Below are 57671 nucleotides of genomic sequence, written 5' to 3'. Positions count from 1 at the left end.
TGCTGTTCATTGCGGGCGCCGTGCTCACCTGGGTGCTGGATCGCGTAATCGCCTACACGGGCGTGTATCGCGTGGTATGGCATCCGTCCCTCTTCCGGGCCAGCCTGCTCGTGTGTGTGTGCGGCGTGCTGGGCCTCGCCGTTTATCGTTGATCAGAGTCGAAACATGACCATTCGAAATCTTGTTGGCTTCGTCGCGACAGCCATAATCTTTATCGTCGCGATCCTGCTGGGACGGGCACTGTGGGTTCACTACATGGACGAACCGTGGACGCGCGACGGACGCGTGCGCGCCGAGATCGTCAACGTCGCGCCGGACGTTTCGGGCGCCGTCGTCGATCTGCCGGTGAAGGACAATCAAATGGTGAAGAAAGGCGATCTGCTCATGCAGATCGATCCGTCGCACTATCAGATCGCCGTCGAGCAGGCACAGGCCGCGGTGGCCGCGCGCAAGGCCGAATTACAGATGAGGCGCGACGACGCAAAACGCCGCGCGGATATGGATTCGCTCGTGGTGTCGAAAGAGAACCAGGAGAATGCGACGCATACAGCGTCGGCCGCCGAGGCTGCGTATCAGCAGGCCCTCGCCGCGCTCGATGCCGCGAAGCTCAATCTGGCGCGCACGCGGGTCGTGTCGCCGGTCGACGGCTACGTGACGAATCTGAATGTGTTTCGCGGCGACTATGCGACAGCCGGCGCGGCGAAGCTCGCCATTGTCGACAGTCACTCGTTCTGGGTCTATGGCTACTTCGAGGAAACCAAGCTGCCGCACGTGCATATCGGCGACAAGGCGGAAGTCCGGCTGATGAGCGGCGGCACGCTCGAAGGCCATGTGGAGAGCATCTCGCGCGGCATCTACGATCGAGACAATCCGCAAAGCCGCGAATTGCTCGCCGATGTGAACCCGACGTTCAACTGGGTCAGGCTCGCGCAGCGCGTGCCGGTGCGCGTGAGGATCGATTCGGTGCCTGAGGGTGTGGTGCTCGCGGCGGGGATTACTTGCACGGTGGTGGTGAAGCAGAGTTGAGCGGCGCAGTGCGCGCCCGGCTCGTGCCCGGCGCGCTACCACCTCGTTCCGTCTAACCCGTCCAGCGCCTCTTACAACCTGAACTTGCCCACCATCTGCTTCAGGCCATGAGCCTGATCGTCGAGCGATCGTGCTGCGGCAGTCGCCTGCTCGACGAGCGCCGCGTTTTGCTGCGTGCCCGAATCCATCTGCGCGACGGCGAGGTTGATCTCCTCGATACCTGCACTCTGCTCGGAAGAAGCCGCCGAAATCTCGCCCATGATGTCGGTCACGCGCTTCACCGCCTTGACGACTTCGTCCATGGTTTGCCCCGCGTCCTGCGCGAGAGTCGAACCGTTGCCCACGCGTTCGACCGACGTGCTGATCAGCCCTTTGATCTCCTTCGCCGCAGCGGCGCTCCTCTGCGCGAGGTTGCGCACTTCGGCTGCGACCACCGAAAACCCGCGGCCTTCCTCGCCGGCGCGCGCCGCCTCGACTGCCGCATTCAGCGCCAGAATATTCGTCTGAAACGCGATCCCCTCGATTACGCCGATGATGTCGCCGATGCTGCGCGCGCTGTCGTTGATCTCGTTCATCGTCGCGACGACGCGGCTCACCACTTCGCCACCCTTCTCCGCGATCTCCGACGCGTTATTCGCAAGCGTGCTTGCCTGCTTCGCGTTGTCGGCGTTCTGCCGGACCGTCGACGTCAACTGCTCCATGCTGGTCGCAGTGCGCTCGAGCGCCATCGCCTGCTGCTCGGTGCGCTGCGACAAATCGAGGTTGCCCATCGAAATTTCGCTAGAAGCCGTGGCAATCGCGTCCGCGCTCGATGCAATGTCTGACACCGTTGTCGCAAGACCGCTTTGCATGTCGGAGAGCGCGTACAGCACGCTCGATTTGTCCTTGCGTCCTAGCGTGATGTGGTTCGACAGATCGCCCGCCGCGATCCGGCTCGCAATCTCCTTCGCGTACGCCGGCTCGCCTCCGAGCTGGCGCGCGAGGCGCCGCACGACCCACTCGCTGATGCCGGCCGCCAGCACGATCAGCCCTATCGTCATGACGGCGAGCATCACGAACGACGACTGGTAAATGAAACCGGAGGCGTCGATCGTCGCCTTCGCGGCAGTGCCGCGCTCCGCGACCATTTCGTCGACGAGTTTTTCGAGCTTGCCGGTTTCGACCAGCAGCGACACGTCTTGCATGCCGACCTGCCAGTTCATCTGCGACAGGTCGAGCGGCTGCGCCTTCACGAGCGTCACGAAGTCGCGCAGATGCGCGCTCCACACCGTAACAGCGGCGGCAAATTTCTTCTGATGCTCGACGGCCTTCGCGTCCGATTTGTCGACGTACTGTTGCAGCGTGCCCAACTCCGTGGAAAGGCCGTTCAGGCCCTTGTCGATGTCGGCGCCCAGTTCGTCGCGCTCTTTGGCGGTCGTCGCCGTCAACAGCATTTTTTGCGCGCGGCTCGCGCGCAGCATGTGGCCGCGGGCTTCTTCCGCGGCGCGGCTCGCCACATGGCCTTGATCGTAGATGGATTGGGCCGACGTGTTCAGGCGGCTGATCTGGGTGAGGGAAAATACGCCGATCGCCAGCGTGCCGATCAGCAGCACCGCGAAGGCGAGGCGCAACATCGTCTTGACCGATAGCCCCTTCAAGCTCACCGCCCGCGAGCGGCCGCCGTTTCCACCCTTTCCGCGCGAGGGCAACCCCGCCGCTTTCCCATCCGGAACAAAGCCCGCGCCTTTCCGGCTGCCCAACGAAACTGCTTTCATATTCCCCGTCCCCACGTTTAGAACTGCCGCAAAGGTCTGTTCCGGCATTGCTTCTTATCTCTACGGGTCTACGGCATCGACGTCCGCGATCTTTAGCGCGGTTCGTAAAATGCCGATCGTGATCGCCCGATCCTCGACGCGCAGCTTTGTGAGCGCGCGTCCGCGCCCGTTTTATACACGGCCAAAAATCGCGACAGCGGGTTTATCGGCACGCTTGCCAGACGCTTGCTGTCGTGGCAGTCGCCTGCAACCTCGCACTGCGACGGTGCGCAAAACGCTCAACAGCGGCGCCTCGGAGCGCCCAGACCCCCAAACTTACTGTCCGATTCGCGACAAAACTTGTCCTTACAATTCGGTCGAGCCACATTAAACTGCGACAAATAGCTGGCCGCCCGCGACGCCGCGTCGAATGCCGAAACGACGAGGCGCGACGAAGCAAGACCATCGCGATTTATCGCCAGCCAGGAATTGCCCCTTCCTTTTCCTTTGCCCAAACGTATGGAAACCAGCCTCGATAAGCGCGCACTTGCCGGCGCGTCAGCCGTAACCGGCACCACCGCCACTGGCGCCACTGCTACCACTGCCGCAGCTGCCACCGCGGCGGGCTCGACCGCGCAGCCGGCCGGGACAGTGCAGCGCACGGTTTACTCCGTGCTCGGCGCGATCAGTTTTTCGCATCTGCTCAACGACATGATCCAGTCGTTGATTCTCGCCATCTACCCGATGCTGAAAGACAACTTCTCGTTGTCGTTCGGCCAGATCGGCCTGATCACACTGACCTATCAGATCACCGCGTCGCTGCTGCAGCCGCTCGTCGGCATCTATACCGACAAGCATCCGAAACCGTACTCCCTGCCTGTCGGCATGGGCTTCACGCTGGCCGGCCTGCTGCTCATGTCGATGGCGCCCAATTTCGGCGTGCTGCTGGTGGCGGCGGCGCTCGTCGGCTGCGGTTCGTCGGTGTTTCATCCCGAGTCGTCGCGGGTCGCGCGCATGGCGTCGGGCGGCCGTCACGGACTTGCGCAATCGCTCTTTCAGGTGGGCGGCAATGCGGGATCGTCGCTCGGACCGCTGCTTGCCGCGCTGATCGTGATTCCGCACGGCCAGCGCAGCATCGCGTGGTTTTCCGTGGCCGCGCTCGTCGCGATCGTCGTGCTCACGCAGATCGGGCGCTGGTACAAACAGCATCCGTCGGTCAAGAAAGCGCGCAGCCAGACCGCTCATGCGACGCTGTCGCGCAACCAGGTGATGTTCGCGATGGGCGTGCTGATCCTGCTGGTGTTCTCGAAGTACTTCTATCTCGCGAGCATCAACAGCTATTTCACGTTTTATCTGATCGACCGCTTCCATCTGCCGGTGCAGGCCGCACAGATTCATCTGTTCGTGTTCCTCGCCGCAGTGGCCGCGGGCACCGTGATCGGCGGTCCGATCGGCGACCGGATCGGCCGCAAATACGTGATCTGGGTGTCGATTCTCGGCGTCGCGCCTTTCACGCTGCTGCTGCCCTACGCGAATCTGTTCTGGACCGGCGTGCTGACGGTAATCATCGGCGTCGTGCTGGCCTCGGCGTTCTCCGCGATTCTCGTGTATGCGCAGGAGCTGATTCCCGGCAAGGTCGGCATGGTCGCGGGGCTTTTCTTCGGCTTCGCGTTCGGCATGGGTGGAATCGGCGCGGCGGTGCTGGGTGAACTGGCAGATGCGACCAGCATTGGGTACGTATACAAAATCTGTTCGTTCCTGCCGTTGATCGGCGTGCTGACGGTGTTTTTGCCGGACGTGGAAGGCAAACGCGCGAAGGCGTAATACTTCCCGTTCGACGGATAAGAAAAGGCGCTGCGGCGCCTTTTCCTTTTTGCGTGCGCCGCTCATGGTGAACCCGCGTTGTCCGGCGAGCCGCGCGTACTCTATGCTTGTGCCAAACGCCTCGCTCCGGCGCCGCGCGACGCGGCCGCAGCGCACGGCGACTCCACCTGTTTGCCACCCAGCATCCGAAGGATCGCCGCAGATGACCCGCTACCGCGACTTCCACCGCCGTTCGATCGAAAATCCCGACGCATTCTGGCGCGATGAGGCGCGGCGCATTCATTGGGAAACGCCGTTCGATACCGTGCTCGACCGCTCGAATCCGCCGTTTGCGCGGTGGTTCGTCGGCGGGCGCACGAATCTCTGTCATAACGCGGTGGACCGGCACCTCATCGAGCGTGCGCAGCAAAATGCGCTGGTGTATGTGTCGACGGAAACCGGCATCGAGCGGCGCTACACGTATGCCGAGCTGTACGCGGAAATCAATCGGATGGCCGCAGTGATGCGCTCGCTTGGCGTGAAGCGCGGCGACGTCGTGCTGCTCTATCTGCCGATGATCCCCGAAGCGCTCTTCGCGATGCTCGCCTGCGCGCGGCTCGGTGCGATTCACTCGGTCGTGTTCGGCGGATTCGCCGCGCCCAACCTGGCCGCCCGCATCGACGACGCCAAGCCGGTGCTGATCGTGACCGCCGACGCCGGCGCGCGCGGCGGCAAGGTGATCGACTACACGCCGCTCGTCGACGAGGCAATCGCGCGCGCAACTCACAAGACGGCGCGCGTGCTGCTGATCGACCGCCAGCTTGCGCCGGAGCGGCTCAACGCGAACTATCTGGTCGACTACGAACCGCTGCGCGAACAGTTCTTCGACGCGCATGTGCCCTGCGAATGGCTCGAGTCGAACGAGCCCTCGTATGTGCTGTACACATCGGGCACGACCGGCAAGCCCAAAGGCGTGCAACGCGACGTGGGCGGCTACGCGGTGGCGCTCGCGGCGTCGATGGAATACATCTTCGAGGGCAAAGCCGGCGACACGATGTTCACCGCGTCGGATGTCGGCTGGGTGGTCGGCCATAGCTATATCGTCTACGCGCCGCTGATTGCGGGGCTGACCACGGTGATGTACGAAGGCACGCCCATCCGTCCCGACGGCGGCATCTGGTGGCGCCTCGTCGAACAGCACAAGATCAATCTGATGTTCACCGCGCCGACCGCGCTTCGCGTGCTGAAGAAACAGGACCCGGCGCTGCTTAAAAACGCCGACCTGTCGAGCCTGCGCACGCTGTTCCTTGCCGGCGAGCCGCTCGACGAACCGACCGCCTCATGGATTGCCGGCGCGCTCGGCAAGCCCGTGATCGATAACTACTGGCAAACGGAAACCGGCTGGCCGATGCTCGCGATTCCGCGCGGCGTCGAAGCGCTGCCGACGAAGCTCGGCTCGCCGGGGGTACCGTCGGCCGGATTCAATTTATGCCTGCGCAATGAGCTGACGGGCGAGCCCTGCCCACCCGGCGAAAAAGGCGTGCTGACGCTGAATTACCCGTTGCCGCCGGGCTGCATGTCGACCGTCTGGGGGGACGACAAGCGCTTTGTCAGTACGTACTGGTCGAGCTTTCCGGACCAGCAGGTCTATTCGACCTTCGACTGGGGCATTCAGGACGAAGACGGTTACGTGACGATCCTCGGCCGCACCGACGACGTGATCAACGTCGCCGGGCACCGGCTCGGCACGCGTGAGATCGAGGAAGCCTTGTCGAGCCACGCGGCGGTTGCCGAAGTCGCCGTGGTCGGCGTCGCCGACTCGTTGAAGGGTCAGGCGGCGATGGCTTTCGTCGTGCTACGCGACGCGCAGGCTTACGCGGATGCCAACGCGCGCACGAAGCTGGAGGCGGAACTCACGGCGACGGTCGACCGTCAGCTCGGCGCGATTGCGCGGCCGTCGCGCGTGGTGATTGTGTCGATGCTGCCTAAGACGCGCTCGGGCAAGTTGCTGCGTCGGGCTATCGCCGCACTCGCAGAAGGGCGCGAGCCGGGCGAACTGCCGACTATCGAAGATCCGGCCGCGTTGCAGCAGGTGCGCGAGGGGTTGAGTGAGTCGTCAGGGAACGGGTGATGAGGGACAAGGGCTTCATTAGGTTTGGTTTGGGCAATTCGCCGTCACCGTATGCGCCTGGCGCTGGCAACGTGCCCTTTACGCGTCCCCCACGCCGCTAGCCGACGCCTCGCTTGAACTCAACCCACGCTGCGCGCCAGCAGAAAGCGCGTGAGGATCGCGTTCGAATAAGCGCCCGCGATCTCGGTGAGAAACGAGACGAACGAGGCCGGCGCGTGGTCGTCAGCGGTATCGGAGATAGTGCGTACAACCGCGCACGGCACGCCGTATTCGTGACAGACCTGCGCGATCGCCGCACCTTCCATCTCGACGGCGAGCGCGTCCGGCAATGCTTCGCGCAACGCCTTGACGCCCGCCGCGCTCGCCACGAACTGATCGCCGCTGATAATCAGCCCGCGATGCACGCGCGGCTCCCTCGTGCCGAAACGCGCCGCCGAGGCAGCCCCTTCGTCGGCGACAAAACGCTCGCACGCGGCGGCTAGTTGCGCGGCCAACGTGACATCGGCCGCGAAGCGCGACACGCCTAGCAGCGGCACTTCGAAACGCGGAAACAACGGCGACGCGTCCAGATCATGTTGCAACAACGCATTGGCCACGACGATGTCGCCAACTCGCACCTCCGCGCCCACACCGCCGGCGACGCCGGTGAACACGACAGCCTCGACATCGAATGCATGGATCAATGCGCTGACCGTTGCCGCCGCCGCGACCTTGCCGACGCGCGCGAGCGTCACGACGCATGGCGCGCCGTGGACCGTGCCTAGGTGATAGTCGCGCTGGCCGTGCGTGACGGTGCGCACGCCGGATTCCGCGCGCATCGCCTCGATCAGGTCGCCGAGTTCCTGCGGCAAGGCCGCGAGTATGCCGAGCGGTCTGTGCGACGACGCGGCCAGCGCTGCGTCACGGCCCGCGCTTGCCGCGCTCATTCGACCGCCTGCAGTTTGGCGACCGCGAGCGCGAGCCACTTCTCGCCGTGGCGCTTGAACTTGACTTGCGCCTTCGCGTCGGCGCCGCCGCCTTCCAACGCGGTGATCGTGCCTTCGCCGAACTTGGTGTGAAACACCTGCTGGCCGACGCGGAAGCCCGCCTCCGCCGCGCGTTGCTCGTTAGCGAAGGCCGGCAACGGCGCGGCCGTCGTCGACGCCCCGCCGCCGTACCCCTGCTGACGGTCGGGCCGGGCGAACCAGTCGCGCCCATAGCCCGCGTTGTCCGAGCGGCCGCCCCAGCGCGCGCCCGCCTCGACTTTCGGCGTGAGCCACTTGAGCGTTTCCTGCGGCAATTCGTCGAAGAAACGCGAGCGAATGTTGTAGCGCGTCTGGCCGTGCAGCATCCGGCTTTGCGCGAACGACAAATAGAGGCGCTCCTTCGCGCGCGTGATGGCCACGTACATCAGACGGCGCTCTTCCTCTAGCCCGTCGGACTCCATTGCGCTGTTCTCGTGCGGAAACAGCCCCTCTTCGAGACCCGTGATGAACACGGCCGTGAATTCCAGGCCCTTGGCCGCGTGTACCGTCATCAGTTGTACGGCTTCCTGGCCGGCTTGCGCCTGGTTGTCGCCCGCTTCGAGCGACGCGTGCGACAGGAAGCCGGCGAGCGGCGTCATCGTGTCCGGGTTTTGCGCGGGGTCGGCGATGCCGGGCGCGTCGAGCACTACGGTGTTCGGGTCGTCGGTCGCGACGGCCAGTTCGGGCGCGGCGGTGGCCCCCGGACGCAGCGGGATGGAGCGCGCGGGCGTGTCCATGCCGTAGCCCTCTTCGCTGACGAACGCGGCGGCAGCGTTGACGAGTTCCTGCAAGTTCTCGAGCCGGTCCTGACCTTCGCGCTCGTTCTGATAGAAGTCCGCCAGGCCGCTTGCGCGGACCACGTACTCGACGGTTTCCGGCAAGCTCATCTGCTGCGTGTCCGCGCGCATCTTGCCGATCAGGTTCGCGAAGCTCGCAAGACTGGAGCCCGCCTTGCCGGCGACATACGGAATCGCCGCTGCCATCGAGCAGTTATACAGGCGCGCCGCGTCCGCGAGCTGCTCGATCGTGCGCGCGCCGATGCCGCGCGTGGGGAAATTGACGACGCGGGCAAACGCGGTGTCGTCGTTCGGATTGTCGATCAGACGCAGATACGCGAGCGCGTGCTTGACTTCCTGGCGCTCGAAAAAGCGCAAGCCGCCATACACGCGATACGCGATGCCCGCATTGACGAGCGTGTGCTCGATCGTTCGCGACTGCGCGTTGCTGCGGTAGAGAATCGCGATTTCGCTGCGCGACGTGCCGGTGCTGATCAGCGCCTTGATTTCCTCGACGATCCAGCCTGCTTCCTGCGAATCCGTCGCGGATTCATAAACACGGACCGGTTCACCATGACCTGCGTCGGTGCGCAAATTCTTGCCGAGACGCCGCGAATTGTTCGCGATCAACTGATTGGCCGCGTCGAGAATATGGCCGTGCGAGCGGTAATTCTGCTCGAGCTTGATCAGATGCCGGACATTGAACTCGTGTTCGAAGTCGCGCATGTTGCCGACGTTGGCGCCGCGGAACGCGTAGATCGACTGGTCGTCGTCGCCGACAGCGAAGATCGAATTCGTCTGGCCCGCGAGCAGCTTCAGCCACGCGTATTGCAGCTTGTTCGTGTCCTGGAACTCGTCGACGAGAATGTGCTTGAAGCGCGCCTGATAGTGCGCGCGCAGCGGCGGATTGTGCGCGAGCAGTTCATAGCAGCGCAGCAGCAGTTCCGGAAAGTCGACCACGCCTTCGCGCTGGCACTGCTGGTCATAGGCTTCGTAGAGTTCGACGAACTTGCGGTTGAAATTGTCGGTTGCGTCGACATCTTTCGGGCGCAGCCCTTGTTCCTTCGCGTTGTTGATGAAGTACTGGAGATTCTTTGCCGGGTACTTTTCGTCGTCGATGTTCAGGCCCTTCATCAGACGCTTGATCGCGGACAGCTGGTCGGCGGTATCGAGAATCTGGAAGGTGGCGGGCAAACCGGCATCGCGATGATGCGCGCGCAGCATCCGGTTGCACAGGCCGTGGAAGGTGCCGATCCACATGCCGCGCGTGTCGATGGGCAAAAGCGCCGACAGGCGCGACATCATTTCGCGCGCGGCCTTGTTGGTGAAGGTCACGGCCAGAATGGTGGCGGGCGACGCAAGCCCGTGCTGGATGAGCCACGCGATGCGTGTGATGAGCACGCGGGTTTTGCCGCTGCCCGCGCCGGCGAGAATGAGCGCGGGCTCGTTGGGGAGCGTGACGGCGGCGTGTTGTTCGGGGTTGAGATTGGCTAGCAGATCGGGCATTTTTTCGGAGGGACGGCGGGGTGTTCGTCATTATATGCCCCGGCGGGGGCTTGCTTTTTTTGCCTGCACGGCGGGGTGGTTTGGTCTCGTCGATTCGAATCCTCGAAACCAAAAACCCCAAAACCAGAGCCGCGCCCCGGCGCCCTTTATAATCGAACATTCTCCGCATTCACCAGCCGATCGACCCATGAGCGACACCCCGAGCGACACCTCCTCCACCCTTGCCAAAAGCTTCGAGCCGCACACCATCGAAGCCCACTGGGGCCCCGAATGGGAAAAGCGCGCCTACGCGGCGCCCTCTTTCGACGGGAACAGGAAAGACTTCTCGATCCAGTTGCCGCCGCCGAACGTCACGGGCACCCTCCACATGGGCCACGCGTTCAACCAGACCATCATGGACGGCCTCGCCCGCTATCACCGCATGCTCGGCGAGAACACGCTGTGGGTGCCGGGCACCGACCACGCGGGTATCGCCACGCAGATCGTCGTCGAACGGCAACTGGACGCACAAGGCGTGTCGCGCCACGATCTCGGCCGCGAAAAATTCGTCGAACGCGTCTGGGAATGGAAGCAGGAATCCGGCTCGACCATCACGAACCAGGTGCGGCGCCTCGGCGCGTCGATCGACTGGTCGCGCGAATACTTCACGATGGACGACAAAATGTCGGCCGCCGTGCGCGACGTGTTCGTGCGCCTTTATGAACAGGGCCTGATCTATCGCGGCAAACGCCTCGTCAACTGGGACCCGGTGCTGCTCACCGCCGTCTCCGATCTCGAGGTGGTCAGCGAGGAAGAAAACGGCCACCTGTGGCACATCCAGTACCCGCTCACCGACGGCTCCGGCCATCTGACGGTCGCGACCACGCGTCCTGAAACCATGCTCGGCGACACCGCCGTGATGGTGCATCCGGAAGACGAGCGCTACGCGCATCTGATCGGCAAGACCGTCACGCTGCCGCTGTCGGGCCGCGAAGTGCCGATCATCGCCGACGACTACGTCGACCGCGAATTCGGCACGGGCGTCGTCAAGGTCACGCCCGCGCACGATTTCAACGACTATCAGGTCGGCCTGCGCCACAAACTGCCGCAAATCGAGATCCTCACGCTCGACGCGAAGATCAACGGCAACGCGCCGGAAAAATACCGCGGCCTCGACCGTTTCGAAGCCCGCAAGCAGGTCGTCGCCGACCTCGAAGCGCTCGGCGCGCTCGAATCGGTCAAGCCGCACAAGCTGATGGTGCCGCGCGGCGACCGCACGGGCGTCGTGATCGAGCCGATGCTGACCGACCAGTGGTTTGTCGCGATGAGCAAACCGGCGCCTGAAGGCACGTTCAATCCGGGCAAATCGATCGCCGAAACCGCGCTCGACGTAGTCCGCAGCGGCGAAATCAGATTCGTGCCGGAAAACTGGACAACCACGTACTACCAGTGGCTCGAGAACATCCAGGACTGGTGTATCTCGCGCCAGCTCTGGTGGGGTCATCAGATTCCCGCGTGGTACGGCGAAAATGGCGAGATTTTCGTCGCGATGACCGAGGAAGGCGCGCACGCAAAAGCGGCGCAAGCCGGCTACACGGGCCCGCTCAAACGCGACGAAGACGTGCTCGACACGTGGTTTTCGTCCGCCCTCGTGCCGTTTTCGTCGCTCGGCTGGCCGAACGAAACGCAGGAACTGAAGCACTTCCTGCCGTCGTCGGTGCTGGTTACGGGCTTCGACATCATCTTCTTCTGGGTCGCGCGCATGGTCATGATGACCACGCACTTCACGGGCAAGGTGCCGTTCGACACGGTCTACGTGCACGGTCTCGTGCGCGACGCCGAAGGTCAGAAAATGTCGAAGAGCAAGGGCAATACGCTCGATCCGATCGATATCGTCGACGGCATCGGCCTTGACGCGCTCGTCGCCAAACGCACCACCGGCCTCATGAACCCGAAGCAGGCCGCGTCGATCGAAAAGAAAACCCGCAAGGAATTCCCGGACGGCATCCCGGCGTTCGGCACGGACGCGCTGCGCTTCACGATGGCGTCGATGGCCACGCTCGGGCGCAACGTCAACTTCGATCTCGCACGCTGCGAGGGCTATCGCAATTTCTGCAACAAGCTGTGGAACGCCACCCGTTTCGTGCTGATGAATTGCGAAGGTCACGATTGCGGTTTCGGCAAGCCGGAACAGTGCGGCGAATGCGGGCCGGACGGCCACCTGAACTTCTCGTCGGCGGATCGCTGGATCGTGTCCCGCCTGCAACGCGTCGAAGCCGAGATCGCCAAGGGTTTCGCCGACTATCGCTTCGACAATGTGGCCAACGCCCTATACAAGTTCGTTTGGGACGAATACTGTGACTGGTATCTCGAACTCGCCAAGGTTCAGATCCAGACGGGTCAGCCGAACCAGCAGCGCGCCACACGGCGCACCCTGCTGCGCGTGCTCGAGACGGTGTTGCGCCTCGCGCACCCGGTGATTCCGTTCATCACCGAGGCGTTGTGGCAGAAAGTTGCACCGTTGGCCGGGCGTTATCCCGCGGGCAAGGCCGAGGGCGAAGCGTCCATCATGGTGCAGCCGTACCCCGTTGCCGAGATGTCGAAGCTCGACGAAGACGCGGAGCAATGGGCGGCCGACCTGAAAGCAGTGATCGATGCGTGCCGGAATCTGCGCGGCGAAATGAATCTGTCGCCGGCGGTCAAGGTGCCATTGCTCGCTACCGGCAACGCGGAGCGCCTGCGCACCTTCGCTCCGTACGCCCAGGCATTGGCCCGTTTGTCGGAAGTGCAGATCATTGCCGACGAGGCCGCACTAGACGCGCAAGCAGATGGCGCGCCAATTGCTATTGTAGGCAGTGACAAGCTCGTGCTGAAGGTCGAGATCGACGTCGCGGTCGAGCGCGAGCGTTTATCGAAGGAGATTGCGCGGTTGAGCACGGAAATCGTCAAGTGCAATGCCAAACTGCAGAACGAAAGTTTTGTCGCCAAGGCGCCGCCTGCAGTCGTCGAACAGGAGCAGAAAAGGCTGGCGGAATTCGAAGCGACTGTCGGCAAGCTGAAGGCGCAGTTCGCGCGCTTGCCGGCCTGATCGACGCTCCACGCCCGCCCGCGCGGCGGGCACGGACAGATAGCTAAACCAGAGGACTCAGGGTAATCACATGCTAAAAGTTACAAAGGCAGTATTTCCGGTAGCAGGTCTTGGCACCCGGTTCCTCCCTGCCACGAAGGCAAGCCCGAAGGAAATGCTGCCGATCGTCGACAAGCCGCTGATCCAGTACGCGGTGGAAGAAGCCATGGCGGCCGGCATCACCGAAATGATCTTCGTCACGGGCCGCAGCAAACGGGCGATCGAAGACCACTTCGATAAGTCATATGAAATCGAAGCCGAGCTGGAAGCGCGCGGCAAGGACAAGCTCCTGGAACTCGTGCGCAGCATCAAGCCGAGCCATGTGGACTGCTTCTACGTGCGTCAGCCGGAAGCGCTCGGCCTCGGCCACGCCGTGCTGTGCGCGGAGAAACTTGTGGGCGACAACCCGTTCGCCGTGATTCTCGCAGACGACTTGCTGTACGGCACGCCGCCTGTCATGACGCAAATGATCGAGGTGTTCGACCACTATCACAGCTCGGTGATCGGCGTCGAAGAGATCCCAGCCCAGGAAACCAAGTCGTACGGTATTGTCGACGGCAAGGAGTGGGAAGACTCGATCATCAAGATGTCGGGCATCGTCGAAAAGCCGGAACCAAGCGTCGCACCGTCGAATCTCGGCGTGGTGGGCCGCTACGTGCTCAAACCGCGTATCTTCGATCACATCCGCTCGATCAAGCCGGGCGCCGGCGGCGAACTGCAACTCACGGACGCGATCCAGTCGCTGCTCGCCGACGAACAGGTTCTCGCGTACAAGTACCACGGCACGCGTTTCGACTGCGGCAGCAAGCTCGGTTATCTGAAGGCAACGGTCGAGTTCGCGCTGCGCCACCCCGAAGTGGCCGCAGATTTTGACGAATATCTGCGTACGCGTTCGCCGGTTCTGGAAGGCTAACGCCTCTGCGAGATGCCTTGAATCCCTGGGCATCTCGCAAAAGTCAAAAAGGCGCTGTGCTCCGCTTTCGCGGGCACAGCGCCTTTTGTTTCAGTGCGTGCGTCTGAGTGGGTCTGAATGCGTGCGCGTCAGCGGCGCTTCATCAGAAACGTAAAGACTTTGTCGTGCGACGAACTCTCGACGATCTCATTGCCGGTCTGCTTCGCGAACGCGGCGAAATCGCGCTGCGAGCCGGGGTCGGTGGCGAGCACCTTGAGAATCTGACCGCTTTCCATATCGGCGAGCGCCTTCTTGGCGCGCAAGATGGGCAGCGGGCACATCAGCCCGCGCGCATCGACTTCCTTATGAATCTGAATTTGCATCGACGATGACCTTCGGGACTAGGCGTCGTTCGCGACGCCGGACAGAGGGTCAAATTCTACCGCAGCCTTCGCCGCCTTGCCGGCGCAGGCACCGCGCGCATCGCCGTCCAACCAGCAATATCGGCGCTACAGCGTTACCGCCTGCCCGCTTTGCAGCGACTGCCGCAACGCATTGCCGATGCGGGTTGCTTCCAGCGCGTCGGCGAGCGTCGCACCCGCTTGCACGGTCGATCCCGCCCCGCCCTGCACCGACGCGACGAACGCGCGCGCCTCCTGCAGAAACGCCTCTTCGAAGCGATCGAAGAAACTCGGCGTGCACTCGTTGCGAATGCCCGCAGCGTCGTATATCTCCACACGGTTCGCGCGCGGATTATGTCCGATCGCGAGCGCGCCGGCCGTGCCGATCACTTCGCTGTGCGTGTCGTTGCCGTGGGCCTGGGTCCGCGACGCGTAGAACATGGCGAGCTTGCCGTCCTCAAATTCGCAGATCGCCACGCCGTTATCCACATCGCCGAACTCGCGCAGGCCTTCGTGCAGCGCGACGGCGCCCGCCGCGAACACGCGTTTCGCACGCGGCTTGCCGAGCAGCCAGCGCGCGACGTCGATATCGTGCACCGTGCAGTCCAGGAAAATGCCGCCGGAAGTTGCCGCGAAGCGCACGAAGAAACCGTCGGTATCGTTCTTGTCGGCGGTTTGCGAGCGCACGAGAAACGGCCGCCCTATCTTGCCCGCTTCGATCTTGTCGAACGCGTCCTTGTAGCTCGGATCGAAACGCCGCATGAAGCCGATCGTCGCCTGCAGATGCGGGTACCGCGCGGCCTCTTGCAACACCCGCTCGCACTCGGCCAGATCGAGCGACAAAGGCTTTTCGCAGAACACGTGTTTGCCGGCGCGCAAAGCGTCAACGATCTGCTGCGCGTGCAGCGACGACGGCGTGACGAGCCACACGGCGTCCACGTCCTTGTCGTCTAGCAGTTGCGCGTAGTCATCGTAAAGGCGTGGCGAGGGCAAAGTGTCGCGCGCCCATGCCCGCTCCTCTTCGAGCGGGCTGCAAGCAGCAACCAGTTCCGCGCCCGGCACGCGATACGCGAGGTTCTCAGCGTGACGTTTGCCAAGCCGCCCGAGGCCGACCACGCCCAGACGCAGCCGCCGCGTTGCCGCTGCCGCACTCATCGCGCGGCCTCGCCGAGCTTCACTGCACGCCCCTCGCGCCATGAGCGCGTGGCGGCCTCGGCGAGTTCCAGCGCTTTCAAACCGTCCGCCACCGTGGTACGCACCGGCTTGCCTAGCGTGACCGCCTCGAAGAAATGCGCGATTTCGAGCGCATAAGCCGCGCGATAACGTTCAAGGAAGAACGCTTCGGGCACGTCGCTCGACACTTGCGTCCTGGAGTATGCCGTGACTTGCGTGGGCCGCACGTTGCCCGCCTGCAGCATCCCCGCGCTGCCGAGCACTTCGAAGCGCTGGTCGTAGCCGTAGGCCGCGCGACGCGCGGTGTTGATCTGGCACAGACGGCCGCGCTTCGTGCGGATCGTCACCGCGGTCGAATCAATGTCGCCCGCTTCCGCGATTGCCGGGTCGCTCAGACAACTGCCGGTGGCGTGCAGCGTGTCCGCTTCGTCGTCGAGAATCCAGCGGAAGATGTCGAAGTCGTGAATCAGCATGTCCTTGAAGATTCCACCCGAATGGCGGATGTAGTCCACCGGCGGCGCGCCTGGATCGCGGCTCGTCACGACAAGCATTTCCGGCGTGCCGATCTCGCCCGCATCGAGGCGCGCCTTCAACGCGGAGAACGTCGGATCGAAGCGGCGCTGAAAGCCGATCATGCACACCACGCCCGCGCGCTCGACGGCATCGGCACATGCTCGCGCGCGCTCCAGCGTCAAGTCGACCGGCTTCTCGCAGAAAACATGTTTTTTCTGAGCGGCCGACTTCATGATCAGATCGGCATGCGTGTCGGTGCTCGAACAGATCACCGTGGCGCCGACGGACGCGTCGCCCATCGCGCCGTCGATATCGGCCACTTTGGCGCCATGCGCGGCAGCCAGCGCCGCGGCCGCCTCGCTATTCACATCGACTACATATTTCAGCCGCACGCCCGGTTGCCGCGCGAGATTGGCCGCGTGAATCTTGCCGATGCGGCCCGCGCCGAACACCGCGACGTCGATCGGTTTTGCTGCGTCAGTCATCGTATCCTCCAGTGTCTTTCGATTCTTCTACGTTTAATTCGAGCTTGTACGCAAGCGCGATGAAGAGCGCCTGGCACAGGCAGATCGTGCTGGTCAGCGAGCGGAACGCGAACGCGCTGCCCTCTTTCACATACAGTTGAGTACTCGCGTAACGCGCTAACGGCGATAGTTGGCTGTCCGTAATAACCAGCGTCTTCGCCTGATGATGATGCGCGACCCGCAGGCAATACTGTGTTTCCTTCGCATAAGGCGCGAAGCTGATCGCGATCACCACGTCGCCCTTTTTCACGCTGCGAATCTGCTCGCGGTACATGCCGCCGAAACCCGATACGAGGTGCACGCGCTTGGGCGTGTGCTGCAACGCATAGACGATGTAGCTCGCCACCGGAAACGAGCGCCGCACGCCGATCACATAGATGTTGTCCGCCTGTTGCAGCATCTTCACGGCGGCGTCGAACTGCTTGTCGTCGAGCCCCGCTTCGAGTTCTTCAAGCCCGCCGCGCGAAGCCGCGATGAACTCGCGTGCGACCGCGCCGCCGGACAACGCACCGGGCTTCTCATCGATGAGCTTGCGAATGCGCTGCTGATAACTTGGCGACGACGCACCCTGCCCTGTATACGCCTGACGAAACACCGCCTGCAAATCGGAGAAGCCGGAGAAACCAAAGCGCTGCGCAAATCGCACGACCGCCGACGGATGCACGCCGCAGCTCGCGGCGATGTCGCTCGTGCGATCCACCATCACGCTCGAACGATGCTGCTCGATATACGTCGCGACACTTTTCAACTGACGCGGCAGCGCCTCGTAGTTGTCCGCGATGCGCTGCATCAATTCTTCGACGCTCGGCAATTCTTCGGTGCTCTCTTCCGCCATGGTTCTCTCTTCGGGGCTTTACTGCACTGCGGCAGGCGCTTTCCGAGCTGCGCTGCACAGGCTGCTGACGTTGCCGATTATAGGCAGCGCACCGCATAAATGGAACGTATTTTCCATTTTTATCTATGGTGAAATTTCCATTGCACGTCACTCGAAGATGACCTAATCTTGGTCGTGAGCGATGGTGCTTCGGCGATCTTGCGTAACGCATTCGCTGCTGCGTTGCGTACCGTCCGCCACACGCTCCTTCAATAACGACAGACCGAGAAAGGTGGAGACATGAGACTTTGCAAGGGCAAGGCTACGCTCAGGATTCTGGTGACGGCTTTGACGTTGGCGACGGGATTCGGAGCGGCCTCGGCCGCCCGCGCGGCTGACGCTCATTTCGTGCTGATCAGCCACGCGCCGGACTCCGATTCGTGGTGGAACACGATCAAAAACGCCATCAAGCAGGCCGACGAGGACTTCAACGTCGAGACGGACTATCGCAATCCGCCGAACGGTGACATCGCCGATATGGCGCGTCTCGTCGAACAGGCCGCAGCGCGCAACTACGACGGCGTGATTGTCACCATCGCCGATTTCGACGTGCTGAAGAGCTCTATCAACAAAGTCACCGCCAAGAAAATCCCGCTTGTCACGATCAACTCGGGCACCGAGGAACAAAGCGCGCAACTCGGCGCAATCATGCACATCGGTCAGCCGGAATACGTCGCCGGCAAGGCGGCAGGCGAGAAGGCGAAAGCAGCCGGCGTGAAGTCGTTCCTGTGCGTGAACCACCTTGCGACCAACACGGTTTCGTTCGACCGTTGCCGCGGTTTTGCCGAAGCGCTCGGCGTCGACTACAAGTCTTCCACGATCGACTCCGGCCAGGACCCGACCGAAATTCAATCGAAAGTCAGCGCCTATTTGCGCAACCATCCGAACACCGGCGCCATTCTCACGCTCGGACCGACGCCGGCCTCGGCCACGCTGAAAGCAGTGCAGCAAATGGGCCTGAACGGCAAAATCTACTTCTGCACCTTCGACTTCTCCGACGACATCGCGAAGGCGATCCAGAACGGCACGATCCAGTTCGCGATCGATCAGCAGCCGTATCTGCAGGGCTACATTCCGGTCGCCGTGCTGGCCATCGTGAAGAAAGAGCACACCACCGACCCCGCGAAGATCCGTCAGATTCTCGAAGCGAATCCTAAATTCAAGGCACGGCTTGCCACTTACGGTCTGGCGCCCTCGTATGGGCCGAAGAACATTCGCTCCGGACCGGGCTTCATCACGAAAGAAAACCTCGACAAGGTCATCAAGTACGCAGGGCAGTACCGCTGATTCTTTTCTCTAGCTAGTCACGCGCGCGGCGGGCAACGCTCCCGCCGGGCGGCTTCGCCGCCAGCGCGCATTTCACCGGCTGTCGTTCCCGCAACGCATTCCCGCTTGCCCGGACACACAGCCGGCTCCAAGGAGACATCATGGGTGTAGCCGGCAAGCACTTTCCACCTCACGTCGACCCGAATAGCGCCGCTTCGCATAATGCTGCGTCGCGCCCTGAAACGGACGGGCGCGACGAGCGCGTGCGCAAGGAATCGTGGTTCGGTCATTTGCTGAACCGCCCCGAGTTCGCCGCGATCTCCGGCGCAGTGCTGGTGTTTCTTGTCTTCGCGTTGACTGCCGGCGGGTCCGGCATGTTCAATCTCGACGGCGTGATGAACTGGTCGCAGGTGTCCGCTTATCTCGGCATTCTTTCCGTGGGCGCGTGCCTCCTGATGATCGCCGGTGAGTTCGACCTGTCGATCGGCTCGATGATCGGCTTTGCCGGCATGATGGTCGCGATTCCCACGGTGTATTTTCACTGGCCGATCTCGCTCGCGATTCTCTTTGCATTCGTCGGCTCGATGTTGCTGGGGGCGCTCAACGGCTATCTCGTGATGCGCACGCGCCTGCCGTCGTTCATCGTCACCCTCGCCTTTCTTTTTATTCTGCGCGGCCTCACGCTTGCACTGTCGATTCTGTTCGCGGACCGCACCATCGTCTCCGGCGTGGGCGATCTTGCACAACAGGACTGGCTCGCCAATACGCTCTTTCACGGCGTTGCGCTGCAGGGTCTCTTCACGATGCTCGCGCATCACGGCATAGGCACCCTGCTCGATAACGGCCACGCGCTCGTGCCCGGAATTCCGAAAGTAATTCTATGGTGGTTCGGTCTCGCCGCGATCTGCGCATTCGTCCTCGCGAAAACGCGCGCGGGCAACTGGATTCTCGCAGTGGGCGGCGATGCCAACGCGGCAAAGAACGTCGGCATTCCGGTGCGTCGCGTGAAGATCCTGCTCTTCGTGCTGACTGCGTTCTGCTCGTGCCTGTTCGCGGTGCTGCAAGTGTGCGATATCGGCTCGGCTGCCGCGGACCGCGGCTTGCAGAAGGAGTTCGAGGCGATCATCGCGGCGGTGATCGGCGGAACGTTGTTGACGGGCGGCTATGGCTCGGTGATCGGCGCATGTTTCGGCGCGTTGATTTTCGGCGTCGTGCAAATCGGCATCACCTATACGAATGTGAGCTCCGACTGGTTCCGCGTATTCCTCGGCGTGATGCTGCTCATCGCCGTGCTGTTCAATCACTATGTGCGCCGTCGCGTCGCGCAATCGTAACGAGGAGACGCACATGTCCGATACGAACACTGTGACGAACGAAATCAATCTGCCGGGCGCCGCGCCGCAGGACGACGTGATCCTCGCTCTCGAGAACGTCAACAAATACTTTGGAAAAGTAATCGCGCTAAGCGGCGTGACCTTGCGCCTGAAACGCGGCGAAGTGCATTGCCTGCTCGGCGACAACGGCGCGGGCAAGTCGACGCTGATCAAGACCCTGGCTGGCGTACATCAACCGTCGTCGGGCCAGTATCTCGTCGACGGCAAGCCCGTGCTGTTCGAGTCGCCTAGAGACGCGCTCGATCTCGGCATTGCGACCGTCTATCAGGATCTCGCGCTCGTGCCGCTGCTCTCCGTCGCGCGCAATTTTTTCATGGGACGCGAGCCGCAAAAGAAACTGTTCGGCTTCCTGAATGTGATGGATCTCGAAACGAGCGCGACAACGGCCCGCGACAAGCTCGCAGAAATGGGCATCAACGTGCGCGATCCGCATCAGCCGATCGGCACGATGTCAGGCGGCGAAAAACAGTGCCTTGCGATTGCGCGTGCCATCCATTTCGGCGCACGTGTGCTGATCCTCGACGAGCCGACCGCCGCGCTCGGCGTCAAGCAGAGCTTCAATGTGCTGAAGCTGATCCACAAGGCGCGCGCGAAAGGCATCTCGGTGATCTTCATCACGCACAACGTGCATCACGCGTATCCGATCGGCGATTCGTTCACGCTGCTCAATCGCGGCAAATCGCTCGGTACGTTCACGAAAGAGACGATCACCAAGGACGAAGTGCTCGACATGATGGCGGGCGGTGCCGAGATGCAAAAGATGATAGGCGAACTAGAAGGCGCAACGATCTGATTCATTCGCGCGGCGGCTGCCGCTGTGGCACCGCTCGCCGCGCTCCGTCATTCAGGGACATTCATGGCTCATTCCAGTACATTCAGCGGCACGCCGGCGCAGCACCCGGGCGGGACCGCCGGCGCGTCCGGCGCGTTTGGCATGTCCGGCTCCGACGCCGGCAGCCGCTTCGCGCCGGGCCGCAGCCGCGACATCGTGTGTCTTGGCCGGCTCGCCGTCGATCTGTACGCGCAGCAGGTCGGCGCGCGGCTCGAGGACGTGTCGAGCTTCGCGAAGTATCTCGGCGGGTCGTCGGCGAACATTGCGTTCGGCTGCGCGCGGCTCGGACTTGCATCGGCCATGCTCGCACGCGTGGGCAACGACCACATGGGCCGCTTTCTCACCGAGACGTTGACGAAGGAAGGCTGCGATGTAAGCCATGTGCGCGTCGATCCCGACCGATTGACCGCGCTCGTGCTGCTCGGCCTGAAGGATCGCGATACGTTCCCGCTGATCTTCTATCGCGAGAATTGCGCGGACATGGCCGTGGACGAAGCGGATTTCGACGAGGCGTTTATCGCGTCGTCGAAAGCGCTGCTGATTACCGGCACGCACTTCTCGACCGAACAGGTGAACCGCACGAGCCGCCGCGCGCTCGATTACGCACGGCGCAACCAGGTGCGTACCGTTCTCGACATCGATTATCGCCCTGTGTTATGGGGCCTCACGGGTAAGGCGGACGGCGAAACGCGCTTTGTTGCAAGCGAAGGCGTCACCGCGCATTTGCAGCGCATCCTGCCGTTGTTCGACCTCGTGATCGGCACCGAGGAAGAATTCCGCATTGCCGGCGGCAAAAGCGATCTCGTCGACGCACTGGCAATGGTGCGCGCGGTCACAGCGGCCACGCTCGTGCTCAAGCGCGGACCGATGGGCTGCCAGATCATCGACGGCGAAGTGCCCGCCTTGCTCGACGACGCGCCGGTTCACGGCGGCGTGGAAGTCGAAGTGCTGAACGTGCTCGGTGCCGGCGACGCGTTCGCTTCCGGCTTTCTCTCCGGATGGTTGCGCGATCAACCGCTCGACGCCTGCGCGCGTGCCGCCAATGCCAGCGGTGCACTCGTCGTTTCGCGCCACGCGTGCGCGCCGGCCATGCCGACGCCCGCTGAACTCGACTACTTTCTACGCGAGGCGAAGGCCGATCCCGAGCGTATGCGCCGCCCCGACCGCGACGCGACATTGGCGCGCCTGCATCGCGTGACGCCCGCGCGCAAGCAGTGGGACGAGGTGCTCGGCTTCGCGTTCGATCATCGGAATCAGTTCTTTGAACTCGCGCAGCAGAGCGGCGCAAGCGAAGCACGCATCGCCCAGCTCAAAGGCCTGTTCGTCGACGCGGTCGCGCAGACCGAAAGCGCATTAGGCCTGCAAGGCCGCATTGGCGTGCTGATCGACAGCCGCTATGGCCAGGACGCGCTGAACGCAGCGACGGGCCGCGGCTGGTGGATCGGCCGCCCGGTGGAGTTGCCCGGCTCGGTGCCGCTCGTGTTCGACCATGGCCGCTCGGTCGGCACGACGCTCGTGCCATGGCCGCAGGAACACGTTGTGAAGTGCCTCGTGCAATTCCACCCCGACGAACCTGTCGAACAGCGCCTCGAACAGGAAGCCCAATTGCGCGCGCTGTATGACGCGACGCAAGCAAGCGGTCACGAGTTGCTGCTCGAAGTCATCCCGCCGAAGCACGCGAACTTGCCGCAGGGGCCCGACATCGTGTATCGCGCGTTGAAGCGGCTTTATAACATCGGCATCTATCCCGAGTGGTGGAAGCTCGAGCCGATGGACGCGGCGCAATGGCGCAACGTCGACGCGCTGATCGCCGAGCGCGACCCGTATTGCCGGGGCGTCGTGCTGCTCGGTTTGTCGGCGGGCGTCGAGCAGTTGAACGAGGGCTTTCGCGCGGCGGCGCGCTCGTCGACGTGTCGCGGTTTCACCGTGGGCCGCACGATCTTCCACGAGCCGAGTCATGCGTGGCTTGCAGGAGAAATCGGCGACGACGAATTGATTGCGCGCGTGCGCCGCACCTTCGAAACGCTAATCGCATCATGGCGCGCGGCGTGCGACACCGCCGCCTCCGAACGAGGCGCGAACAATCGTGTTCATCAGGAGCAGGCTGCATGAATCAGCGCGTGTTACATCATGGACATGACGAAGCGGCATCGGCGGGCGTCGTAGCCACAGGGACCACCATCCGCCTGACCACCGCGCAGGCGCTCGTGCGCTATCTCGCCGCGCAGCGTGTCGCAACCGAAGACGGCCTGGGAACAGAACCGATCTTCGGCGGCGTGTTCGCGATCTTTGGTCACGGCAACGTCGCCGGCATGGGCGAAGCGCTGTATCAGCATCGCGACGAATTGCCGACGCTGCGCGCCCATAACGAACAGGCGATGGCACACAGCGCGATCGCGTATGCAAAGGCGCACTTTCGCCGACGCATGATGGCGGTCACCACGTCGATCGGGCCAGGCGCTACCAATCTGCTGACCGCAGCCGCGCTCGCGCATGTGAACCGTCTGCCGGTGCTGCTGTTGCCGGGCGACATCTTCGTGTCGCGGGCGCCCGACCCGGTTCTGCAACAGGTGGAAGATTTCCACGATGGCGGCGTTTCCGCGAACGACGCGTTCAAGCCCGTGTCGCGCTACTTCGATCGCATCGTGCATCCCGCGCAACTGCTGAGTGCACTGCCGCGCGCACTGCGCGTGCTCACCGACGCCGCGTCGTGCGGGCCGGTCACGCTTGCGTTGCCGCAAGACGTGCAGGCGCAAGCGTGGGACTTCCCTGCCGACTTCTTTGCCCCGCGCATGGTGACGTTCTATTCGCCCGCACCCCGCGTCGACGAGATCGACGCTGCTATCGTGCGTTTGCAGCGCGCGAAGCGCCCGTTGATCGTTGCGGGCGGCGGCGTGCTCTACGGCCGTGCGACCGATGCGTTACAACGCTTTGCCGCCACGCACGGCATTCCGGTCGCGGAGACACAAGCCGGCAAGGGCTCGCTTGCATGGGACGATCCACTGAACGTTGGCGCGCTGGGCGTGACCGGCTCGCCTGCAGCCAACGCGCTCGCCCGCGATGCCGATTGCGTGCTCGCGCTGGGCACGCGCTTGCAGGACTTCACGACCGGCTCGAATACGCTGTTCACGCAAGCGGACGTGATCGGCATCAATGCGAATGCTTTCGACGCCCTCAAGCATCGCGCTCAAGTAGTCGAGGCGGATGCGCGTCTCGCGCTCGACGCGCTCGCCGAACGTCTGCAAGACTGGCAGGCGGATCGCGCGTGGACCTCACGCGCGCACCAACTCGCCGCAGGCTGGCGCGACACGGTGCATACCCTCACGCACGCGCCGCAACCAGATTCCGTGCTGCCTTACGAGGGCGATGTGATCGGCGCCGTGCAACGTTCAAGCACGAATTCACCGGCAAACGACATCGTCGTGTGCGCGGCCGGCACCTTGCCCGGGGAATTGCATAAGCTATGGCGCGCCGGAACTCCAGGCGCCTATCACGTCGAATATGGCTACTCGTGCATGGGCTATGAGATCGCCGGCGGACTCGGCGCGAAGCTTGCGCGGCCCGAGCGTGAAGTGATCGTGATGGTGGGCGACGGCAGTTATCTGATGATGAACAGCGAGATCGCCACGTCGGTGATGCTCGGCGCAAAGCTGATTGTCGTGGTGCTCGACAATCGCGGGTACGGTTGCATCAATCGCCTGCAACAGGCATGCGGCAGTGCGCCGTTCAACAATCTGCTCGAAGACAGCATGCAGGGTCCGCTCGGTGCGCCGCACATCGACTTCGCCGCGCATGCCCGCGCACTCGGTGCGCGGGCGGAACACGTGGCGAACGTGGCGGAACTGGAAGCCGCGCTGCAGCGCGCGCGCTCGGCGGACAGGACCTACGTGATCAGCATCGACACCGATCCGGCCCGCACGACGAGCGACGGCGGCTGGTGGTGGGAAGTCGCCGTGCCCGAAGTATCGCCGCGAGCGAGCGTGCGCGACGCGCGAGCCAACTACGACGCGCAGATCGCGGCGCGCGATAAACCGCCCGCTTCGAATGGCGGCGGCAGCGGCAACAACAGCGACCAGGCCAACGATTGAGGACGCACGCATGACAGCTTTCAACGTACGCATCGGCATCAACCCGTTGTCGTGGATGAACGACGATCTGCCTTCGCTCGGCGGCGAGACGCCGCTCGAATTAGCGCTCACCGAGGGCCGCAAGATCGGCTATCAGGGGTTCGAACTCGGCAACAAGTTTCCGCGTGAACCGCAGGCATTGAAGACGCTGCTCGCGCAATACGATCTCGCGCTCGTGTCCGGCTGGTACTCGGGACGTCTCGCGCGGCGCAGCGTCGAAGAGGAAATCGCCGAGGTCGGCCCGCATCTCGAACTGCTCGCGCAAAACGGCGCTACGGTCATGGTGTACGGCGAAGTGGCGGATTCTATTCAGGGCGCGCCAAGGCCCTTGTATCAACGGCCACGCTTTTTCAGCGACGCGCAGTGGGCCGCCTACGCCGCACGCGTCGACGAATTCGCGCGCTACACGCTAAGCCGCGGCGTGCGGCTTGCGTACCATCATCATATGGGTGCGTATGTCGAAACGCCGGCCGACGTCGATCAGCTGATGTCACGCACGAGCGACGCAGTCGGCCTGCTGTTCGACGCCGGGCACATCACCTTCGCAGGCGGCGATCCGCTCGCCGTGCTCGACAAACACATCGGCCGGGTGTGTCATGTGCATTGCAAGGACGTGCGCCCTGCCGTGATGAAACTCGCGCGCAATCGCAACTGGAGTTTTCTCGACGCGGTGATCGCCGGCGCTTTCACGGTGCCGGGCGACGGCGCAGTCGATTTCCCGTCGATCATCGCGCGTCTGAAGCGGCATGGCTATTCGGGCTGGCTCGTCGTGGAGGCGGAACAGGACCCGGTCGTGGCGCCGTCGTTCGAGTATGCGCAGAAAGGCTTTCAAACATTGCGTGCGTTGGTCGATGCCCCGCTCGACACTCGGGGCGACAGCCATGGCACCACGCAGGAGGCAGCATGAGTCTATTAGTGAAGGCGCAGCGCGAAGGCCAGACAATCGCGCGAGTAACACCGGCATCGGCGTGCTGGCGGTATGTCGGTTTCGCCGCTTACCGTCTTGGCACGAGTGAAGTCGTGTACGTGCAGGAGCCGTCGCGCGAAGTGTGCATTGTCGTGCTCACGGGCTCGGTGGATATCGAAACTGCCGACATCAAATGGAGTTCGCTCGGTTCGCGCGACAGCGTATTCGAAGATGCCGCGCCTCACGCGGTCTATTTGCCGCCGGGCGTGCGCGCCACCGTGCGTGCATGCCGCGATGCCGAGATCGGCGTAGCGAGCGCGCCTGCGAAAGGCGAGCTGCCCGCACGTCTGATCGAGCCGTCTTCGATGAAGCGCTCGACGCGCGGAAAAGGCCTTAATACGCGATACGTATGCGACATTCTTCCGCAAACAGAGCCGGCCGAATCGCTGCTGGTGGTTGAAGTGCGAACGCCTGGCGGACACGCGTCGAGCTATCCGCCGCACAAGCACGACACCGACAACGTGCCTCACGAGAGTTCGCTCGAAGAGACGTACTACCATCGGTTGAATCCGCCGCAAGGCTTTGCGTTTCAACGCGTGTACACCGATATGCGCGACATCGACGAATCAATGGCCGTCGAAGACCACGATGTCGTGATGGTGCCGCGCGGCTATCATCCGGTCGTCGTGCCGTATGGCTACGACTCGTATTATCTGAACGTCATGGCAGGCGCTCAACGTGTCTGGCATTTCCGCAACGACCCGGCGCACGAGTGGATCATCAACAAGGAAGATTGAGCCGCGCGACGTTGCCTCGCGCAAGGAGCGAGGCTACGCCACGCAACACCAACCAGGCGACTCGCGCGATGCCAAAGCCCGATCATTTGCCTCGCACAGCGAGATCCACTTCGAGCCCCCCGTTGCTGTCCATTTTCACCGTGCCCTTTGCAACGTCCCTGCGATAGCCGTATAAATCGAACTTCATCGCGCCGGCGTTCGAACTGTCCTTGATGAACGTTCGCGCATTCGTGACGAGCGAATTGAACATCTTCACGTCGCCGGATTCGATCCATACATAACTTTTTGCCGCGTTGACCACGTTTCCCGGCGGCCGTGCGGGCGCGACGCCGGTCTCGCGCTTGAACTTCAGTACGAGACCTTCGTCGGTCACGGTCGCGCTTGCAAGACGCCCTTGCAACACGGGCGGCGGAAACACCGTGTACTGATCGAACACGAGTTCGTTGCCTTCGAGCGCGACGCCTTTGCGCGCAAATGGCGTCAATGAAGCGAGCGGAATGTCGAGTGCGCGCAGCAGCCTGGCTTGAGGCACGCCAAGCACCTTCACCGACGAAGGTTCGTACACGAGGTGCCGCTCATCTCTCGCGACGATGGTGCCGCTCATCGTCGTGGGCAACCACACGCCGGGAAAGTGATTCCACAACTTGATGCCGCCCGTAACTTGGAGCTTGCCGTCCACCGGCTTCAACTGCAGATCGTTGAGCGAGCGCGGCTCGTAATCGAGCAGGTAGTCGTTGAAGAGCGCCGCCATTGCCGGCCACGGCTCGACCACTTCCCCGCTGATGATGTGTATGTCGTACTGTCCCGGATCGTCGAGGTCGACAGGCTCGCCCGGCGTCTTCGGAATCATCTGCGCATCGAGCGATCGCACATGAAAGCCGAGGCGCCCAGCCACGTAGAAGTCGACGTTTTCGACATGTATCAACGACGCATGGCCGGATGAATGACGTTCGTCGCCGGGTGTAGGGGTTCGAGTCCCCTCCCTTGCACCAGAGAACGCCCTGCGCATGCTGACAGGAACAACACGCGCCGCCGACGCGCTTTGCGACTCCTGCTGCACGCGTCGCCACCCGAGCCGCGCCTGAGCAAGCGAGGCCTGCTGCGCGCGAATCAAGCTGTCGTTAAAGCGCGCGCTAGCGCTGCCGATGGACAGCGGCGGCTCTTTCGCGGCACTCACGAGCGTCGTGTACGAAGGCAGATGCACGGCGAGTGCGCCCGCTTCGTCGAAGGTGAAATAGCCTGCGGCCATCTGCTCGCGATAGTGGTATAGATCGAGCACGAACGGCGCGCCCGCGTCGATAGGCGTGAGCGCCATGTCGATGTTCATCGGCATCGAGCGCATGAATTTGACGTCCCCGCCTTCCATCAGCATGCCGCGCGCGGGCATGTTCGCAGGCCAGTCGATCTTCGACACCGAGCCGTCGTCGAGCATGAAGCGCACGCCCGCCGCGCTCGTGTCGAGCTTCGCTATCCTCAAGTGAAGCGCGGGCGGCGGCGTCAGTTTCGCGACCTGCATGACGACGTCGTCGCCGTCGAGCCGCGCTATCGGCGTATCGACCTTCAACAGATCGGCCATCCTGACGTGCGCGGCCTGCATCAACCTGTCGGCGGCCACGCCTGCGACCTCGACGTGATCGGCATGGAACACGAGTTCGTCGGCGCTGCGCATCGATAGAGAACCGGACAGCACGATCGGTACCCACGTATCGCGACGCATCTCGCCGGTAATGCGCATGCTGCCGCCGTCTTGCGGCATGACACGCATGTTGCGCAGCGGCGAGCCTCGATACTGGAACAGATAGCGGTTGAAGATTGCGGTGAGCTTCGCGCTGTCGAGCGTCACCTCGCCGCGATGAACGTCGATGCTCAGGCTAGTCGGGTCGTCGAATACGATCGGCTCTCCTGGCCGCGACGGAACCAGCGTCGCGGCCATGTCGTGAATCATGAAGCCGATGTCGCCCGTCACGCGAAAGTCGACGTCGCGCGCGAACATCAGCGAACCGTCGATGCCCGAGTCGCGAAGCGTGAGCGCGCGGCTGCGCTTTGTGCTGAGGCCGCTCGCCACCGGCACCCGCGCAGCGATGCTTTGCTCGAAGGAGAGCTGTTTGGCCTTCGCGGTTTCGATAGCAGGCCGCGGCGAGGATGCGGCCGGTGCGTCGGAACCCGTTTTGTCTCGCGAGGCCTGCATAGTCGCCGACTCCGCCTGATTCGCCGTCGAACTGGCGTCGGCACAAGCGCACATCAGCAGAGCCGCGAGCAGCACCGTGGCGCCAGCGCCAAGCGGCGCTCGCCATCCACGCCGGTTCGGCACCCGCGAGCAATATGCGTATGCGGACCGCGGCTCGTCAGCGGGTCTTACGTCAGCGGGTCTTACGTCAGCGGGTCTTACGTCTGCCGCGCCGGTCTCGTTCATGATGTCTCCTCCTGAAGCCGCGACGCGTCTTCAACCCTCACGCCGACGTCGTGCGCCTTTTACGTGATTGTCTTTATTTGTACGCGCGCTGCCGACAAGATTTCTGGAGGACGCTCACCAAACGATCAAGCGTTTGAATCGCTCTGACGAGTCGACGCAAAGCCGTGCAGGCTCGGGACAAGCGGACATGTTCAGAACGGAGATTCAAACGCTAATGCCGCCGCCCTTTTCAGCGTGCGGAAGGATTGGCATTCGACATAAGCACATGCGAGGTAGAGAACCGCTCGCGCAGCGAAAGCGTTTAACCCACACCGAGCCATTCACGCATGACGTCGGGACGCTGCAAGAACGCGTGAAGTTCGCCGTCGAACACGATCTCGCCATGACCCATCACCACGACGCGGCTCGCTATGTCCTGCGCGATCACGAGACGCTGCTCGATCAGCAGCATCGCCATGCCGCGCTCGCGCAGCACGCGCAGGCATTGAGCGACCTGCTGCATCACGAAGCCCGCGAGGCCCTCGCCGGGCTCGTCGACCAGCAGCAGATCGGGATCGCCGAGCAGCGCGCGGGCGAGGCTCAGCATCTGCTGCTCGCCGCCGGACAGCGCGCCCGCGCGCGTGCGCTGGCGCTCGCGCAGCACGGGGAAAAGTGTGTAGGCGTCGTCTATGCTGAAGCGCGGCGTGCGCCCGCGATTGCGCGGGGCTACGCCGAGTTCAAGGTTTTCGCCGACGCTCAGCGTGGGAAACACATCGCGATGCTCGGGCACATAGCCGATGCCAAGCCGCGCGATTTCAAAAGTACGCAACCCGGCAAGCGAGCGGCCCGCGAAGCGCAACTCGCCATCGGCATGCACGAGGCCCATGATCGAGCGGGCGAGCGTCGAGCGTCCTGAACCGTTGCGTCCGACGAGCGCGAGCACTTCGCCCGCGCCGATCTGCAAGCTCACGCCGCGCAACGCCTGGCTCGGCCCGTACCATGCATTGAGTCCGCGAATCTCCAGCATGGATGTCATGCGTCGAACCCTTCGCCGAGATAAGCGGCGCGCACCGCGGTGTCCGCGCGAATCGCCGCAGGCGTGCCGGTCGCGATAATGCGCCCTTGCACGAGCACTGAAATGCGATCGGCGATGGCGAACACCGCGTCCATGTCGTGCTCGACCATCAGCAGCGTGCGCCCCGCCGTGGTCTCGCGGATCAATTCGATTGCGCGCGCCGCCTCCGCGCGGTTCATGCCCGCAGTCGGCTCGTCGAGCAACAACGTATGCGCGCCACCGGCGAGTGCTATGCCGAGGTCGAGCGCGCGCTGCTCGGCATAGCTCAGCGTGCCGGCCAGGACATGCGCGCGCGCGCCGAGGCCGACTGCTTCGAGCACCTGCGCCGCGCGTGCATCTACTGCGGATGCGCCGGCGAATCGCTGCCACCAGCGTATGCGGTCGCGCTCGGCGAGCAGCGCGGCGCAGCGCAAGTTGTCGTACACGCTCAACCGTGCAAACACGCTCGTGCTCTGGAAACTGCGCGCAAGGCCGCGGCGCGCAATCGCCGCCGGGGCAAGCCGTGTGATCTGGGCACCGAAGAGGTCGATGCGCCCGGCGTCGGGCCGCGCGCCGCCGGCAATGAGATTGAAGAGCGTGGATTTGCCCGCGCCGTTGGGGCCGATCAACGCATGCCGTTCGCCCGGTTCGATCGCGAGATTCACACCGCGCAAAATGCGCGTGGAGCCGAAGCGCTTTTCGACCCCGTAGAGCGCGAGCGCCGGGATCATTGCGGGCCTCCGGCGTTTTGCCTCGCGCGCGCATGGGCCGCAAGACGGGTTTGCGCGCGCGATGCGTACAGAGCCGCCAGTGCACCGAGCGCCGCGAGCACGAAGATCGTCATGCCGAGCCGCAACGGCGACGAGAGGACAAACGACAGCAACGAAGACTGATCGCCCACGTGCAGCGCAGCGTCCTCCTGCGCGCCGAACTGAACGGCGTAAGCCCACTGCACCGCGAGCACGGTGGCAGCTGTCCACAGCAGGATCGCAGCCATGCCGCAGACGTAGACGGCGCGGCATCGGCGCCAACCGTCACGCACGAGCCGCAAGGTATGCCGCTGGATGAAGCCGGCGAGTCCGTCCGGCGCGGCGACCACGATCACGATAAAGAACAGGCCCAGATAAAAGAGCCAGGCCCGCGTGACGCTGGCCACCGCCACGCTGAAAAACGTCAGCACGATCGCGCCCGCGACCGGTCCGAAAAAGACGCCCGTGCCGCCGATCACCGTGGCGATCAGCACGGAGCCCGAGCGGACCATGCTGACACTGTCGGTCGACACCAGTTCGACGTTGATCAGCGCAAGTGTGCCCGCGACGCCCGCGAAAAACGCCGACATGACGAGGACGCCGTAGCGAACCCGACGCGGATAGCAGCCGAGCGCCGCGGCGCGCGCCGGGTTGTCGCGCACCGCGTTGGCGAGCCGCATGAACGCCGTGCGCGACAGAGCGAACATCGCGGCGCTCGCGAGCAGGCACCACAGCGCGATCAACGTATAAGCCTCGCGTGCCGGGCCGAACGTAAAGGCGCCGAGCATGGGCCCGCTTGCGCGATCAATCGCGACACCCGCTTCGCCGCCGAACCAGTCGGGCAAGGTCCACGCGGCGGCCGCGACAAGTTCGCCGATGCCCAGCGTGATCATTGCAAACGCGGTCCCGGCCCGACGCGTCGAGATGAAACCGAGCAGCGCCCCGCACGACGCGGCGCCCGCGCCGCCCACCAGCGGCAGTAGCGCGAGCGGTGCGCCGATACGGTTGAAAACCTGCGCGGCAATCAGCGCCCCGAGGCCTGAATATGCGGCATGTCCGAACGACAGCAGTCCGGCCTCCCCGAGCAACAGGTTGTACGAGAGCGCGAAGACGATCATCGTGGCGGTCTGCGCGAGGTATGCGAGCAGCCAGCTTTGCCGCCAGATCAATGGCGGCGCCGCAAGCAGGAGAATCAGCGCGAGCCACGGTGCGAGGCGACGCCACATCGCGTGAGAGCGCTGGGTCGCGGCTACGGGCGACGCTTGCGCGGGCTCTCGCTTGGGCAGCTTACGCATGATCGTCGCGCCGGCCGAAGAGTCCGCGCGGGCGCACCGCCAGCATGCCGACGAGCAGCAGGTACGGAATCAGCGGCGCAAGCTGCGCGAGCGTCAGCGCGTCCCATTCGCGCGGCAGCGAAGCGTCGAAAGTAGCGAGCACGTCGCCGAGCGAAACGTCGCTCGCCACCGCCAGTGTCTGCACACAGCCGATCAGCAGCGACGCAGCCAGCGCGCCGCCCAGCGATCCCAGCCCGCCTGTCACCACGACGACGAACACGATCGAGCCGAGCGATTCGGCCATCGCGGGTTCGATCACGGAAAGCGGCGCGCCGATCACGCCGGCCAGCGCGGCGAGTGCCGTGCCCGCCGCGAAGACGCCGGTGAAGACGCGCGGCACATTGTGGCCGAGCGCTTCGACGGCGCTCGGGTGCGAGAGCGCGGCACGCACGATGAGGCCCGCCTTCGATACGCGCAGCACCGCGTACAGCGAGACGAGCATCACAAGAGAGACCAGCATCATGAACGCGCGATAACGCGCAAAGGTCGCGCCGTAGAGCGTAAAGAGCGGGCCGTCCAGCGCGGCCGGCACGCTCGCGGCGAGCGGACTCAAGCCCCAGCCGAGCTTCACGAGCTCGCCGAGCACATAGGCGGCGCCGAACGTCAGCAGCAGTTCCGCGAGATGGCCATGGCTTCGCACGCGACGCAACAGCCAGCGCTCCAACGCAGCACCGATCGAACCGACGACGAGCGGCGCGATCACGAGCGCGCTCCAGAACCCTGCCCGCACGGCCACCGAATAGCCGACGTAGGCGCCAAGCATGTAGAAGCTCGCATGCGCGAAGTTCAGCACGCCGAGCATGCTGAAGATCAGCGTCAGCCCGGCCGACAGCATGAAGAGCAGCAGTCCGAAGCTGATCCCGTTGAGCAGGTTGATGGCTAACGACTGCACGTGCCTAATCCGCCGCCGCGGCGGTAGCAACGCGGATCGGCTCGAGCGCCGCACGCAGTGCATCGGGCAGGTTCACTGGACGGCGAGTGACGCGATCCACGTACACATGCACGAAGTGGCCGTGCGCGGCGGCTTCGTCGCTGCCTTCCTTGAAGAGCCCCACTTCGTAGCGCACGCTCGATGTGCCGAGCCGCGTCACTCGCAAGCCCGCTTCGACACGCTCGGGAAACACGAGCGGCGCAAAGTAGTTGCAATGCGTCTCGACGACCAGCCCGATGGTCTCGCCGCGCTCGAAATCCAGCGCGCCGGCGCGGATCAAATACTCGTTCACCACCGTATCGAAGTAGCTGTAATAGACGACATTGTTCACGTGACCGTAGACGTCGTTGTCCATCCAGCGCGTGGTGATAGAGAGGAAGTGCGGATACGAGCTTCGTGGCGCGGCGGCGGGCTTGGACATTGGGGTGGTGTGTAGTTTGAGTGGTGGTGTCGGGGTGCAGTTGTGTTCTGGGCGGCGCCTGCTGTTGCGTTAGTTGCGGCGCCGTTGTCCGCCTCGCCGAGGCTACTGGCCGATCAGGCCGGTCGACGCACGAGGCCCGATTACGGTTACTGCCCCGGCTTGTCGACGAACTCGAACGGCAAGCCGCGCCGCCGCATCCATTCCCCGAGCGCCTGCCCGGTGCCGGCGCGCCAGGGCCGCAGCTTCGCCGGCTCGACGAGCCGGTACTCGAGCAGTTCGGGCGACAGCGAAATCGTGCCATGCGCCTTCACGTGATACGCGATGATCAGTTCGTTCTTGCGAATGAATTCATACACGCCAATCAGTTCGACCGACAGGGCATGCAACGACGTCTCCTCCAGCACCTCGCGCGCAATGCCCTCTTCCGGCGTCTCGCCGTTTTCGAGGAAGCCGGTAATCAGCGCGAAGACGCCCTCCGCCCATGCGGCATTGCGCGCGAGAAGGATCTTGCCCTCGTATTCGACGATCGCCGCGACCACCGGCAACGGATTGTTCCAGTGCACGTAGCCGCATCCGGCATCGGGACAGGTCTGGCGGATGCGCCCGCCTTCATGTTCGGCGTCGGCTCGCTCAGTCAAAGGCGTCGCGCAGCGGGGACAAAATAGGTATTCGGTCATGGTTACGTGGCTTGGAGGTTCGGTCTTTGCCGGCGCGGCGCGCTGGCGGTATTGCGGCTTCGCGGCTAACACGGCTCACGCACTTTTACGCCGCGCACAACTCCCGGACTTCGGCCGCGAAACGCTCGACCGTTTCCGGCTGCGTGTCCCACGCGCACATCAGCCGGCAGCCGCCCGCGCCGATGAACTCGTAGAACTTCCAGCCGCGCGCGCGCATGGCCTTCGCGGCTTGCGCGGGCAACTGCGCGAAGACTGCGTTCGACTCGCGCGGGAACATGATGCTTACGCCCGGAATTTCCTGCAACCGCGTTTGCAGCAGTTGCGCCATCGCGTTCGCGTGACGTGCGTTGCGCAACCACACGTCGTTATCGAGCAGGCCTAACCACGGTGCGGAAATGAAGCGCATCTTCGAAGCGAGCTGGCCCGCCTGCTTCAGACGGTAGGCGAAATCGTCGGCTAGCGCGCGGTCGAAGAACACCACCGCTTCACCCACCGGCAAGCCGTTCTTGGTGCCACCGAAACACAGTACGTCGACGCCCGCGCGCCAGGTGATCTCGGACGGATGCACGTCGAGCGCGGCGACCGCATTCGCGAAACGCGCGCCGTCCATATGCACTTTCAGATGACGCCGCTTGGCGATCGCAGCGATCGCGCGCACTTCCTCGACGGTGTAGACGGTGCCCACTTCGGTCGACTGCGTGAGCGTGACGACCTTGGGCTTCGGGTAGTGAATGTCGGCGCGGCGCGTGACGACCGCCTCGATCGCATCGGGCGTGAGCTTGCCGCCGATGCCGGGCGCCGTCAGCAGCTTCGAGCCGCCGGAGAAGAATTCGGGGCCGCCGCACTCGTCGGTTTCGATGTGCGCGAGCTCATGGCAGATCACCGAGTGGTATGACTGGCAAAGCGATGCGAGCGCAAGCGAATTGGCCGCCGTGCCGTTGAACACGAAGAACACTTCGCAGTCGGTCTGGAACAGTTCGCGCAGACGATCGCATACCTGATTGGTCCACGAGTCGTCGCCATAGGCCGGTTCGTGGCCGCTGTTGTTGGCGGCGATCAGCGCATGAAGCGCTTCGGGACAGATGCCGGCGTAGTTGTCGGACGCGAAATGTTGCATGGTGAGCGGCGCGGCCGGCGACAGACGCGCGGGGATGACGGAAAGCCGTCATTTTAGTGCCAGCGGGCGTGATTTGTTTTTCGAAAGGGGGAGCGGTTTTGGGGGGTGAGATGGGGCGCGACGTGCCATCGCGCTGTCTTATCACGGGAGCTGCACGACCGTCGGCAATCTTACCGCGGGAACCCTCCCGCCGCTTTCTAACCGCGGCTTCAACCGCAGCCGCACTCCGGCATGCGCCCTCGCCCGCGAGGCATCCGCGCGACGGCGACGAGACCGGCCGCCCCCAGCAGCAGCGCGCCGGCCGCCAGCCACAAAGCCGGCGAAAACGAGCCGGTGTGCGCGGCGATCGGCGCGGCGACGAGCGGTCCGACGATCTGTCCGAGGCCGTAAGCAGCAGTGGCATAGCCCATGAGGCCGGCCGCGTCGTCGCCGCGCAGACGCCGTGCCTCACGCATCGCGAACAAGGTAATTGCGGTGAAGGGCACGCCAATCAGGATGCTTCCGAGCGAGAAGCCGCCCGCCGTCGGCCAGACAATGCCGAGCGCGATACCGCAGGCTTGCAGCACGTAACTGCCGGCCAGCAGCACGCGATTGTCCAGGTGCAGCGGCAGCCGCGCGGCCAGCAATGCACCGACGATCAACGCGGCGCCGAACATCGGCCAGAACAGGTCGGGCCACGGCGAGCCGGGCAGCGCATGGCGCGCGATAACCGGCAGAAACGTCGCGGTGATGATGTAGCCGAAGCCGGGCACACCGTAAAGGACGACGAGCCACAAGGCGTCCGCGGGGTGGGTGCTGCGCTCGTCGCGCACGGTGCTTCGGATTGCGTTGCCATAGTCGCTTCGGGCGGCGGCGTCGGGCGTTGCTCTGGCGGAGCCGTTTGCGGCGATTGCGTCGGCGGTCGCAGTGGTGGAGCCGTTGGCGGCGATTGTGTCAGGCGTCGCGGTGGCGGAGCCGTTTGCGGCGATCGCGTCGGTGGTCGCAGGGGTGGAGCCGTTTGTGGCGATGGCGTCAGGCGTCGCGGTGGCCGAGCCGTTTGTGGCGACGGCGTCGGCGGTCGCAGCGGCGGAGTCGTTTGCGGCGATTGCGTCGGTGGTCGCAGTGGTGGAGCCGTTTGCGGCGATTGCGTCGGCGGTCGCGGTGGCGGAGCCGTTTGCGGCGATTGCGTCGGCGGTCGTAGCGGCGGAGCCGTTTGCGGCGATTGCATCAGGCATCGCGGTGGCAAAACTCTTTGCTGTGGTTACGCCGGACTTCGCGGCAGCCACACCCCCTGGCGCCGTTGAGCCCCGCGTCTCCGGACCAAAGCTCGACGTGCTTTGTTGGCCGGCGCGTTGAGCGGCGCCCGTCACCGCTCCCGTGAACGATTCGCCCGCGGGCCTCTCTCCCACCGCCCTCGTTTTGACTAAAGGCGCAGAGCGGCGATGCGCGCTCCCGCCACCGGACCCGGAACCGGCCGGCGCGCCGAATGCGGACCACACCGCCACCGCCAGAACCGCCGAGATCAAGCCAAAGCCGAGCCAGCCCACCGTCGCGCCATAACCGCCCGCCGCGCTGACAAGCAACCCGGTCCCGACGATGCCCACGCCCGGCCCCGTATAAATCACGCCGCTCCAGGCAGGCTGACCGAGCTCCGCGAGCCGTCGCAGGCCCCATTGCGACGCGAACACGAAAGTCCAGGCGCTCACCGCCCCGGCGATGAAGCGTACCGCCGCCCACACCCAGAACTGGCTCGTGACGCCCATTGCCAGTGTCAACAGAACGGTCAAGACCAGCCCCGAGCGCACCATCCGCGCGGGCTCGACGCGCAACGCCGCGCACGTCAACGCGCCGACGAAGTAGCCCGCGTAATTGAACGACGCCAGCCAGCCGCCGTGCTGGATGTCGATCGGCGGCTGACTGAACGCGCCGCCGCCGTGCAGCATCAATGGCAATAACGGCGTGAACGCAAACCGCCCGACTCCGAGCGCGACGGCCAGCGTCACCATACAGGCGAGCGCCGCGCGCCGGGCGGCATGTGGTTCTGCTGACATGAATTGGGCTTGGGAAGCAGGGTCGTTCATGGATGGCCATTCAAGGAAAAGCGCGCGACACGCGGGAAGCCTCGCGGGACCTCACATAAGCTGCGGCGCGGTCGGCCCCATCACCGAACCGGCATAGAGGCGGCGCCTGAGCCTAGGTTGTCATTCATATTAGCTTGACGATTCGATCATGGAAAATGAATAATTTGGATACCATCCATCGCGAGGAGAGAATCGTGGACCTGGCAGCCTTGACGATTTTTCGGGCGGTCGTGCGCGAAAACGGCGTGACGCGCGCCGCCGCGAAGCTCAATCGCGTGCAATCGAATGTCACCACGCGCATCAAACAGCTCGAGGAGCAACTCGGAGCCGACCTCTTTATCCGCGATGGGCGGCGCCTCGTGCTGACGCCCGCAGGCGAGACGCTCCTGCCGTACGCCGAACGGCTGCTCGCTCTTGCCGACGAAGCGCGTCACGCGGTGCGGGCCGACCGTCCGAGCGGGCGACTGCGTCTGGGCACGATGGAAAGCGTCGCGGCAACACGGCTTCCAGGGTTGCTCGCTCGCTATCACCAGCAATGGCCCGACGTCGCCCTCGAGCTCGAAACCGGTACGACGGGCAAGCTGATCGAGCGGGTGCGCGAATTCGAAGTGGACGCCGCTCTCGTGGCAACACCGCTGGACCCCGCGGCGCTTGGCGACTTGTTCGAGACTGTGCCGGTGTTCAGGGAGGAACTGGTGATGCTGACGCCGCGCGGCCATCGGCCGATTCGCGGAGTCCGCGACATCGCGCTATCGACGCTGGTTGCATTCGAGCGCGGCTGCGCCTACCGGGCTTACATCGAGAAATGGTATCTGGAGCACGGCGTGAGGCCGGCGCGGGTGCTGGAACTCGGCTCGTATCATGCGATCGTGGCTTGCGTGGCCGCGGGCGCTGGGGTTGCGGTCGCGCCCCGGTCGGTGCTGGGACTGCAAGCCGACGCGAGCAACATCGCGGTGCATGACTTGCCGGACATCGGTGTGATCGAGACATTGCTCGTCTGGCGACGTGGGCACTTTTCGTCGGCCCTCAATGCGCTGAAGCAGACTCTTGTCGCACAGGAGAGCGCGGGGGATTTGGCGGAGGCGGAGGCCGAGGCCGAGGCGGAGGCCGAGGCGGAGGCGGAGGCGGTGGAGGCGGGTGCGGGTGCGGCTAAGGGCCAAGATGCGAATGCAAGCGTCCGCCCAGGCGTGAGCGCTGGCGTCGCTTGATTCTTCGCTGCAACGCTGAATGTATCGCGGCTGCCTGGAATTGGCCGATAGACGTCACGCCGACGTGTATCCGCTCTGAAGCGTAAGCCAGAAGCCCTAACCGAAAGACCGGCCCGGCAAAAAATCGGGCCACGCGCCACGCCATCGATCCGGCGCACTGCGTGACCCACCTCAAATCTCTTCAACGACTTTCGGCTCGGTCCGGCCCATGACGGCCGGATCGAAACCCGATCAAAGCTGCGCTTCGACCCACCCCTTCACACCAGCAAGCGCTGCGGGCAAATTCGCCGGCTCGGTGCCGCCAGCCTGCGCCATATCCGGCCGGCCGCCGCCCTTGCCGCCAACCTGCTGCGCGACGAAGTTGACGAGTTCGCCCGCCTTGACCTTCTTGCTCGCGTCCGCCGTGACGCCGGCGATCAGGCTGACCTTGCCGCCTTCGACGGAAGCCAGCACGATCGCCGCGCTCTTCAGCTTGTCCTTGAGCTTGTCCACCGTTTCGCGCAGCGTCTTCACGTCCGCGCCCTCGAGCGTGGCGGCCAGAACCTGCACGCCGGCCACTTCGATCGCCTGACCGGCGAGTTCGTCGCCCTGGCTCGACGCCATCTTCGACTTGAGCGCGCTCAGTTCTTTCTCGAGCTGCTTCACCTGATCCTGCACTTGCGTGATGCGCTGCGTCAGTTCGGACGGTTGCGCTTTCAGCACCGCCGCCGCGGCGTTGATGCGCGCGTCGAGATCCTGCACGAAGCGCACGGCGTTGTCGCCCGTGATTGCTTCCACGCGACGAATCCCCGCCGCCACACCGCCTTCCATCACGATCTTGAACAGACCGATGTCGCCGGTGCGCTGCACGTGCGTGCCGCCGCACAACTCGCGGGAAAAGCCCAGGTCGAGCACGCGCACTTCGTCGCCGTATTTCTCGCCGAACAGCGCCATCGCGCCGCCCTTCACCGCTTCGTCGAACGGCATGACGCGCACAATGCCGGGCGCGTTCGCCAGCACTTCGGCGTTGACGATCTCTTCGACGCGGCGGATCTGCTCGTCGGTCATTGGCGCGTTGTGCGCGAAGTCGAAACGCGTCTTGTCCGGATCGACGAGCGAGCCTTTCTGCTGCACGTGCGAGCCGAGCACTTCGCGCAACGCCTTGTGCATAAGGTGCGTGGCCGAGTGGTTGCGGGCCGTGCGTGCGCGGCGTACCGCGTCGATTTCAGCCTTGACCACGTCGCCCACCTTCAGCGTGCCCTGTTCGAGCGTGCCGTGATGACCGACCACGTCGGCCTGCACTTTCAGCGTGTCGGCTACCGCAAAGCGCACGCTCGCGTTGGCGAGCAAGCCCTGATCGCCAACCTGGCCGCCCGACTCTGCGTAGAACGGCGTATGGTCCAGCACGACAACGGCCTGCTGACCGTGCGTGACTGCCTGCACCGAAGCACCATCTACATAAAGCGCGGTCACCTTCGCGTCGTCGAAGATTATTTCTTCGTAGCCGTGGAACGTGGTCTTCGCGCCCGAATATTCGAGCCCTTGCGCCATCTTGAACTTGCCCGCTGCGCGAGCCTGTTCGCGCTGACGCGCCATGGCTTCGTCGAACGCCGGTTCGTCTACAGTCACTCCGCGCTCGCGACACACGTCGGCGGTGAGGTCGAGCGGGAAGCCGTACGTATCGTGCAGCTTGAACGCGAGTTCGCCGTCGAGTGTCTTGCCGCCCTTCTTTTCGAGGTCGGCCAGCGCGTTTTCGAGAATCGACATGCCGTGCTCGATGGTCTCGAAAAAGCGTTCTTCTTCCTGACGCAGCACGTCGGTCACGCGCTGTTGTGCGTCCTTCAGTTCCGGATACGCGCCGCCCATTTGCGCGACGAGATCGGCCACCATGCGATGGAAGAACGCGCCCTTCTTGCCGAGCTTGTAGCCATGACGGATAGCGCGACGCACGATACGGCGCAGCACGTAGCCGCGACCTTCATTGCCGGGAATCACGCCGTCAACGATCAGGAACGAGCACGCGCGAATATGATCGGCGATCACCTTCAGCGAGTTGTTCGTCAGATCGCTCACGCCGGTTTCGCGCGCGGCAGCCTGGATGAGCGCCTGGAACAGGTCGATCTCATAGTTGCTGTGCACGTGCTGCAACACCGCGGCGATGCGCTCCAGACCCATGCCTGTGTCGACGCACTGCTTGGGCAACGGCGTCATGTTGCCTTGCGCGTCGCGATTGAACTGCATGAACACGAGATTCCAGATCTCGATGTAGCGGTCGCCGTCTTCTTCAGGCGATCCCGGCGGGCCGCCCCACACGTCCGGGCCGTGGTCGTAGAAAATTTCCGAGCACGGGCCGCACGGGCCGGTGTCTGCCATTTGCCAGAAGTTGTCCGACGCGTAACGCGCACCCTTGTTGTCGCCTATGCGGATGATGCGCTCGACCGGCACGCCCACTTCCTTCGCCCAGATGTCGTGCGCTTCGTCGTCTTCGTGATAGACGGTGACCCACAGCTTGTCTTTCGGCAACTGGTACACGCCCGTCAGCAGTTCCCACGCGTAGTGGATCGCGTCGCGCTTGAAATAGTCGCCGAACGAGAAGTTGCCCAGCATTTCGAAGAACGTATGATGGCGCGCGGTATAGCCGACGTTTTCCAGATCGTTGTGCTTGCCGCCCGCGCGCACGCTGCGCTGCGCGGTTGTGGCGCGCGAATACGGGCGCGATTCCGCGCCGAGGAACACATCTTTGAACTGCACCATTCCCGAATTCGTGAAGAGCAGCGTCGGGTCGTTGCCGGGCACAAGGCTCGACGAGCGAACGATCGTATGGCCCTTCGATTCGAAGAACTTGAGGAATTTCTCGCGGATTTCGGCGGCTTTCATAGCGGGCGGGGGACGGTCCTGACTGTTTCCAGACTTTTACCGGCGGCATCCGGAGATGCGCCAACTGTTTGTTTCTTAAACGACTGATTATACGGGATCGGCGGCCTCGCGCGGCGCGCTGCCGAGTCGTTAGCCGTTCGGCCAGGTCGCGCCGGGCAGTGTGAGACACGGTGATGCGTCTGAGCCGCGCATGAGTCCTCGCGCGGCTCGTGCCCCGCTTGCGAGAATTGCGCGTCATTCGTCTTATGACGTTTGGCCGACTGCGCCGGCTCGCCCTAATCGCTTAAGATTGCCCACATCCACGGCGCCTTGCGCGCCGGCCGCTTACATTGGAGACATCGACAAACATGGGCGCTCTCAGTCATATCCGCGTGCTGGATCTCACCCGCGTGCTCGCGGGCCCCTGGTGCGCGCAAACGCTTGCCGATTTCGGCGCAGACGTGATCAAGATCGAACGCCCCGACGTGGGTGACGACACGCGCCACTGGGGCCCTCCGTACCTCAAGACGCCCGAAGGCGCGGACACGCGCGAGGCGGCTTACTACCTCGCCGCGAACCGCAACAAGCGCTCGGTGACCATCGACATCGCGTCGCCGGAAGGTCAGCGGATCATTCGCGAACTGGCCGCGCAAAGCGACGTGGTGCTGGAGAACTACAAGGTCGGGCAGCTTAAGAAATACGGCCTCGATTACGCGTCGCTGAAAGAAGTGAAGCCGGATCTGATCTACTGCTCGGTGACGGGATTCGGGCAGACCGGACCGTATGCGCAGCGCGCGGGCTACGACTTCATCGTGCAGGGGATCGGCGGATTCATGAGTATCACCGGCGAGCGCGACGGCCAGCCGGGCGGCGGCCCGCAAAAGGCCGGCGTGGCGATCGCCGATCTTATGACCGGCATGTATTCGACCATCGCCGTGCTTACTGCTCTCACGCACCGCGACCGCACCGGTGAAGGCCAATATATCGACATGGCGTTGCTCGACGTGCAGGTCGCCATGCTAGCCAACATGAATTCGAACTACCTCGCGAGCGGTCAGCCGCCGGTCCGCTGGGGCAACGCGCATCCGAACATCGTGCCGTACCAGACGTTCCAGACGAGCGACGGCTGGATCATCGTTGCGGTCGGCAACGACGGCCAGTTCCGCAAGTTCGTCGAGGTGGGCCAACGCCCGGAACTTGCCGAAGACGAGCGTTTCGCAACCAATCCCGCACGCGTGCGGCATCGCGATGTACTCGTGCCGATCCTCGCGGAGATGGTCCGTCTGAAGGGCAAGCAGGACTGGATCGCGGCGCTCGAGGCGGCCGGCGTGCCGTGTGGGCCGATCAACGATCTCGCAGAAGTATTCGAAAACGAGCAGGTGGTGGCGCGCGGCATGCAGGTCGATCTGCCGCATCCCTCGGGCGGCACCGTCAAGCTGGTGCGCAATCCGATCAACATGACGGGCACGCCGCCACAAGCGCTCACGCATCCGCCGACGCTCGGAGAGCATACAGAAAGCGTTCTGCGCGACGTGCTCGGTTACGGCGACGAACGGATCGCGGCGTTACGCGGGCAATCCGTGATTTGAAGAATGCCCGCTACCGCCCTGGCTATCTCTCGTCCCGCGCTCAAACCGACGCGCGCAGCGAAGCCAGCCAGCCGCGCGCCTCGTCCCAATCGCCGAGCCCGCTGTCGGCATTGATGTGTCCGCGCGGACCCACGTCGATCCAGCGGCTGCCCCACGCGTTTGCGCAGGCTTGCGAGAACGGCACGCCGCCGTAAGGATCGTCGCTACTCGCAACCACGATGCTCGCGAACGGCAAACGCTCAGTCGGTACGGGCGCGAATCCGCTGGCGTCCCGCGGAAAGTTCGCTCCAGCTGGATCAGGAACGGCGACCAGCAACGCGCCCTCAACCTTGCCGAGTTGCGCGGCGCTCGCGTACTGCGAGGCCCAGAATGCGGCGGTCAGGCAACCGAGGCTGTGGGCTGCTAATACGATCGGCCCATCGGCGGCAGCCACCGCTGAGTCGAGCGCGCGGCACCAGGCATCGCGCACGGGATGATCCCAGTCAGGCATCTGCACCCGTGTGAATGCTGGATCGAGGGCCTCCCAGCGAGTCTGCCAATGCCCCGCGCCGGAGTTCTGGTAACCCGGCAATACGAGTACGTTCGGCTTTCGTGCGTTCGCTTCTGGTGCGTTCATTGTGTTCCCCGTGGCTTTTGTTTTAGCGTGTAATCGCAGGCGATTGGTATCAGCGGTGGCCAGCTGCAACCCGTCGAGCGCTCAACGTATCACACGCCCTACTCCGATGCCGCGCGGGTCGGACGCTGGCTCGGGCGTCGTCCCGTCGATGCGGATCATCTGCACGTCGCCGTTGAACGACTGCCCTTCCAGCACGTAGCCCAGCTCCTGCAACTGGGCGGCGAGTTCGCCCGTAATGGGACGATACGGCTCGAAGTAAATCGTCTTGGGCGGCAGTAACTGATGATGAAACCGCATCGCGGCGAGCGCGTCGCCGGGCGGCATATTGAAGTCGTAGAGATCGGTCATGACCTGGAAGATCGACGTGAGAATGCGCGACCCTCCGGGCGTCCCGATCACGAGCGACACCTTATTGTCCTTTAGCAGAATGGTCGGCGTCATCGACGAAAGCGGGCGGCGGCCCGCCAACACCGCGTTGAGTTCGACACCCGTCGCGCCGGCCGCACCGGACTGGCCCGCGGCGCCGGCCTTCGTCACGAAGTCGTCCATCGCGTCGTTGAGCAGGAAACCCGCGCCGTCGACCACCACGCCGGAGCCAAACTCGCCGTCGAGCGTCGTGGTGTTCGACACCGCGTTGCCCCACTTGTCCACGACCGAAAAGTGCGTGGTCTGCGCTTTTTCCGGTGTCGCATCGCCCAAGCCGGGTTTGACCGGCGTCGCGCCGGGCACTTCGTCCGCACTGATTTCGGATGCGCGTTGGCCGAGGTAGGCGTCGTCGAGCAGTTTATCGACGGGCAGCTTGTACGAATCCGGATCGCCCAGGTACTGCTGGCGGTCGGCGAACACGCGGTCTTCGATTTGCGCGACCAGATGGATATACGACGCGGAATTGAGTTCGATCCCGTCGAAAGCCTGTTTCAGATCGGCCTTCATTTTCAGCATCTGGATCAACCCCACCCCGCCCGAACTCGGCGGCGGTGCGGTCAGCACCTGATAGCCGTTCCAGTTTGCAGTGAGCGGCTGACGCCACACGGCCTTGTATTGCAGCAGGTCACCCTTCGTGACGAAACCATGCCCGTACATCTGCTGCGCGAGCAGATCGGCGGTGCGCCCTTCGTAGAACTCACGGCCGCCGTCGCTCGCAATGCGCGTGAGGGTTTGCGCCAGCTCCGGCTGCCGGTAAGTGGCACCTGCTTTCATGCTCGAGAAATAAACGTCGAAGTTCGTCTTGCCCGCGAAATTCTTCGCCGTCGCGTCACGCTGCTGCTGGAGCCGGGGATCGACCTGAAAACCTTCAGTGGCGTACCGGATAGCGGGCGCGAGGACCTGCTTCCACTTCAGCTTTCCAAAACGCTGCTGGGCCTGCCACATACCGTCGACGCTGCCCGGCACAGCCACCGCGCGATGGCCGATGGAACTCATGCCCGGCACGACGTTGCCTTTGTCGTCGAGATACATGTCGCGCGTCGCCTGTTGCGGCGCGCGCTCGCGGTAGTCGAGAAAATACGGCTTGCCGTCGACGAACAGCGTCATGAACCCGCCGCCGCCGAGGTTCCCCGCATCCGGGCGCGTGACGGCCAGCGTGAAGGCGATAGCCACGGCGGCATCCACCGCGTTGCCGCCGGCGGCGAAGATCTGCTGCGCGGCGTCGGCGCTGTAGCGATCCGGCGCCGCCACGGCGGATGCATCGAACACGGCTTTAGGCTGCGGCGTCCTGGCGAGCGCCGGGGCGGGCGCGACGATGCACGCAGCGAACGTGGCCGATAGCGTTGCGGCTGTGACCTTTCGCGCAAACGAAGTAAAGGCAAAGGGCGCGCGAGGCGCGTCGTGCGTCAAGATTGGCATCCGAGAAACTCCGGCAACTAAGGGCGCCATGTTGCACGAACAGAAAAAGTCCGTGCAAGGCGAGACGGAACGGGCGGCTTGCGTGAGCGCAGCGCCGGGCGCATGCGCCGTCACGTCGCAAGCGGCACTGTCCGTTGAATGATCGGCGGCTGGTGAGGCGGCGCGCGGCGACGGCCTGACGGGCAAAGCGCGGTTCCTGCGCCCGCGCAGACCTGCGCCGCCCGGCATGCTAAGTCGCTGCCCTGCGCGGGACCAAAACGATTTACCTCCTGTTACAGCCGGTCTTCGCGTCGAGCAGCGCCCGAACTGCCGCACGAGTCTTGACACGAGTCTTGACATCACTCACGGCGCGGCGCGCCATGAAAGCCGCCCGAGCGTAGGCTGCACGCCGCACTCGTCTGCCGCATCGTGCCTCGTCAGGTAGAATTGTCGGATAAGTGGGCGTATTGCGCGCCCCCGACAGACTTTCACCATCTCGCATGAATACCGAACGCAACGACGCGCCAGCGGCATCCAATTTCATCCGCAACATCATTGACGACGACAACCGCACCGGCAAGTGGGGCCAGCGCGTGGAAACGCGCTTTCCGCCCGAGCCGAACGGCTATCTGCACATTGGCCACGCCAAGAGTATCTGCCTGAATTTCGGCGTGGCGCGCAGCTATGGCGGCGTATGCCATCTGCGCTTTGACGACACCAATCCGGAGAAGGAAAGCGTCGAATACGTCGACTCGATCATCGACGCCGTGCGCTGGCTCGGCTTCGAGTGGCAGAAAGACGGCAAGGAGCACCTGTACTACGCGAGCGACTACTACGACAAGCTGTACGAATTCGCCGAGCTGCTCATTCAGCGCGGCAAGGCGTATGTCGACAGCCAGTCGGCCGAGGAAATGCGCGCGAACCGTGGCTCGGCCACCGAGGTCGGCACGCCGTCGCCCTTCCGCGAGCGTTCAGTCGAGGAAAACCTGAACCTGTTCCGCCGCATGAAGGCGGGCGAGTTCAAGGAAGGCGAGCACGTGCTGCGCGCGAAGATCGACATGTCGTCGCCGAACTTCAACATGCGCGATCCGGTGCTCTACCGGATCCGCTTCGCGCATCATTACCGCACGGGCGACACGTGGTGCGTGTACCCGATGTACGACTACACGCATTGCATTTCGGACGCACTGGAAAACATCACGCATTCGCTGTGCACGCTGGAATTCGAAGACCACCGTCCGCTCTACGACTGGATTCTGAACGAGCTCGCCGACGCGGGTATTTTCACGCGCCCGCTGCCCCAGCAAATCGAATTCTCGCGCCTGAATCTGACGTACGCGATCACCAGCAAGCGCAAGCTGCTGCAACTCGTGAACGAAGGCCATGTGGACGGTTGGGACGATCCGCGCATGCCGACCATCGTCGGCCTGCGCCGGCGCGGCTTCACGCCTGAGTCGATCCAGTTGTTCTGCGAGCGCATCGGCGTGACGAAGGTCGATTCGTGGATCGACATGAGCGTGTTCGAAGGCGCGCTGCGCGACGACCTCGACGAGAAAGCGCCGCGCATTGCCGCCGTGCTCGACCCGGTGAAACTGATCATCGACAACTTTCCTGAGGGCCTCACCGAGCCGTGCAGCGCGCCGGTGCATCCGCATCATCCGGAACAGGGCATGCGCGAGTTTCCGATTTCCCGCGAGTTGTGGATCGAGCGCGACGACTTCACCGAAACGCCGCCGAAGGGCTATTTCCGTCTGTTCCCGGGCAACAAGGTGCGCCTGCGCTACGGCTACGTGATCGAATGCACGGGTGCCGAGAAGGACGAGAACGGCAACATCGTCGCGGTGCATTGCAACTACTTCCCGGATAGCCGGTCGGGCACCGAAGGCGCGAACAACTACAAGGTCAAGGGCAACATTCACTGGGTCAGCGCGGCAGCCGCGTGCCCGGCCGAAGTGCGAATTTACGACCGTCTCTTCAAGGAGCCGCAACCGGACGCAGGCGGCCGCGATTTCCTCGAAGCGCTGAATCCCGACTCGAAGCGCGTGGTCAATGCCTACCTCGAACCTGGCGCGCACGGCACGTTGCCCGAACAGCGCTATCAGTTCGAGCGCCACGGCTACTTTGTCGCGGACCGCGTGGATTCGCAGCCGGGCAAGCCCGTGTTCAACCGGATCGTGAGCTTGCGCGATAGTTGGGGCAAGCCGGCGTAAGCGGCGAACACAACGGGTAACGGCGAGCGTTACCGCATCAGGGCGCGTTAGTCGCGCACCAGTGATCGACCAGGGCGTGCATCCGCTTCATCGGATGCACGCCTTTTTCGTTGTGTGCCATCTCGCGTCATGTCGCGTCGACAGGAACACCGGCAGGAGCAGGCGCGGTACGGGCGCTATTCGGCAAGCCCGGTGAGATACGCGCTTCGCGGCAACGCCGGCGCGGCGACCGACCCACGAAGCAGACACCCGCAACGCACGGTTAGAACGCGCCCGGCGCTGCGTCGCCGCTATAGCGACCGGTGCAATTCGGTGAGCGAAAGCGTGGTCTGAAAGAGCCGCGCGAGGCTGCGGCTCGCGTACTTTTCCACCTCGTCGGGCGCGGTCCAGCGATAGGCGTCCATCTCGGGAATCAGCTTACCGTCCGAGCGGCGCGGAAACAGCGACGTGCATGTGTAGGAGCTGAGGTCGAGTTCATCGGCAGTGGCGCGCGCCGCGAACAGATGCAGGTCCTTGTCGCGCCGGTACACGAAGAGGCCCAGGTCCTTCAGACGCTCCGGCTCGATTGCGACTCCTGTCTCCTCGACCATCTCGCGCAGCGCGGTAACGTGCGGCGCCTCGCCTTCCTCGCCATGACCTTTCGGAATGTCCCAGTGCGATGTCTCGGTGGCGTGCGCGAGCAGCACACGGCCTTCGGGATCGAGCAGCACGATTCCGCACGAGACTATCCGCGGGCTCATCGCCGCACCGATTGGGTCCGACTCACGGCGTCCGCCCGGGCTGGCGAACCACCCGCGGGCGTCTTCACGACTGCATGCATGCTTAGTGCTTCTTCTGCAACTGCCACTTGCCGCTGCCCTGCTTGCAGAACTGCGGGCGCAGGTTCATGGACTGCCCTTTTGCATTGAGCACGACACCGAGGTCGCGACAGGTGCGCTCGCCTTCCTTCGACGTGCTCGCGATCGTGATCGTCGCGTCGATCTTCACGCTGTTGCGCGTGCCTTCATTGACCCAGTTGATGCTTTCGCCGTCGTGCTTTTCGTCGAGTGCGGCGAAGACCGCCTGCTTGATGGACTCGATGTCGCGCTCTTTCATGTAGCTGATCGGCGTGTCGTTGAGGAAACCGAGATTCGCCGCTTGCGCGCCGATCGCCGCGCCAAGCAGTAGACCAGCGGCAGCCAGTTGACGGAGTGCACGGGTTCGCATCGACATGAAGGGTTCTCCTCGGAAACGTTCAACTGCGGTTTCGGGCGGTCTCGAGCGCACTGATGGCCGCTCTTGATCTGGACCCCAAAAGCATAGCATGTCCGTTCGGAACAGCCTTGGCGGGCTGCGCCGCGGCGCCCCGTCCCGCTCGACACGCGCGACAAACGCCCGCCGAAACAATGCGCGATGCGGCTACAGCTCGCGACCGGCAGCCGCTCTTATTTTTAGGATGGCTCCCATAGCGCCGGACGGCACGCTTTCTTAAGATTGGCCGCATTGCGCTTTCGCACTGATCCCTTCAAACGCCCAATCATGGAACTCTCCGTTGCACTGGAAACCTTCGCCGTCGCACTCGCGCTGCTTTGCGTGGAGCTTGTGCCGGTCGCTATTCGACGCGATCCCGGTCTCGCGCGGCCCATTATCCGGATCGACGGCTTGCGCCGTCCCCGCTGGCCGAACCTCGTGACGCGCGCCGGCATCGCATGCGTGCTCCTCTCTTTTGCGCTGCTGCTCACAGCCTGTTTCTGCATCGTCGCCGGCGCGGCTATCTGAAGCGCGCTTGGGGCCGCGAGATCAACTCGGGCCCGCCGCGCATCCGCGTCACTCACTCGCTGCTCGCGACGCCGCTTCGTCAGTTCCCCGTCTTATAACCATCGGTGAGCGTATTCAGAAACGCCACCACGTCCTTGATCTCCGCGTCGTTCAGCGCGGGTTTGTCGCCCGGCTTGCGGTCGAACGGCGGCTCCGTATTCAGATTCGCCCAGTAACGCTGCGGCAGATCGTCGAACTTCTGCACCTTGCCTTTCGACACCGGATAGAACTTCTCCGGGTTCGTGTCGCGCTCGGCATAAAAGCGCAGTACCTGTTCGAGCGAATGATAGATACCGTTGTGGAAGAAGCTCTTTTTCAACGCGACGTTGCGCAGCGTCGGCGTGCGGAAGATGCCGCAGAACTCTGCGCGTCCCTTCAGATCGGCGCGCTCGGGGCCGCATGCGCCAAGATCGTGGAAGCGCGGATCGCGGTTCACGGGCAACGCGCGATTGCGCGGCACGCCGATCGCGATCAGACCGAAGTCGCTGAACTGCGGCGGCGCGCCGTCCAGCGTCCGCTGGCTGATGTGGCAGCTCGCGCAGTTGCCCTTCTTTTCGTCGTTGAAAAGTTGCAAACCGTGCAGCTCGGCTTTTGTGAGCTGCGTCTTTCCCGCCAGGTAAGCGTCGTATTTGCTGGTGTACGGGTAGAAGACTTCGGGCGTCTGCTCGAAGGTTTCGAGCGCTTGCAGCACGGCTTTGAAAGTCGCGTCGTCGCTATCGAAAACATGTTCGCCGAACGCGGTGCGGAAGGCGCCTGCATAGGGCGCAGCTCTGACCGCGGCGGTGACCTTCGCCGGCGAGCTGCCCATTTCGAACGACGACAACAACGGAATGCGCGCCTGGTCGCTGCCGCGATCCACGCGGCCGTCCCACGTAAGGCCGCCGGTTGGACCGGCATCGACGCTTTCATCGCCTTCGTCGTCGGACTCGTGATAGTGCTCCGCGAACGCCGGCACCGATTGCAGATACTTGAGCGTCGGCGCCGCGCGCATGCCGGTGCGGTGCATGTCGCCGCCGCCCAGTTGCACGGACAACGAGTTGGCCGGCGAGAACGCGTGGTCCGGACTGTGACACGACGCACACGCGAGCTTGCCCGAGCCGGATAGCGACGGGTCGAAGAACAGTTGCTTGCCGAGCGCGGTCATCTGCCGCACGGATTCGTAGACTTGTGCGCGCGATTGACCGCCGCCCGGCGTCGCTTGTTGGGTCACCTCATGCGTCACCTCATGCGCAGCAACCCGCACGACGGCCGCAGCGGAATCCACCGAAGCACGCGCCGTACTGGCGCCCGCATCTACGGCAACGGCCGGCGCGCCGGCATCGCAGCCAGCGAGACTCATGCTCACCGCCATGCCCGCGAACGCAAACGCTATCGCGCGAAATCCGCGGTTGACCGCCGGTCTCGCGCGCGACAACGCCGCGTCAGGCGCTACTGTTTTCCGGATCCCCGTCAGACCGAGCCGCATGTGAGTGATTTGAATGTGCGATATGAAGTCCGCGAGCGTATTTCATCGATATGACGTTCAAATGACATCCGGCCCACAGAAACTCCCGCGCCAAAGCAATTCGTAATGAATACATCTTTCTGTCAAATTGCGTCGCCACACTTTCGCGGGCGGTCACCGAGCTATCAAACGCACGCGGCCCGTCCCCAACGCGAGAGAGAGAACTTACAAAGATGAACAAGAAACTGATCTGCGCGGCGCCGTTGGCGATCGCTGCAGCATTAAGCCTGTATGCATGCGGCGGCAACGAGATCACGCAACCGGACATCACGTCGATCAAGACCGTTGTGGTGATCTACGCGGAAAACCGCAGCTTCGACAACCTGTACGGCAACTTCCCGGGCGCCAACGGTTTGCAGAACGTGAGCGCGGCGAGCGCGAAGCAGTTGGATCGCGACGGCTCGACGCTCGCGACGCTGCCGCAGGTCTGGAACGGCCTCACGCAAACCGGCGTGACTCCGGTCGTCACGCAGGCCATGACGGCCAATTTGCCGAACAGCCCGTTCGCGATCGACGACCCCAATGGTTTCAACACGCCGATCACCGCAACGACGCGCGATCTGTATCACCGCTTCTACGAGAACCAGATGCAGATCGACGGCGGCAAGAACGACAAGTTCGCCGCATGGGCCGACTCCGGTGGCCTCGTCATGGGCCATTACACGCTCAATGCGGACAAGCTGCCGCTGTGGAAAATCGCGCAACAGTACACGCTTGCCGACAATTTCTTCATGGGCGCATTCGGCGGCTCGTTTCTCAATCACCAGTGGCTCGTGTGCGCCTGCACGCCGACCTATCCGAACGCGGACAAGAGTCCGGCGGCCAGCTCGATTTCGGCAGTCGAAAGCGACGGCGTGACGCTCAAGCTCGCGTCGAACTCGCCGGCTTCGTCGCTCAATGGGCCGCCCAAGTTCGTGCTGTCCGGCAACCTCACGCCTGACTTCTACGCGATCAACACGATGCAGCCGCCGTATCAACCGAGCGGCAACAAGGCGGCCTCGGGCGGCGACGCGAATCTCGCCGATCCGGGCGCGGCCACCACATTGCCGGCACAGACGCAGCAACACATCGGCGATCTGCTGAACAATGCGAAGGTGTCGTGGGCGTGGTACGGCGGCGCGTGGGGCGCGGCGTTGAGCGCCGCGCAGAACGGCACGTCGAACGTGATCTACGGCGCGAATCTGACAGCGCCTAATTTCCAGCCGCATCATCAGCCGTTCAACTACTTCGCCGATCTCGCACCGGGCACGGCAAACCGCTCGCAGCATCTGCTGGACGGCGGCCTCGGCGGCTCGGAGTTCATCAAGGCGATCGACAGCGGCACGCTGCCGCAAGTGACGTTCTACAAGCCGCAAGGCAACCTGAACGAGCACCCGGGCTATACCGACGTCGCGTCGGGCGACCAGCATATCGCGGACGTGATTTCGCATCTGCAGAAGAGCCCGCAGTGGAACAACATGCTGGTAGTCGTCACTTACGACGAAAACGGCGGCTTCTGGGATCATGTCGCGCCGCCGAAGGCCGACCGCTGGGGTCCGGGCACGCGTATTCCGGCGCTCGTCATCTCGCCGTTCGCGAAGAAGGGTTTCGTCGATCACACGCAATACGACACGACTTCGATCCTGCGCTTCATCACGCACCGTTTCTCGCTGCCGACGCTGCCGGGCATCGCGGCGCGCGACGCGGCGCTCGTCGCCAACGGCGGCAAGCCGATGGGCGATCTGACAGCCGCGCTGAACGTCAGGCAGTAAGCGCGTCAGCGCAACAGCACTGGTAAGCAACAGCCGGCCTTGCGGCGCGGCTTTCGACGGGCAGCTTCGGCTGCCCATTTTTATTGGCGAGACGCATAGACGCGAAGCCGTGACACAGGCCTCATGAGCGGTGAGCTTCGGCACGGCGCATCGCACTCGACGAGCGTATGCTGCGCAAGAGCGCTCGACGGTTCGCGTCGACGTCATTTCGCCCGTTCATCAGGAGTTGGACAGCATGACTGAAAGAACCATCAAGGTCCCCGGCGCCGATCATCCGATTAGCGTCGAGCCCGCCCGGGCTCGCGTCGTCGTCACGGTGGCGGGCCGCGTGATCGCCGACACGCAAAAGGCGCTCGTGTTGCGCGAAGCGTCCTATCCGGCGGTGTACTACATTCCGCGCAACGACGCCGACATGAACCTGCTCACGCGCACCGACCACACGACCTACTGTCCGTATAAAGGCGATTGTGCGTACTACAGCATCACGCCGGGCGGCGAGCGCGCGGTTAATGCAGTGTGGACCTACGAGTCGCCGTATGCGGCCGTGAAAGAGATAGCGCAACATCTCGCGTTCTATCCCGACCGCGTCGATTCGATCGACGTGCAAGCACTGTCGTAAGGGCGAGCGTAAACGCGAGGCAATGAAAAAATCCCATCACCGAATTCGGTAGATGGGATTCTTGACGTGCAGACAATGGCGCGGCGGGCGAGGATCGAACTCACAACCTCAGGTTTAGAAGACCTGTGCTCTATCCAATTGAGCTACCGCCGCAAAGGTCGGCCCGGATTATAACCGATCGCCTCATGCCCGCCAGAACGCGGCGGGCACATCGAACATTATCAGACCGGCTGCGGATGCATTGCAAACCAGCCGAGGAACACGATGCCCGCGATCACGCAGTACACGCCGAACGAAGCAAGACGTCCGCGGCCTTCGAAATAGCGCATCAGGAAACGCACGCTCAGATACGCGGCGATGGCGGTCAGCACGCCGCCGAGCAGTGCGTCGGCGAGTTGGCCTGGCGCATGGAAAAGCTTCGGCACCTCGAGCAAGCCGGCCGCGAAAATGATCGGCGTGCCGAGCAGGAACGAGAACTCCGCGGCTTTCTCCGCCGTGAGGCCAGCTGCATTGCCGGCGATCATCGTGAGGCCGCTGCGCGAGAAGCCGGGAATCAGCGCGCCGACCTGCGCGAGCCCGACAAGGAACGCCTGGCCAAAACCCATTTTCTCCGGCGGCTGATGCGCGCGCGAGCGCTGCAGGCGGTCGCCCACCCACAACAGCACGCCGTTGACGATCAACGCAATCGCCACGATGCGCAGGTCGTGAAAAATCCGTTCGAGCCGCTTCTCGAGCAGCAGGCCGACGAGCCCGGCCGGAATCGTGCCGATGATGAGCGCCCACATCATGTGAGCATCGTCGTTGCGACGACCGCCGAACGACGCGAAGAAGCCGCGCACGAGCGCGCACCAGCGCTCGCGGAAATACCACAGCAGCGCGAAGGCCGTACCGAGGTGCAAGGCGACGAGAAACGGCAGCAACTGCGGCGCGTGTTTATCGATATGCATGCCGAACAATGCCGGCACGAGCAGCGTATGCCCGAGGCTGCTGACCGGGAATAGTTCGGTCACGCCTTGCAGCACGCTCAGGAAGATAAGAAACGACAGATTCACGCGGCAGTCCTTGTAAGGAAGATGTCGGGGACAGCGCGCCGCACAACGAAATACCCGGCGCGTACAAAAGCGCACCGATTATGCCTGGCTGGCAAGTCAGCGCCAAGCGTTTGGGCCACATTCGGGGAGATATTGACGCGCTGCGTCACACCATGAAACGGTTGTTACGCGAAACGCAAACGAAAAGGGCCGCTGAGGGACAGCAGCCCTTTCAATCGTCTAACGGCGAAGCGCGCAAATCAGCGCGTTCGAGAAGGCGTCAATCTTACGAACCGCAAGCCGAGCCGCACGCCGCTCGCACGCAGCTCGCATGCACGACGCGGTGTGTCGCACGCCGCTTCAGGCGGAGCGCGCAGATCAGCGCTCGAGCTTGTAAAAGAAGTAAGCCGTGCTTGCGGTGAACATGCCGAAGAGAGCGACACCCATTGCCATTGCGAGATCCATAACGCCTCCTGAGCGATCTCGCCCGGCGGTAGATATCACCGGGCAGTGAGACGGATTATCAACAACGATTGCCTGCTTGCGACACCCGCAATTTCCCGAGAAGGGTTTCCCCGTAGCGTAAAGCAGAGCAAAATCGTCGCTTCGGCCGGTATCGGCTGTCGCGTCCGGCGCGTCTAACACTTACTCATCACACCATCGACCATGCCTCTTTCACCGCAGCAGGACATTCTCGAGATTGCTCAGGACGCCTCCGTGCTCCGCTTCGCGCCGCAAGCCGGCGGCCGTCTGCTTTCGTGGATCATCGACGGCGAAGAGGTGATCCATTGGCCCGAACACGCCGACTGGAGTCAGCCCGCGCGCATCCGCGGCGGCAACCCGCTACTGTTTCCGTTTCTCGGACGCCATCGTGTGGACGGCAAGATCGGATACTGGCGAGACGCGCAAGGCACGGTCCGTGAACTGCCCATGCACGGCTTCGCGCGCGACCTTCCGTTCGACGCTCACGCCGACGTGCACGGTGCAGGCCTGCGCCTCGTGCTCACGGATACTGAGGCAACGCGCGGCGGTTATCCGTTCGGCTTCCGCTTCGAGGCGGCCTACACGCTGATCGACGCGCACACGCTCGAAGTCACCCTGACCACCACCAACACCGGCGATACACCGTTGCCCTATTACGCCGGCCATCACTTCTACTTCACGCTGCCGCACACGCAGCGTGCCGAGACGTCGCTCGAACTGCCGCGCACCGAACGTCGCTTCCAGCAGGCAGACGGCTCGATCAGCGCGGCCGAGCCGGGCGAAGCGCGCTACACACTCGACGAAGCGCGCATTCACGACCGCTTTCACTGCCTCACGGGTGCTCCGGACCAGCCTGTACGGCTGATCGCACCGGGCCTCGGCCGCGTCATCACCATCGACCTGCAGCGGCCGAACTCCGTACCCTGGTACGCGGTCACGACATGGACAGAGGCGGCGGAGTCGGACTTCTACTGCGTCGAACCGTGGCTCGGGCTGCCCGACGCGAACCATAACGGCATGGGCCTGCGCTGGCTCGATCCGGGCAAAACCGAAATTGCGGCGCTGCGCATCGGCGTCGGCAAACTAGACTGATTGCGGCGCATGCAGACGCGAACCGACAATGCGCGCGGCTTCATTGCGCGCGGTGCGGACGGAGCGCAATGCCCGTTTTTCCGATGCTGCAACGCAAAACCGTTAGAATCGGACGCTTTGTATCTACCTGCCACGTGATCGGGATCGGCGCGCGGCAGCGCTTTGCGAGGTCCAATGTCTGAAACAACAAGAATCATCAAACGACTCGCGTGCGTGTCGTTGGTGGCGCTCATCGCCGCGTGCGGGTCGGCGCCGGTGGGGCCGGGCTTTTATCGCGTCGAACGGGGCGACACACTGTCGAAGATCGCGCGTAGCCGCCATCAGTCGGTGCAAAGCATCGTGCGCTGGAACAACCTGACGAACCCGGACAGTATCGAGGTCGGGCAAGTACTGCGTGTCGATCCGCCCAACGGCGCGGCATCGACGATCGGCGCCGTGCGCAGCAGCGGCAATGGGAGCGCGAATACTCCGGCCGCGCCGCGTCCCGCGCCGGCCGACAACGCGCCCTCCTCGGCGCCTGCCTCGTCGATCTCGCTCGTGTGGCCGACGAGCGGCAATGTCATTCGCGGCTTTGACGGCGGCAATTCGAAGGGCATCGACATTTCCGCTCCAGCGGGCACGCCTGTGGTCGCAGCGGCGGCAGGCACGGTCGTCTATGCGGGCAACGGGCTGCGCGGCTACGGCAATCTGCTGATTCTCAAGCACAACGCCGAGTATCTGACCGCCTACGCGCACAATCGCGTGCTGTTCGTGAAGGAAGGCGAAACCGTCGCGCAAGGCCAGAAGATTGCCGAGATGGGCGACACGGATACCAATCGGGTCATGCTGCACTTCGAGCTGCGTTATCAGGGCCGTTCGATCGACCCGTCGCGTGCGCTGCCCCCGCGTTAGACGCGGCGGCAGCTTGCAGTTGGCGCGCCGCTTGGTCCCGTTTGGTCCGCGAACCCCGAGTCCGCGCATCCCCATGCACCGCGTTGCATGGGCTGGCCGGGGAACCCCGCGTGCTATAAACGCTCAATCCGACACGCGTGGCTTCGTGCCACGTCTTTCATGTCATCTGTAAGGGAATCTGCAATGAAGAGCGCATTTGCGTCCGTGGCGACGGCCGCAGCGATCGGTGTGGGCCTGCTGACCCTGGGCAGCCTCAGCGGCTGCTCGACCACCACGACCATGACTTATCTGCCGAGCGGCGAGACCGGCTTTGCGATCAACTGCAGCGGCAGCGACGCCAGCACGAGCTGGGCCGAATGCTACAAACGCGCCGGCGAAGTCTGCGGCAATTATGGCTACGACGTCGTATCGAAAGATGTCGATAACGGCGCCACTTCGGGTGGCACCGTCGGCGGAATTTTTGGCGCGAACGTGAAAAACCGCTCGATGGTGGTTCGCTGCAAACAGTAAGGCGGACCCACCGCGCTGCCGGATTGCCGGAAGTCCAGCCGGCCGCGCACCCAACGCCCCGACCGCGGTTCGATGCGCGCGGCGAAGGCAAGTAGTACGCCGAATGCAATTGGCCACGCGGCAACGAATATGATTACCCAGCTCATAACCGAGGAAAGGAAAGGTAAGGTTTTATGATCCGCGCGGCGTGT

The 57671-nt window shown here is 63.8% G+C and carries 45 protein-coding genes and 1 tRNA gene (1 of these 46 running past the window's edge); 22 read left to right on the top strand and 24 right to left on the bottom strand.

Annotated elements, in window-relative coordinates; translation table 11 throughout:
* Both JMY24_RS02895 and JMY24_RS02890 read left to right on the top strand, forming a co-directional pair.
* Positions 1–152: the 3' portion of a DUF1656 domain-containing protein gene (locus JMY24_RS02895; RefSeq protein ID WP_128585618.1), read on the top strand. It extends 49 nt beyond the left edge of the window; only the last 152 of its 201 coding nucleotides appear in the window; the start codon falls outside the window, past its left edge; its stop codon occupies positions 150–152.
* Positions 153–165: 13 nt separating this feature from the next.
* Positions 166–1026, top strand: coding sequence for an efflux RND transporter periplasmic adaptor subunit (locus JMY24_RS02890; RefSeq protein WP_128585619.1), 861 nt, complete (start codon positions 166–168; stop codon positions 1024–1026).
* A 71-nt stretch (positions 1027–1097) separates the two neighbouring features.
* Here the strand turns inward: JMY24_RS02890 and JMY24_RS02885 are convergent, their stop codons facing one another.
* Positions 1098–2780 (bottom strand): methyl-accepting chemotaxis protein, encoded by a 1683-nt coding sequence (locus JMY24_RS02885; protein ID WP_128595534.1) that lies wholly within the window; start codon positions 2778–2780, stop codon positions 1098–1100.
* A 498-nt stretch (positions 2781–3278) separates the two neighbouring features.
* On the opposite strand from JMY24_RS02885, the gene JMY24_RS02880 reads away from it, so the two are divergent.
* Entirely contained in the window at positions 3279–4583 is a 1305-nt protein-coding gene (locus tag JMY24_RS02880) for an MFS transporter (RefSeq protein ID WP_128595535.1), read from the top strand.
* A 202-nt stretch (positions 4584–4785) separates the two neighbouring features.
* Positions 4786–6693 (top strand): propionate--CoA ligase, encoded by a 1908-nt coding sequence (locus tag JMY24_RS02875; RefSeq protein ID WP_128595536.1) that lies wholly within the window; start codon positions 4786–4788, stop codon positions 6691–6693.
* A gap of 119 nt (positions 6694–6812) precedes the next feature.
* Here the strand turns inward: JMY24_RS02875 and JMY24_RS02870 are convergent, their stop codons facing one another.
* The gene (locus tag JMY24_RS02870) at positions 6813–7619 is read right to left on the bottom strand and encodes a 5'-methylthioadenosine/adenosylhomocysteine nucleosidase (protein WP_201701368.1); all 807 of its coding nucleotides are present in this window, start codon (positions 7617–7619) and stop codon (positions 6813–6815) included.
* A complete protein-coding gene (locus JMY24_RS02865; protein ID WP_201701367.1) occupies positions 7616–9979 on the bottom strand; it encodes a UvrD-helicase domain-containing protein in 2364 nt (787 codons plus the stop codon). The genes JMY24_RS02870 and JMY24_RS02865 overlap by 4 nt, the downstream gene beginning before the upstream one ends.
* Positions 9980–10166: 187 nt before the next feature.
* On the opposite strand from JMY24_RS02865, the gene JMY24_RS02860 reads away from it, so the two are divergent.
* Both JMY24_RS02860 and galU read left to right on the top strand, forming a co-directional pair.
* The gene (locus tag JMY24_RS02860; protein ID WP_128595539.1) at positions 10167–13046 is read left to right on the top strand and encodes a valine--tRNA ligase; all 2880 of its coding nucleotides are present in this window, start codon (positions 10167–10169) and stop codon (positions 13044–13046) included.
* Positions 13047–13116: 70 nt separating this feature from the next.
* Positions 13117–13998 carry a UTP--glucose-1-phosphate uridylyltransferase GalU gene (gene galU / locus JMY24_RS02855; protein ID WP_027776571.1) on the top strand — a complete coding sequence of 294 codons (882 nt, stop codon included), beginning with the start codon at positions 13117–13119 and terminating at the stop codon, positions 13996–13998.
* 128 nt (positions 13999–14126) lie between these two features.
* On the opposite strand, the gene JMY24_RS02850 is transcribed toward galU, so the two are convergent.
* From JMY24_RS02850 to JMY24_RS02835, 4 genes are all read right to left on the bottom strand, one after another.
* Positions 14127–14354 carry a sulfurtransferase TusA family protein gene (locus JMY24_RS02850; protein ID WP_029967676.1) on the bottom strand — a complete coding sequence of 76 codons (228 nt, stop codon included), beginning with the start codon at positions 14352–14354 and terminating at the stop codon, positions 14127–14129.
* 132 nt (positions 14355–14486) lie between these two features.
* Complete coding sequence (locus JMY24_RS02845) at positions 14487–15533, bottom strand: Gfo/Idh/MocA family oxidoreductase (protein ID WP_128595540.1); 1047 nt, start codon at positions 15531–15533, stop codon at positions 14487–14489.
* Complete coding sequence (gene iolG / locus JMY24_RS02840) at positions 15530–16549, bottom strand: inositol 2-dehydrogenase (RefSeq protein WP_201701366.1); 1020 nt, start codon at positions 16547–16549, stop codon at positions 15530–15532. Before iolG ends, JMY24_RS02845 begins: the two co-directional genes overlap by 4 nt.
* Complete coding sequence (locus JMY24_RS02835; protein WP_128595541.1) at positions 16542–17423, bottom strand: MurR/RpiR family transcriptional regulator; 882 nt, start codon at positions 17421–17423, stop codon at positions 16542–16544. The genes iolG and JMY24_RS02835 overlap by 8 nt, the downstream gene beginning before the upstream one ends.
* 279 nt (positions 17424–17702) lie before the next feature.
* Between JMY24_RS02835 and JMY24_RS02830 the strand changes: the two genes are divergently transcribed.
* The 7 genes from JMY24_RS02830 (at position 17703) to iolB (ending at position 26785) form a co-directional block, all read left to right on the top strand.
* Positions 17703–18749 (top strand): sugar ABC transporter substrate-binding protein, encoded by a 1047-nt coding sequence (locus JMY24_RS02830; RefSeq protein ID WP_088173537.1) that lies wholly within the window; start codon positions 17703–17705, stop codon positions 18747–18749.
* Positions 18750–18889: 140 nt separating this feature from the next.
* Positions 18890–20062 (top strand): ABC transporter permease, encoded by a 1173-nt coding sequence (locus JMY24_RS02825; RefSeq protein ID WP_128585626.1) that lies wholly within the window; start codon positions 18890–18892, stop codon positions 20060–20062.
* Between the two features lie 13 nt (positions 20063–20075).
* A complete protein-coding gene (locus tag JMY24_RS02820; protein ID WP_128585627.1) occupies positions 20076–20915 on the top strand; it encodes an ATP-binding cassette domain-containing protein in 840 nt (279 codons plus the stop codon).
* Positions 20916–20978: 63 nt separating this feature from the next.
* The gene (locus JMY24_RS02815) at positions 20979–23066 is read left to right on the top strand and encodes a bifunctional 5-dehydro-2-deoxygluconokinase/5-dehydro-2-deoxyphosphogluconate aldolase (RefSeq protein ID WP_236597306.1); all 2088 of its coding nucleotides are present in this window, start codon (positions 20979–20981) and stop codon (positions 23064–23066) included.
* Complete coding sequence (iolD, locus tag JMY24_RS02810; RefSeq protein WP_128595543.1) at positions 23063–25042, top strand: 3D-(3,5/4)-trihydroxycyclohexane-1,2-dione acylhydrolase (decyclizing); 1980 nt, start codon at positions 23063–23065, stop codon at positions 25040–25042. Before JMY24_RS02815 ends, iolD begins: the two co-directional genes overlap by 4 nt.
* Positions 25043–25052: 10 nt before the next feature.
* The gene (gene iolE / locus JMY24_RS02805; RefSeq protein ID WP_128595544.1) at positions 25053–25988 is read left to right on the top strand and encodes a myo-inosose-2 dehydratase; all 936 of its coding nucleotides are present in this window, start codon (positions 25053–25055) and stop codon (positions 25986–25988) included.
* The gene (iolB, locus tag JMY24_RS02800; RefSeq protein ID WP_128589997.1) at positions 25985–26785 is read left to right on the top strand and encodes a 5-deoxy-glucuronate isomerase; all 801 of its coding nucleotides are present in this window, start codon (positions 25985–25987) and stop codon (positions 26783–26785) included. Before iolE ends, iolB begins: the two co-directional genes overlap by 4 nt.
* Positions 26786–26867: 82 nt before the next feature.
* On the opposite strand, the gene JMY24_RS02795 is transcribed toward iolB, so the two are convergent.
* From JMY24_RS02795 to JMY24_RS02755, 9 genes are all read right to left on the bottom strand, one after another.
* Positions 26868–29027, bottom strand: coding sequence for a hypothetical protein (locus tag JMY24_RS02795; RefSeq protein WP_128595546.1), 2160 nt, complete (start codon positions 29025–29027; stop codon positions 26868–26870).
* Between the two features lie 472 nt (positions 29028–29499).
* Positions 29500–30213, bottom strand: a complete 714-nt coding sequence (locus tag JMY24_RS02790; RefSeq protein WP_201701365.1) for an ABC transporter ATP-binding protein — start codon at positions 30211–30213, stop codon at positions 29500–29502.
* Positions 30210–30962, bottom strand: a complete 753-nt coding sequence (locus JMY24_RS02785) for an ABC transporter ATP-binding protein (protein WP_128595547.1) — start codon at positions 30960–30962, stop codon at positions 30210–30212. Before JMY24_RS02785 ends, JMY24_RS02790 begins: the two co-directional genes overlap by 4 nt.
* Positions 30959–32275: a branched-chain amino acid ABC transporter permease gene (locus JMY24_RS02780; RefSeq protein WP_236597305.1), complete on the bottom strand. Its 1317-nt coding sequence runs from the start codon at positions 32273–32275 to the stop codon at positions 30959–30961. Before JMY24_RS02780 ends, JMY24_RS02785 begins: the two co-directional genes overlap by 4 nt.
* Positions 32268–33206 (bottom strand): branched-chain amino acid ABC transporter permease, encoded by a 939-nt coding sequence (locus JMY24_RS02775; RefSeq protein ID WP_128595548.1) that lies wholly within the window; start codon positions 33204–33206, stop codon positions 32268–32270. Before JMY24_RS02775 ends, JMY24_RS02780 begins: the two co-directional genes overlap by 8 nt.
* A gap of 4 nt (positions 33207–33210) precedes the next feature.
* Positions 33211–33666, bottom strand: a complete 456-nt coding sequence (locus JMY24_RS02770; RefSeq protein ID WP_128595549.1) for an acyl-CoA thioesterase — start codon at positions 33664–33666, stop codon at positions 33211–33213.
* Between the two features lie 146 nt (positions 33667–33812).
* Positions 33813–34343: an NUDIX domain-containing protein gene (locus tag JMY24_RS02765; RefSeq protein WP_128595550.1), complete on the bottom strand. Its 531-nt coding sequence runs from the start codon at positions 34341–34343 to the stop codon at positions 33813–33815.
* An 85-nt stretch (positions 34344–34428) separates the two neighbouring features.
* Entirely contained in the window at positions 34429–35460 is a 1032-nt protein-coding gene (locus JMY24_RS02760; RefSeq protein ID WP_128591931.1) for a threonine aldolase family protein, read from the bottom strand.
* A 209-nt stretch (positions 35461–35669) separates the two neighbouring features.
* Positions 35670–37490, bottom strand: a complete 1821-nt coding sequence (locus JMY24_RS02755) for a YbfB/YjiJ family MFS transporter (protein WP_236597304.1) — start codon at positions 37488–37490, stop codon at positions 35670–35672.
* Between the two features lie 224 nt (positions 37491–37714).
* Between JMY24_RS02755 and JMY24_RS02750 the strand changes: the two genes are divergently transcribed.
* Positions 37715–38728, top strand: coding sequence for a LysR family transcriptional regulator (locus JMY24_RS02750; RefSeq protein ID WP_201701363.1), 1014 nt, complete (start codon positions 37715–37717; stop codon positions 38726–38728).
* Between the two features lie 231 nt (positions 38729–38959).
* Here the strand turns inward: JMY24_RS02750 and alaS are convergent, their stop codons facing one another.
* Positions 38960–41584: an alanine--tRNA ligase gene (gene alaS, locus JMY24_RS02745; RefSeq protein ID WP_128595552.1), complete on the bottom strand. Its 2625-nt coding sequence runs from the start codon at positions 41582–41584 to the stop codon at positions 38960–38962.
* A gap of 347 nt (positions 41585–41931) precedes the next feature.
* Here alaS and JMY24_RS02740 point away from each other — a divergent pair, with 347 nt between their 5' ends.
* On the top strand, positions 41932–43152 hold the full coding sequence (locus JMY24_RS02740) for a CaiB/BaiF CoA transferase family protein (protein WP_088173528.1): 1221 nt from the start codon (positions 41932–41934) through the stop codon (positions 43150–43152).
* Positions 43153–43192: 40 nt separating this feature from the next.
* Here the strand turns inward: JMY24_RS02740 and JMY24_RS02735 are convergent, their stop codons facing one another.
* Positions 43193–43768, bottom strand: coding sequence for an RBBP9/YdeN family alpha/beta hydrolase (locus tag JMY24_RS02735; protein WP_128595553.1), 576 nt, complete (start codon positions 43766–43768; stop codon positions 43193–43195).
* 81 nt (positions 43769–43849) lie between these two features.
* Positions 43850–45613: a gamma-glutamyltransferase gene (gene ggt / locus JMY24_RS02730; RefSeq protein WP_128595554.1), complete on the bottom strand. Its 1764-nt coding sequence runs from the start codon at positions 45611–45613 to the stop codon at positions 43850–43852.
* A gap of 479 nt (positions 45614–46092) precedes the next feature.
* On the opposite strand from ggt, the gene JMY24_RS02725 reads away from it, so the two are divergent.
* Entirely contained in the window at positions 46093–47802 is a 1710-nt protein-coding gene (locus JMY24_RS02725) for a glutamine--tRNA ligase/YqeY domain fusion protein (protein ID WP_128595555.1), read from the top strand.
* A 290-nt stretch (positions 47803–48092) separates the two neighbouring features.
* On the opposite strand, the gene JMY24_RS02720 is transcribed toward JMY24_RS02725, so the two are convergent.
* Together JMY24_RS02720 and JMY24_RS02715 are read right to left on the bottom strand one after the other, a co-directional pair.
* Complete coding sequence (locus JMY24_RS02720; RefSeq protein ID WP_128589663.1) at positions 48093–48542, bottom strand: NUDIX domain-containing protein; 450 nt, start codon at positions 48540–48542, stop codon at positions 48093–48095.
* 82 nt (positions 48543–48624) lie between these two features.
* Positions 48625–49014, bottom strand: a complete 390-nt coding sequence (locus JMY24_RS02715) for an RT0821/Lpp0805 family surface protein (RefSeq protein WP_128589665.1) — start codon at positions 49012–49014, stop codon at positions 48625–48627.
* A gap of 306 nt (positions 49015–49320) precedes the next feature.
* Between JMY24_RS02715 and JMY24_RS02710 the strand changes: the two genes are divergently transcribed.
* Complete coding sequence (locus JMY24_RS02710) at positions 49321–49560, top strand: hypothetical protein (RefSeq protein ID WP_128595556.1); 240 nt, start codon at positions 49321–49323, stop codon at positions 49558–49560.
* Between the two features lie 79 nt (positions 49561–49639).
* Here the strand turns inward: JMY24_RS02710 and JMY24_RS02705 are convergent, their stop codons facing one another.
* The gene (locus tag JMY24_RS02705) at positions 49640–51064 is read right to left on the bottom strand and encodes a cytochrome-c peroxidase (RefSeq protein ID WP_128595557.1); all 1425 of its coding nucleotides are present in this window, start codon (positions 51062–51064) and stop codon (positions 49640–49642) included.
* Positions 51065–51276: 212 nt separating this feature from the next.
* Between JMY24_RS02705 and JMY24_RS02700 the strand changes: the two genes are divergently transcribed.
* Together JMY24_RS02700 and JMY24_RS02695 are read left to right on the top strand one after the other, a co-directional pair.
* On the top strand, positions 51277–52854 hold the full coding sequence (locus JMY24_RS02700) for an acid phosphatase (RefSeq protein ID WP_128595558.1): 1578 nt from the start codon (positions 51277–51279) through the stop codon (positions 52852–52854).
* A gap of 235 nt (positions 52855–53089) precedes the next feature.
* On the top strand, positions 53090–53473 hold the full coding sequence (locus tag JMY24_RS02695) for a DUF427 domain-containing protein (protein ID WP_128595559.1): 384 nt from the start codon (positions 53090–53092) through the stop codon (positions 53471–53473).
* A 76-nt stretch (positions 53474–53549) separates the two neighbouring features.
* Here JMY24_RS02695 and JMY24_RS02690 read toward each other — a convergent pair.
* A tRNA-Arg gene (locus JMY24_RS02690) sits at positions 53550–53626 on the bottom strand.
* A gap of 68 nt (positions 53627–53694) precedes the next feature.
* Complete coding sequence (locus tag JMY24_RS02685; RefSeq protein WP_128595560.1) at positions 53695–54525, bottom strand: undecaprenyl-diphosphate phosphatase; 831 nt, start codon at positions 54523–54525, stop codon at positions 53695–53697.
* 645 nt (positions 54526–55170) lie between these two features.
* Here JMY24_RS02685 and JMY24_RS02680 point away from each other — a divergent pair.
* The 3 genes from JMY24_RS02680 to JMY24_RS02670 all read left to right on the top strand — a co-directional run bounded on the left by JMY24_RS02680 (position 55171) and on the right by JMY24_RS02670 (position 57480).
* Positions 55171–56079: an aldose epimerase family protein gene (locus JMY24_RS02680; protein WP_128595561.1), complete on the top strand. Its 909-nt coding sequence runs from the start codon at positions 55171–55173 to the stop codon at positions 56077–56079.
* A gap of 174 nt (positions 56080–56253) precedes the next feature.
* Positions 56254–56970, top strand: coding sequence for a peptidoglycan DD-metalloendopeptidase family protein (locus JMY24_RS02675; RefSeq protein ID WP_128595562.1), 717 nt, complete (start codon positions 56254–56256; stop codon positions 56968–56970).
* A gap of 183 nt (positions 56971–57153) precedes the next feature.
* Positions 57154–57480 (top strand): hypothetical protein, encoded by a 327-nt coding sequence (locus tag JMY24_RS02670; protein ID WP_128590700.1) that lies wholly within the window; start codon positions 57154–57156, stop codon positions 57478–57480.
* The last annotated feature ends 191 nt before the right edge of the window (positions 57481–57671 follow it).

It is taken from the genome of Paraburkholderia kirstenboschensis (assembly GCF_904848585.1).
In the GTDB taxonomy this organism is placed as follows: Bacteria; Pseudomonadota; Gammaproteobacteria; order Burkholderiales; family Burkholderiaceae; genus Paraburkholderia; species Paraburkholderia kirstenboschensis.
Note: the sequence above shows the minus strand (reverse complement) of the source record. Positions and strands in the feature narration are given on the sequence as shown.

What these genes read in the sequence shown, in the direction of transcription:
- JMY24_RS02890 (WP_128585619.1), top strand. Translation starts at nt 166, where the DNA reads ATGACCATTCGAAATCTTGTTGGCTTCGTCGCGACAGCCATAATCTTT.
- JMY24_RS02885 (WP_128595534.1), bottom strand. Translation starts at nt 2,780, where the DNA reads ATGAAAGCAGTTTCGTTGGGCAGCCGGAAAGGCGCGGGCTTTGTTCCG.
- JMY24_RS02880 (WP_128595535.1), top strand. Translation starts at nt 3,279, where the DNA reads ATGGAAACCAGCCTCGATAAGCGCGCACTTGCCGGCGCGTCAGCCGTA.
- JMY24_RS02875 (WP_128595536.1), top strand. Translation starts at nt 4,786, where the DNA reads ATGACCCGCTACCGCGACTTCCACCGCCGTTCGATCGAAAATCCCGAC.
- JMY24_RS02870 (WP_201701368.1), bottom strand. Translation starts at nt 7,619, where the DNA reads ATGAGCGCGGCAAGCGCGGGCCGTGACGCAGCGCTGGCCGCGTCGTCG.
- JMY24_RS02865 (WP_201701367.1), bottom strand. Translation starts at nt 9,979, where the DNA reads ATGCCCGATCTGCTAGCCAATCTCAACCCCGAACAACACGCCGCCGTC.
- JMY24_RS02860 (WP_128595539.1), top strand. Translation starts at nt 10,167, where the DNA reads ATGAGCGACACCCCGAGCGACACCTCCTCCACCCTTGCCAAAAGCTTC.
- galU (WP_027776571.1), top strand. Translation starts at nt 13,117, where the DNA reads ATGCTAAAAGTTACAAAGGCAGTATTTCCGGTAGCAGGTCTTGGCACC.
- JMY24_RS02845 (WP_128595540.1), bottom strand. Translation starts at nt 15,533, where the DNA reads ATGAGTGCGGCAGCGGCAACGCGGCGGCTGCGTCTGGGCGTGGTCGGC.
- iolG (WP_201701366.1), bottom strand. Translation starts at nt 16,549, where the DNA reads ATGACTGACGCAGCAAAACCGATCGACGTCGCGGTGTTCGGCGCGGGC.
- JMY24_RS02835 (WP_128595541.1), bottom strand. Translation starts at nt 17,423, where the DNA reads ATGGCGGAAGAGAGCACCGAAGAATTGCCGAGCGTCGAAGAATTGATG.
- JMY24_RS02830 (WP_088173537.1), top strand. Translation starts at nt 17,703, where the DNA reads ATGAGACTTTGCAAGGGCAAGGCTACGCTCAGGATTCTGGTGACGGCT.
- JMY24_RS02825 (WP_128585626.1), top strand. Translation starts at nt 18,890, where the DNA reads ATGGGTGTAGCCGGCAAGCACTTTCCACCTCACGTCGACCCGAATAGC.
- JMY24_RS02820 (WP_128585627.1), top strand. Translation starts at nt 20,076, where the DNA reads ATGTCCGATACGAACACTGTGACGAACGAAATCAATCTGCCGGGCGCC.
- JMY24_RS02815 (WP_236597306.1), top strand. Translation starts at nt 20,979, where the DNA reads ATGGCTCATTCCAGTACATTCAGCGGCACGCCGGCGCAGCACCCGGGC.
- iolD (WP_128595543.1), top strand. Translation starts at nt 23,063, where the DNA reads ATGAATCAGCGCGTGTTACATCATGGACATGACGAAGCGGCATCGGCG.
- iolE (WP_128595544.1), top strand. Translation starts at nt 25,053, where the DNA reads ATGACAGCTTTCAACGTACGCATCGGCATCAACCCGTTGTCGTGGATG.
- iolB (WP_128589997.1), top strand. Translation starts at nt 25,985, where the DNA reads ATGAGTCTATTAGTGAAGGCGCAGCGCGAAGGCCAGACAATCGCGCGA.
- JMY24_RS02795 (WP_128595546.1), bottom strand. Translation starts at nt 29,027, where the DNA reads ATGTGCGCTTGTGCCGACGCCAGTTCGACGGCGAATCAGGCGGAGTCG.
- JMY24_RS02790 (WP_201701365.1), bottom strand. Translation starts at nt 30,213, where the DNA reads ATGACATCCATGCTGGAGATTCGCGGACTCAATGCATGGTACGGGCCG.
- JMY24_RS02785 (WP_128595547.1), bottom strand. Translation starts at nt 30,962, where the DNA reads ATGATCCCGGCGCTCGCGCTCTACGGGGTCGAAAAGCGCTTCGGCTCC.
- JMY24_RS02780 (WP_236597305.1), bottom strand. Translation starts at nt 32,275, where the DNA reads ATGCGTAAGCTGCCCAAGCGAGAGCCCGCGCAAGCGTCGCCCGTAGCC.
- JMY24_RS02770 (WP_128595549.1), bottom strand. Translation starts at nt 33,666, where the DNA reads ATGTCCAAGCCCGCCGCCGCGCCACGAAGCTCGTATCCGCACTTCCTC.
- JMY24_RS02765 (WP_128595550.1), bottom strand. Translation starts at nt 34,343, where the DNA reads ATGACCGAATACCTATTTTGTCCCCGCTGCGCGACGCCTTTGACTGAG.
- JMY24_RS02760 (WP_128591931.1), bottom strand. Translation starts at nt 35,460, where the DNA reads ATGCAACATTTCGCGTCCGACAACTACGCCGGCATCTGTCCCGAAGCG.
- JMY24_RS02755 (WP_236597304.1), bottom strand. Translation starts at nt 37,490, where the DNA reads ATGTCAGCAGAACCACATGCCGCCCGGCGCGCGGCGCTCGCCTGTATG.
- alaS (WP_128595552.1), bottom strand. Translation starts at nt 41,584, where the DNA reads ATGAAAGCCGCCGAAATCCGCGAGAAATTCCTCAAGTTCTTCGAATCG.
- JMY24_RS02740 (WP_088173528.1), top strand. Translation starts at nt 41,932, where the DNA reads ATGGGCGCTCTCAGTCATATCCGCGTGCTGGATCTCACCCGCGTGCTC.
- JMY24_RS02735 (WP_128595553.1), bottom strand. Translation starts at nt 43,768, where the DNA reads ATGAACGCACCAGAAGCGAACGCACGAAAGCCGAACGTACTCGTATTG.
- ggt (WP_128595554.1), bottom strand. Translation starts at nt 45,613, where the DNA reads ATGCCAATCTTGACGCACGACGCGCCTCGCGCGCCCTTTGCCTTTACT.
- JMY24_RS02725 (WP_128595555.1), top strand. Translation starts at nt 46,093, where the DNA reads ATGAATACCGAACGCAACGACGCGCCAGCGGCATCCAATTTCATCCGC.
- JMY24_RS02720 (WP_128589663.1), bottom strand. Translation starts at nt 48,542, where the DNA reads ATGAGCCCGCGGATAGTCTCGTGCGGAATCGTGCTGCTCGATCCCGAA.
- JMY24_RS02715 (WP_128589665.1), bottom strand. Translation starts at nt 49,014, where the DNA reads ATGTCGATGCGAACCCGTGCACTCCGTCAACTGGCTGCCGCTGGTCTA.
- JMY24_RS02710 (WP_128595556.1), top strand. Translation starts at nt 49,321, where the DNA reads ATGGAACTCTCCGTTGCACTGGAAACCTTCGCCGTCGCACTCGCGCTG.
- JMY24_RS02705 (WP_128595557.1), bottom strand. Translation starts at nt 51,064, where the DNA reads ATGCGGCTCGGTCTGACGGGGATCCGGAAAACAGTAGCGCCTGACGCG.
- JMY24_RS02700 (WP_128595558.1), top strand. Translation starts at nt 51,277, where the DNA reads ATGAACAAGAAACTGATCTGCGCGGCGCCGTTGGCGATCGCTGCAGCA.
- JMY24_RS02695 (WP_128595559.1), top strand. Translation starts at nt 53,090, where the DNA reads ATGACTGAAAGAACCATCAAGGTCCCCGGCGCCGATCATCCGATTAGC.
- JMY24_RS02680 (WP_128595561.1), top strand. Translation starts at nt 55,171, where the DNA reads ATGCCTCTTTCACCGCAGCAGGACATTCTCGAGATTGCTCAGGACGCC.
- JMY24_RS02675 (WP_128595562.1), top strand. Translation starts at nt 56,254, where the DNA reads ATGTCTGAAACAACAAGAATCATCAAACGACTCGCGTGCGTGTCGTTG.
- JMY24_RS02670 (WP_128590700.1), top strand. Translation starts at nt 57,154, where the DNA reads ATGAAGAGCGCATTTGCGTCCGTGGCGACGGCCGCAGCGATCGGTGTG.